Origin of the sequence: Micromonospora sp. WMMD1120 (genome assembly GCF_029626235.1) — a bacterium.
Classification (GTDB): Bacteria; Actinomycetota; Actinomycetes; order Mycobacteriales; family Micromonosporaceae; genus Micromonospora.
Genome location: NZ_JARUBO010000005.1, coordinates 2,540,125 through 2,597,795 on the forward strand (window position 1 = coordinate 2,540,125; position 57,671 = coordinate 2,597,795).

Annotated in this window: 52 protein-coding genes and 1 pseudogene (1 of these 53 running past the window's edge); 29 read left to right on the forward strand and 24 right to left on the reverse strand. The window is 72.6% G+C overall.

The window, feature by feature from the left end; translation table 11 throughout:
• Positions 1-266 precede the first annotated feature (266 nt).
• On the reverse strand, positions 267-563 hold the full coding sequence (locus tag O7634_RS12025; RefSeq protein ID WP_030329541.1) for a metal-sensitive transcriptional regulator: 297 nt from the start codon (positions 561-563) through the stop codon (positions 267-269).
• A gap of 96 nt (positions 564-659) precedes the next feature.
• Between O7634_RS12025 and O7634_RS12030 the strand changes: the two genes are divergently transcribed.
• From O7634_RS12030 to O7634_RS12060, 7 genes are all read left to right on the forward strand, one after another.
• Positions 660-869 carry a copper ion binding protein gene (locus tag O7634_RS12030; protein ID WP_278150216.1) on the forward strand — a complete coding sequence of 70 codons (210 nt, stop codon included), beginning with the start codon at positions 660-662 and terminating at the stop codon, positions 867-869.
• Positions 870-882: 13 nt separating this feature from the next.
• Entirely contained in the window at positions 883-1,851 is a 969-nt protein-coding gene (locus O7634_RS12035; RefSeq protein WP_278150217.1) for a hypothetical protein, read from the forward strand.
• Positions 1,852-1,863: 12 nt separating this feature from the next.
• Positions 1,864-4,113, forward strand: coding sequence for a heavy metal translocating P-type ATPase (locus O7634_RS12040; protein WP_278150218.1), 2,250 nt, complete (start codon positions 1,864-1,866; stop codon positions 4,111-4,113).
• A gap of 75 nt (positions 4,114-4,188) precedes the next feature.
• The gene (locus tag O7634_RS12045) at positions 4,189-4,362 is read left to right on the forward strand and encodes a CsbD family protein (RefSeq protein ID WP_278150219.1); all 174 of its coding nucleotides are present in this window, start codon (positions 4,189-4,191) and stop codon (positions 4,360-4,362) included.
• A gap of 161 nt (positions 4,363-4,523) precedes the next feature.
• Positions 4,524-4,868, forward strand: coding sequence for an ArsR family transcriptional regulator (locus O7634_RS12050; RefSeq protein ID WP_278150220.1), 345 nt, complete (start codon positions 4,524-4,526; stop codon positions 4,866-4,868).
• The gene (locus O7634_RS12055) at positions 4,865-5,143 is read left to right on the forward strand and encodes a hypothetical protein (protein WP_278150221.1); all 279 of its coding nucleotides are present in this window, start codon (positions 4,865-4,867) and stop codon (positions 5,141-5,143) included. The genes O7634_RS12050 and O7634_RS12055 overlap by 4 nt, the downstream gene beginning before the upstream one ends.
• A gap of 125 nt (positions 5,144-5,268) precedes the next feature.
• Positions 5,269-6,750, forward strand: a complete 1,482-nt coding sequence (locus O7634_RS12060; RefSeq protein ID WP_278150222.1) for an alpha/beta hydrolase — start codon at positions 5,269-5,271, stop codon at positions 6,748-6,750.
• A gap of 12 nt (positions 6,751-6,762) precedes the next feature.
• Here O7634_RS12060 and O7634_RS12065 read toward each other — a convergent pair whose 3' ends face one another.
• The 4 genes from O7634_RS12065 to O7634_RS12080 form a co-directional block, all read right to left on the reverse strand.
• Positions 6,763-7,404, reverse strand: a complete 642-nt coding sequence (locus tag O7634_RS12065) for a class I SAM-dependent methyltransferase (protein WP_278150224.1) — start codon at positions 7,402-7,404, stop codon at positions 6,763-6,765.
• 90 nt (positions 7,405-7,494) lie between these two features.
• Positions 7,495-8,748 carry a DUF6596 domain-containing protein gene (locus tag O7634_RS12070; RefSeq protein ID WP_278150225.1) on the reverse strand — a complete coding sequence of 418 codons (1,254 nt, stop codon included), beginning with the start codon at positions 8,746-8,748 and terminating at the stop codon, positions 7,495-7,497.
• Entirely contained in the window at positions 8,745-9,110 is a 366-nt protein-coding gene (locus O7634_RS12075) for a YciI family protein (protein WP_278150226.1), read from the reverse strand. The genes O7634_RS12070 and O7634_RS12075 overlap by 4 nt, the downstream gene beginning before the upstream one ends.
• A 139-nt stretch (positions 9,111-9,249) precedes the next feature.
• Positions 9,250-10,512, reverse strand: coding sequence for a DUF2786 domain-containing protein (locus O7634_RS12080; RefSeq protein WP_278150227.1), 1,263 nt, complete (start codon positions 10,510-10,512; stop codon positions 9,250-9,252).
• A 136-nt stretch (positions 10,513-10,648) separates the two neighbouring features.
• On the opposite strand from O7634_RS12080, the gene O7634_RS12085 reads away from it, so the two are divergent.
• Positions 10,649-11,131, forward strand: coding sequence for a DUF2243 domain-containing protein (locus O7634_RS12085; RefSeq protein WP_278150228.1), 483 nt, complete (start codon positions 10,649-10,651; stop codon positions 11,129-11,131).
• 5 nt (positions 11,132-11,136) lie between these two features.
• Positions 11,137-11,934, forward strand: coding sequence for a cytochrome c oxidase assembly protein (locus O7634_RS12090; RefSeq protein ID WP_278150229.1), 798 nt, complete (start codon positions 11,137-11,139; stop codon positions 11,932-11,934).
• 72 nt (positions 11,935-12,006) lie between these two features.
• Here O7634_RS12090 and O7634_RS12095 read toward each other — a convergent pair whose 3' ends face one another.
• The 6 genes from O7634_RS12095 to O7634_RS12120 all read right to left on the reverse strand — a co-directional run bounded on the left by O7634_RS12095 (position 12,007) and on the right by O7634_RS12120 (position 19,034).
• Positions 12,007-12,693 carry a DUF3800 domain-containing protein gene (locus O7634_RS12095; protein ID WP_278150230.1) on the reverse strand — a complete coding sequence of 229 codons (687 nt, stop codon included), beginning with the start codon at positions 12,691-12,693 and terminating at the stop codon, positions 12,007-12,009.
• A gap of 124 nt (positions 12,694-12,817) precedes the next feature.
• Complete coding sequence (locus O7634_RS12100; protein WP_278150231.1) at positions 12,818-13,939, reverse strand: CaiB/BaiF CoA-transferase family protein; 1,122 nt, start codon at positions 13,937-13,939, stop codon at positions 12,818-12,820.
• Positions 13,936-16,122: a 3-hydroxyacyl-CoA dehydrogenase NAD-binding domain-containing protein gene (locus tag O7634_RS12105; protein ID WP_278150232.1), complete on the reverse strand. Its 2,187-nt coding sequence runs from the start codon at positions 16,120-16,122 to the stop codon at positions 13,936-13,938. The genes O7634_RS12100 and O7634_RS12105 overlap by 4 nt, the downstream gene beginning before the upstream one ends.
• Positions 16,123-16,136: 14 nt before the next feature.
• On the reverse strand, positions 16,137-17,351 hold the full coding sequence (locus O7634_RS12110; protein ID WP_278150233.1) for an acetyl-CoA C-acetyltransferase: 1,215 nt from the start codon (positions 17,349-17,351) through the stop codon (positions 16,137-16,139).
• Positions 17,341-18,501 (reverse strand): acyl-CoA dehydrogenase family protein, encoded by a 1,161-nt coding sequence (locus O7634_RS12115; RefSeq protein WP_278150234.1) that lies wholly within the window; start codon positions 18,499-18,501, stop codon positions 17,341-17,343. The genes O7634_RS12110 and O7634_RS12115 overlap by 11 nt, the downstream gene beginning before the upstream one ends.
• Before the next feature lie 314 nt (positions 18,502-18,815).
• Positions 18,816-19,034, reverse strand: a complete 219-nt coding sequence (locus O7634_RS12120; protein WP_347404248.1) for a hypothetical protein — start codon at positions 19,032-19,034, stop codon at positions 18,816-18,818.
• A 157-nt stretch (positions 19,035-19,191) separates the two neighbouring features.
• Between O7634_RS12120 and O7634_RS12125 the strand changes: the two genes are divergently transcribed.
• Entirely contained in the window at positions 19,192-19,449 is a 258-nt protein-coding gene (locus O7634_RS12125) for a hypothetical protein (RefSeq protein ID WP_278150235.1), read from the forward strand.
• Positions 19,450-19,509: 60 nt separating this feature from the next.
• Positions 19,510-20,154 carry a TetR/AcrR family transcriptional regulator gene (locus O7634_RS12130; protein WP_278150236.1) on the forward strand — a complete coding sequence of 215 codons (645 nt, stop codon included), beginning with the start codon at positions 19,510-19,512 and terminating at the stop codon, positions 20,152-20,154.
• A 63-nt stretch (positions 20,155-20,217) separates the two neighbouring features.
• Here O7634_RS12130 and O7634_RS12135 read toward each other — a convergent pair whose 3' ends face one another.
• Positions 20,218-21,039, reverse strand: a complete 822-nt coding sequence (locus O7634_RS12135; protein WP_278150237.1) for a zf-HC2 domain-containing protein — start codon at positions 21,037-21,039, stop codon at positions 20,218-20,220.
• Between the two features lie 72 nt (positions 21,040-21,111).
• Here O7634_RS12135 and O7634_RS12140 point away from each other — a divergent pair, with 72 nt between their 5' ends.
• From O7634_RS12140 to O7634_RS12180, 9 genes are all read left to right on the forward strand, one after another.
• On the forward strand, positions 21,112-22,152 hold the full coding sequence (locus O7634_RS12140) for an SAM-dependent methyltransferase (RefSeq protein ID WP_278150238.1): 1,041 nt from the start codon (positions 21,112-21,114) through the stop codon (positions 22,150-22,152).
• A gap of 466 nt (positions 22,153-22,618) precedes the next feature.
• Positions 22,619-22,708 carry a K(+)-transporting ATPase subunit F gene (gene kdpF, locus O7634_RS12145; RefSeq protein ID WP_278150239.1) on the forward strand — a complete coding sequence of 30 codons (90 nt, stop codon included), beginning with the start codon at positions 22,619-22,621 and terminating at the stop codon, positions 22,706-22,708.
• A complete protein-coding gene (gene kdpA / locus O7634_RS12150; RefSeq protein WP_278150240.1) occupies positions 22,708-24,363 on the forward strand; it encodes a potassium-transporting ATPase subunit KdpA in 1,656 nt (551 codons plus the stop codon). The genes kdpF and kdpA overlap by 1 nt, the downstream gene beginning before the upstream one ends.
• Positions 24,364-24,383: 20 nt before the next feature.
• Complete coding sequence (gene kdpB, locus O7634_RS12155) at positions 24,384-26,594, forward strand: potassium-transporting ATPase subunit KdpB (RefSeq protein ID WP_278150241.1); 2,211 nt, start codon at positions 24,384-24,386, stop codon at positions 26,592-26,594.
• Positions 26,594-27,475: a potassium-transporting ATPase subunit C gene (locus O7634_RS12160; protein WP_278150242.1), complete on the forward strand. Its 882-nt coding sequence runs from the start codon at positions 26,594-26,596 to the stop codon at positions 27,473-27,475. The genes kdpB and O7634_RS12160 overlap by 1 nt, the downstream gene beginning before the upstream one ends.
• A 73-nt stretch (positions 27,476-27,548) precedes the next feature.
• Positions 27,549-30,098, forward strand: a complete 2,550-nt coding sequence (locus tag O7634_RS12165) for a sensor histidine kinase KdpD (RefSeq protein WP_278150243.1) — start codon at positions 27,549-27,551, stop codon at positions 30,096-30,098.
• Complete coding sequence (locus tag O7634_RS12170) at positions 30,095-30,775, forward strand: response regulator (protein WP_278150244.1); 681 nt, start codon at positions 30,095-30,097, stop codon at positions 30,773-30,775. The genes O7634_RS12165 and O7634_RS12170 overlap by 4 nt, the downstream gene beginning before the upstream one ends.
• Positions 30,776-30,880: 105 nt before the next feature.
• Positions 30,881-32,878 carry an FAD-dependent oxidoreductase gene (locus O7634_RS12175; RefSeq protein ID WP_278153949.1) on the forward strand — a complete coding sequence of 666 codons (1,998 nt, stop codon included), beginning with the start codon at positions 30,881-30,883 and terminating at the stop codon, positions 32,876-32,878.
• Between the two features lie 98 nt (positions 32,879-32,976).
• On the forward strand, positions 32,977-33,732 hold the full coding sequence (locus O7634_RS12180) for a dienelactone hydrolase family protein (protein ID WP_278150245.1): 756 nt from the start codon (positions 32,977-32,979) through the stop codon (positions 33,730-33,732).
• Between the two features lie 25 nt (positions 33,733-33,757).
• Here O7634_RS12180 and O7634_RS12185 read toward each other — a convergent pair whose 3' ends face one another.
• The 8 genes from O7634_RS12185 to O7634_RS12220 form a co-directional block, all read right to left on the reverse strand.
• Positions 33,758-34,861, reverse strand: a complete 1,104-nt coding sequence (locus O7634_RS12185; protein ID WP_278150246.1) for an L-dopachrome tautomerase-related protein — start codon at positions 34,859-34,861, stop codon at positions 33,758-33,760.
• Positions 34,862-34,985: 124 nt separating this feature from the next.
• A complete protein-coding gene (locus O7634_RS12190) occupies positions 34,986-35,855 on the reverse strand; it encodes an SMP-30/gluconolactonase/LRE family protein (protein ID WP_278150247.1) in 870 nt (289 codons plus the stop codon).
• Between the two features lie 21 nt (positions 35,856-35,876).
• The gene (locus O7634_RS12195) at positions 35,877-36,818 is read right to left on the reverse strand and encodes a sugar kinase (protein ID WP_278150248.1); all 942 of its coding nucleotides are present in this window, start codon (positions 36,816-36,818) and stop codon (positions 35,877-35,879) included.
• The gene (locus O7634_RS12200) at positions 36,815-37,438 is read right to left on the reverse strand and encodes a bifunctional 4-hydroxy-2-oxoglutarate aldolase/2-dehydro-3-deoxy-phosphogluconate aldolase (RefSeq protein WP_278150249.1); all 624 of its coding nucleotides are present in this window, start codon (positions 37,436-37,438) and stop codon (positions 36,815-36,817) included. The genes O7634_RS12195 and O7634_RS12200 overlap by 4 nt, the downstream gene beginning before the upstream one ends.
• A gap of 8 nt (positions 37,439-37,446) precedes the next feature.
• Positions 37,447-38,283, reverse strand: coding sequence for a PDC sensor domain-containing protein (locus tag O7634_RS12205; RefSeq protein WP_278150250.1), 837 nt, complete (start codon positions 38,281-38,283; stop codon positions 37,447-37,449).
• Positions 38,280-39,425 carry a galactonate dehydratase gene (dgoD, locus tag O7634_RS12210; protein WP_278150251.1) on the reverse strand — a complete coding sequence of 382 codons (1,146 nt, stop codon included), beginning with the start codon at positions 39,423-39,425 and terminating at the stop codon, positions 38,280-38,282. Before dgoD ends, O7634_RS12205 begins: the two co-directional genes overlap by 4 nt.
• Positions 39,422-40,132, reverse strand: coding sequence for an FCD domain-containing protein (locus O7634_RS12215; RefSeq protein ID WP_278150252.1), 711 nt, complete (start codon positions 40,130-40,132; stop codon positions 39,422-39,424). The genes dgoD and O7634_RS12215 overlap by 4 nt, the downstream gene beginning before the upstream one ends.
• A 35-nt stretch (positions 40,133-40,167) precedes the next feature.
• Complete coding sequence (locus O7634_RS12220) at positions 40,168-40,926, reverse strand: SDR family oxidoreductase (protein ID WP_278150253.1); 759 nt, start codon at positions 40,924-40,926, stop codon at positions 40,168-40,170.
• 146 nt (positions 40,927-41,072) lie between these two features.
• Between O7634_RS12220 and O7634_RS12225 the strand changes: the two genes are divergently transcribed.
• The 6 genes from O7634_RS12225 (at position 41,073) to O7634_RS12250 (ending at position 49,076) form a co-directional block, all read left to right on the forward strand.
• Positions 41,073-42,368: an extracellular solute-binding protein gene (locus tag O7634_RS12225; RefSeq protein ID WP_278150254.1), complete on the forward strand. Its 1,296-nt coding sequence runs from the start codon at positions 41,073-41,075 to the stop codon at positions 42,366-42,368.
• Position 42,369: 1 nt separating this feature from the next.
• The gene (locus O7634_RS12230; RefSeq protein ID WP_278150255.1) at positions 42,370-43,287 is read left to right on the forward strand and encodes a sugar ABC transporter permease; all 918 of its coding nucleotides are present in this window, start codon (positions 42,370-42,372) and stop codon (positions 43,285-43,287) included.
• The gene (locus O7634_RS12235) at positions 43,287-44,108 is read left to right on the forward strand and encodes a carbohydrate ABC transporter permease (RefSeq protein ID WP_278150256.1); all 822 of its coding nucleotides are present in this window, start codon (positions 43,287-43,289) and stop codon (positions 44,106-44,108) included. Before O7634_RS12230 ends, O7634_RS12235 begins: the two co-directional genes overlap by 1 nt.
• On the forward strand, positions 44,105-46,183 hold the full coding sequence (locus O7634_RS12240) for an alpha-galactosidase (RefSeq protein ID WP_278150257.1): 2,079 nt from the start codon (positions 44,105-44,107) through the stop codon (positions 46,181-46,183). Before O7634_RS12235 ends, O7634_RS12240 begins: the two co-directional genes overlap by 4 nt.
• Before the next feature lie 48 nt (positions 46,184-46,231).
• Positions 46,232-48,445 carry a glycoside hydrolase family 27 protein gene (locus tag O7634_RS12245; protein WP_278150258.1) on the forward strand — a complete coding sequence of 738 codons (2,214 nt, stop codon included), beginning with the start codon at positions 46,232-46,234 and terminating at the stop codon, positions 48,443-48,445.
• Positions 48,446-48,875: 430 nt separating this feature from the next.
• Entirely contained in the window at positions 48,876-49,076 is a 201-nt protein-coding gene (locus tag O7634_RS12250; protein WP_278150259.1) for a hypothetical protein, read from the forward strand.
• A 338-nt stretch (positions 49,077-49,414) separates the two neighbouring features.
• Here O7634_RS12250 and O7634_RS12255 read toward each other — a convergent pair.
• Both O7634_RS12255 and O7634_RS12260 read right to left on the reverse strand, forming a co-directional pair.
• Positions 49,415-50,664 (reverse strand): annotated as a pseudogene (locus O7634_RS12255) (DUF222 domain-containing protein).
• Between the two features lie 121 nt (positions 50,665-50,785).
• Positions 50,786-51,265 carry a helix-turn-helix domain-containing protein gene (locus O7634_RS12260; RefSeq protein WP_278150260.1) on the reverse strand — a complete coding sequence of 160 codons (480 nt, stop codon included), beginning with the start codon at positions 51,263-51,265 and terminating at the stop codon, positions 50,786-50,788.
• 104 nt (positions 51,266-51,369) lie between these two features.
• Between O7634_RS12260 and O7634_RS12265 the strand changes: the two genes are divergently transcribed.
• Positions 51,370-52,911, forward strand: a complete 1,542-nt coding sequence (locus O7634_RS12265) for an MFS transporter (RefSeq protein WP_278150261.1) — start codon at positions 51,370-51,372, stop codon at positions 52,909-52,911.
• 101 nt (positions 52,912-53,012) lie between these two features.
• The gene (locus O7634_RS12270; protein WP_278150262.1) at positions 53,013-54,080 is read left to right on the forward strand and encodes a DUF2855 family protein; all 1,068 of its coding nucleotides are present in this window, start codon (positions 53,013-53,015) and stop codon (positions 54,078-54,080) included.
• 9 nt (positions 54,081-54,089) lie between these two features.
• On the opposite strand, the gene O7634_RS12275 is transcribed toward O7634_RS12270, so the two are convergent.
• Both O7634_RS12275 and O7634_RS12280 read right to left on the reverse strand, forming a co-directional pair.
• The gene (locus tag O7634_RS12275; RefSeq protein ID WP_278150263.1) at positions 54,090-54,890 is read right to left on the reverse strand and encodes an SDR family oxidoreductase; all 801 of its coding nucleotides are present in this window, start codon (positions 54,888-54,890) and stop codon (positions 54,090-54,092) included.
• 14 nt (positions 54,891-54,904) lie between these two features.
• Complete coding sequence (locus tag O7634_RS12280) at positions 54,905-55,702, reverse strand: RNA polymerase sigma factor SigF (RefSeq protein WP_278150264.1); 798 nt, start codon at positions 55,700-55,702, stop codon at positions 54,905-54,907.
• Positions 55,703-56,029: 327 nt separating this feature from the next.
• Here O7634_RS12280 and O7634_RS12285 point away from each other — a divergent pair, with 327 nt between their 5' ends.
• Positions 56,030-57,671, forward strand: partial view of a sigma-70 family RNA polymerase sigma factor gene (locus O7634_RS12285; protein WP_278150265.1) — the 5' portion only. 230 nt of this gene lie beyond the right edge of the window; only the first 1,642 of its 1,872 coding nucleotides appear in the window; the start codon lies at positions 56,030-56,032; its stop codon lies off the right edge, out of view.

The window sequence follows — 57,671 nt, forward strand, 5'->3', positions numbered from 1 at the left end:
CGCGGAAACACGGTGCGGGATGTCGCGTGTCGCTGACCGATCACCGCCCGAGCACTGACGGTCAGCGACCGGACCGGTCGGCCGGGAGCGACGCGGTGTCGGCGTCGCCGCGCCCGGCCGGGCGGCGGCAGCTGGAGGGCCATCGTCGGAGATGCTAACCAGCCCGACTGGGAGTCGCAGGTCAGGCCGGAGTGTCGGATGGCCGAACCGTCGGTGTCGCGGCGCCCGGACCGGCATGGTGGAGCCATGCGGCGGAGTGCGGGCCGTCAGCCGCGCTTCATCAGCCGGCCGACCGCCGCCATCATCTCGGTGGCCATCTCGTCGGCCCGCCCCTCGGCCGCGCCCTCGTGCATGCAGTGCCGGGCGTGCCCGTCGAGCAGGCCCAGCGCCACCTTGTCGAGAGCGGCCTGGATCGCGGAGATCTGGGTGAGCACGTCGATGCAGTAGCGGTCGTCGTCGACCATCTTCTCGATGCCCCGGACCTGCCCCTCGACGCGGCGGAGCCGCGCGAGCAGCTGGTCCTTGCTGGCGGTGTAGCCACGGATCGGGGTGGGTGCGGTCATACCGACCAGGATAGCGTACCCCTGGGGGGTATGGTACGGTGCTTCCCGGGTGGGATACCCCCACCGGGTACCGGTACTCGCAGAGGGAGACGTTCCATGGTCAACACGACGTACCAGGTGCAGGGCATGACCTGTGGGCACTGCGTCAGCGCGGTGAGCGCCGAGGTGGGCGCCATCGACGGCGTGCGTGAGGTGCAGGTCGACCTCGCCGCCGGACGGGTCACTGTCAGCAGCGACCAGCCGCTGGACCCGGCTGTCGTCCGGGCCGCCGTCGACGAGGCCGGCTACGACCTCGTCGACGCGTGATCGGCGGGCCGGCATGCGCACCGTGACGCGACTGGCCGGGTTCGCCGCCGGCCTGGTGGCGGTCTTCGGCGCGACGTACGGGGTGGCGCGGGTCATCGACCCGGCCCCGGCCGCCGAGAGCGGGCGCGACGTCGCCGCCACCCCAACGCGCGACGCCGTCACCCCCGCGCCGGAGGTGCGCGACGAGGCGGCCGACCGACTGCCCGGCGGCCTGCTCGTCTCCGACCGCGGCTACACCCTCGAACCGGTCGACGCCCCGGCCGGCGAGTTCGCCTTCCGGATCGCCGGGCCGGACGGCCGCCCGGTGACCCGGTACGACGTGGCGCACGACCGGCAGATGCACCTGATCGTCGCCCGGCGGGACCTCTCCGGTTTCCGGCACGTGCACCCCGATCTGGCCCCGGACGGCACCTGGCGGGTCGACACCCCGCTCGCCGGTCCCGGCCAGTGGCGGGCCTTCGCCGACTTCGCCCCGACCGGAGGTGAGCCGCTGACCCTCGGGGTGGACGTGACGGTCCCCGGCGAGTCGACCGAGACGCCGCTGCCCGCCCCGGCGACGAGCGCCACCGTCGACGGCTACACGGTGACCCTGACCGGCGCCCCACAGCCCGGCCGCACGTCGCCCCTGACCCTGACCGTCAGCCGCGACGGGCGACCGGTCACCGACCTGGAGCCCTACCTGGGCGCGTACGGGCACCTGGTCGCGCTGCGCCGGGGAGATCTGGCATACCTGCACGTGCACCCGGACGGCACGCCCGGTGACGGGCGCACCCGGCCCGGCCCGGCCGTCACATTCTTCGCCGACATTCCCTCGGCGGGCAGCTACCGGCTCTATCTCGACTTCCAGCACGGCGGGCGGGTGCGCACCGCCGAGTTCACTGTCGTCGCCGGCGCCGTCCCGGCCGGGAACGCCAGCACCCCGGCCTCGCCCGGCCCGAGCGGCGGCACCGATCACGGCACTCCCGGGCACGGGCACGACTGACGGGACCAGACGATGACCACCACCAGCAGCAGACCACTGCCCGAGGCGCCGAACCGGATCGAACTGGCCATCGGCGGGATGACCTGTGCCGCCTGCGCCGCCCGGGTCGAGAAGAAGCTCAACCGGATGGACGGGGTGAGCGCCACCGTCAACTACGCCACCGAGAAGGCGACGGTCCGGTACGCCGACGGCGTCACGCCGGACGACCTGATCGAGACCGTGCGGAAGACCGGCTACACGGCGGCGCTGCCCGCCCCACCGACCGCCGAGGAGCCGGCGGACCCGCTGCGCGGTCCGCGTACCCGGCTCTGGGTCTCGGCGGCGCTGAGCGTGCCGGTGGTCCTGCTGGCCATGGTTCCCGCCTGGCAGTTCGACTACTGGCAGTGGCTGTCGCTGACCCTGGCCGCCCCGGTGGTGGTCTGGGGCGGGTTGCCCTTCCACCGGGCGGCCTGGACGAACCTGCGGCACGGCGCGGCGACAATGGACACGCTGGTCTCGCTCGGCACCCTGGCGGCGTTCGGCTGGTCGCTCTGGGCGCTGTTCCTCGGTGACGCCGGGATGCCCGGGATGACGCACCCGTTCCGCCTCGACATCACCCGCACCGACGGCGCCGGCAACATCTATCTGGAGGCCGCCGCCGGGGTGACGGTGTTCATCCTGGCCGGTCGCTACTTCGAGGCCCGGTCCAAGCGGACCGCCGGTGCCGCCCTGCGTGCCCTGCTCGAACTCGGCGCGAAGGAGGTGGCGGTGCTGCGGGACGGGGTGGAGACGCTGATCCCCGTGGACCGCCTCGCCGTCGGTGACCGGTTCGTGGTCCGCCCGGGGGAGAAGATCGCCACCGACGGGGTGGTCGACGAGGGCACCTCGGCGGTCGACGCCAGCATGCTCACCGGTGAGTCGGTGCCGGTCGAGGTCGCGCCGGGCGACGGCGTCGTCGGCGCGACCGTCAACGCGGGCGGGCGACTGGTCGTCACCGCCACCCGCGTCGGCGCGGACACCCAGCTCGCCCGGATGGCCGACCTGGTCGAGCAGGCCCAGAGCGGCAAGGCGGCGGTGCAACGGCTGGCCGACCGGATCTCCGGGGTCTTCGTGCCGATCGTCATCACCCTGGCCGTCGGCACGCTCGGCTGGTGGTTGGGCGCCGACGCCGGCCCGACCGCCGCGTTCACCGCCGCCGTGGCCGTGCTGATCATCGCCTGCCCGTGCGCGCTCGGCCTGGCCACCCCGACCGCGCTGCTGGTCGGCACCGGCCGGGGCGCTCAGCTCGGCGTGCTGATCAAGGGACCGGAGGTGCTGGAGTCGACGCGCCGGGTGGACACCGTGGTGCTGGACAAGACCGGCACCGTGACGACCGGCCGGATGACGCTGGTGGACGTGCTGCCGGCCAGCGGGGAGGAGCCCGCCGATCTGCTCCGGCTCGCCGGGGCGGTGGAGGCCGCCTCCGAACACCCGATCGCCCGTGCGATCGCCAGCGGTGCCGCCGAGGCGGGCGCGTTGCCCGCCGTGACCGACTTCCGTAACCTCGCCGGGCTGGGCGTGACCGGCACCGTCGACGGGCGGGTCGTGCTGGTCGGCCGGGTCCGGCTGCTACGGGAGCACGATCTCGACGTACCGCCGGAGGTGGAGTGGGCCGTGCGGGACGCGGAGGCCGCCGGGCGTACGGCCATCGTGGCGGGCTGGGAGGGCCGGGCCCGGGGGGTGCTCGCGGTCGCCGACGTGGTCCGGCCGGACAGTCGGGCCGCCGTGGCCGGACTGCGTTCGCTGGGGCTCACGCCGATCCTGCTCACCGGGGACAACGCCGCTGTGGCCCGCGCTGTCGCCGCCGAGGTGGGCGTCGACGAGGTCATCGCCGAGGTGCTGCCGGCCGGGAAGGTCGACGTGGTCAAGCGGCTCCAGGCCGAGGGGCGCTCGGTGGCGATGGTCGGTGACGGGGTCAACGACGCGCCAGCCTTGGCCCAGGCCGACCTGGGTCTCGCCATGGGCACGGGCACCGACGTGGCGATCGAGGCGTCCGACCTCACCCTCGTCCGGGGTGACCTGGGCGCCGCCGTGGACGCCATCCGGCTGGCGCGGCGCACGCTCGGCACCATCCGCGGCAACCTGTTCTGGGCGTTCGGCTACAACGTCGCGGCCCTGCCGTTGGCCGCCGCCGGGCTGCTCAACCCGATGATCGCCGGGGCCACGATGGCGCTCTCCTCGGTCTTCGTGGTGGCCAACAGTCTGCGGCTGCGCCGCTTCCGGTCGGCCGTCGCCGAACTGTGACGACGGCGATGGGTTTACCGGTGGCGGCGAGGGTACCTCTGTCCTCGTAGCGACGCTTGCGATGGAGGTCGACAAATGGGTTTCGACGACAAGGTCAACAACGCCACCGAGGACGCGGCCGGCAAGCTGAAGGAAGGCGCCGGTCGGGCCACCGACAACGAGCAGCTGGAGGCCGAGGGTCGCGCTGACCAGTCCACGGCCAAGCTCAAGCAGGCGGGCGAGAAGATCAAGGACGCCTTCAAGAGCTGACGTACGACCCAACCCGCACGCCGGGCCGGTGATCTTCACCGGCCCGGCGTGTTGTCGTCTCCGGCCCCCGGTGACCCTGAGATGCCCCTGATTCCGCCGCCGCGGCCCTCCATCGGCCGACGACACCTGCTAACTTCTTTTTGCATGTGCAAGGGTCGGTTGTGAGCGCGTCACCGCCGACCGGCGACGAGCTGGTCCGGGTGCTGGCCACCCTGGCCAACCCGCACCGACTGCGGATCGTCGCCGCGTTGGCCCAGGAGCGTGCCTACGTCAGTGGGCTGGCCCGGCAACTGGGCATCAGTCGGGCGCTGTTGCAGGTCCACCTACGGAAGCTGGCGGCGGCCGGGCTGGTCACCGCCAACCTGGAGTTGTCGGAGGACGGGAAGGCCATGAACTACTACGAGGTGGAGCCGTTCGTGCTCACACTCACCCCCCAGGCCATCACGGCGGCGGTCGAGACACTGACCGTGCCCGACTCGACCGAGCAACCGGGAGCGACGCGGTGACCGGAATGAGCGACCACGACTGGACCGAGGTGGTCGGCGCGATCGGCATCTTCGCCCTGCTGATCAGCGTGTTCACGGTGACCGTCGTGCAGGTGGCGAAGACCCGGCGGGCCCGGTACGAGGCGACCCGCGCGGACGACTACCGGAAGCTCGCCGAGAAGGTCGCCGAGGCCCAGGCGGAGAACGCCCGACTGCTCGAGGCGTTGGACGGTCGCCTCGGTGGGCTGGAGACCCGGATGACAGGCGTCGAACGCGTCCTGTCCGACGTCGACTGACCCACCGGATCGCACCGGCCCCGGGCCGTCGAGCGGCTACTCGACGGCCCGGGTGGAAGCAGCGTCACCTCGCCCACCGGGCGAGTTTCACCGGCAACACTCCTTCGAGGAGAGGACAGCACCTCATGCTGCGCGTACGCAAATCCGGAGTCGGTTGGGCGGTGGCGGTGGCGCTCACCGCCGCCACCCTGACCCCGGCGGCACCGGCCGTCGCCCGGCCCGCCATCGACTGGGGGCCCTGCGTCGAGGACACCCCCGGAGAGGACCCGCCCGGCGAGGAGGCGCCGGCCGAGTGTGGCACGCTGTCGCTGCCCGTCGACTGGAGCCGACCAGCGGGGGAGCGCTTCGAGCTGGCGTTGGCCCGTCGGGTCGCCACCGACCCGGCCGCCCGGCAGGGTTCCCTGGTCTTCGGTCCCGGAGGGCCGGGTGACAGCGGCGTCGACCGGGTGGTGAACGGCAGCTCGCGGTTCAGCGCCGACCTGCGCCGCCGGTTCGACATCGTCAGCTTCGACCCGCGTGGCACCGGCGCCAGTCATCCGGTGCGCTGCTCGCGGGAGCTGCTCGGCCGGCAACCACAGGTGATCGCCGACCAGGCGCAGTTCGACGCCACGGTGGCCAACAACGCGCTGCTGCGCGCCGACTGCCGGGCCCGTACGGGCGCGCTCTACGACCACGTCGACACGATGAGCGCCGCCCGGGACCTGGATGCGGTCCGCGCCGCGCTCGGCGAACCTCGACTGACCTTCCACGGCAGCTCGTACGGCACGCTGCTCGGGCAGCGCTACGCCGAGCTGTTCCCCGGTCGGGTCCGGGCCATGGTGCTGGAGGCCGCGATGGACCACAGCCTCGGCACCCGTGCCTTCCTCGACACCCAGGCCGTCACCGCCGAGGGCGCGTTCGACGAGTTCCTGGACTGGTGCGCCCGCTCCACGGACTGCGCCCTGCACGGCCGGGACGTGCGGGCGATCTGGGCCGGACTGCACGACCGGGCCGAGCGCGGGGCGCTCACCGACCCGGACCGGGCCGGCGCCCCGCTGGCCGCGTTCGAGCTGAGTCGCCTCGCGCACAAGAGGCTCTACGACACGTGGCGGTGGCCGGGGCTGGCGGAGTGGATCGGCAGGCTGGCTGACGACGCCACCGTACCGACCGGCACCAGGCTGGCCGACGACGCCGTCGCGCCGTACCCCTTCGCGGTCTTCTGCCAGGACTGGAGCCTGCCGGTCCGCGACTACCGGGAGTACGCCGGACACCTGCGCCGCAGCGCCCGGCTCGCGCCCGACCTGCGGTACCCGCCGGCGCTGTTCGCGGTGGTCACCTGCCTGGGCACGCCGACGCCGGTGGCCAACCCGCAGCACCGGTTGCGGGTGCGCACCGACGTCCCGCTGGTGATCGCGGCGACCGTGCACGACCCGGCGAGCGGCTACGGGTGGGCCCGGAACGTGGCGCGGCAGTTGGGTTGGCACGGGGTGCTGCTCACCTACCACGGGTGGGGGCACGGCAGCTACACCACCAGCCCGTGCGTGCGGAGCGCCGTCGACCCCTACCTGCTGGACCAGGTCGTGCCGGGCCGGGGTGCCAGCTGCCCGGCGGTCCAGCCCGAGGGGTGACCGGCGGCCGGCTCAGGGGCGTCGGGTGGCGCGGACGACGACGTCGTGCAGCGTGTTCTCCCGACCCCCGGGGCCGGCCACCACCCGGCGGTGCTCCTCGGCGGTGCTGATCTCCCACCGGTTGCCGTCCAGCCCGGCGGTGATGTCCGCGAGGGTCACCGACGCCTCGGCGGGTGGGTGGTGCTCGTGCCCGGTGGCGCCCGGAGCGTGCAGGTGCCCGACGATCAGCAGGGTGCCGCCGGGCGCCACCCAGCCGGCGACGCGGTCGTAGAAGGCCAGCTGCGGCATCGCCGGGTGCGCGTAGTGGGTGGTGACCAGGTCGAACCGCACGCCCGGGTCCCAGGTGGTCAGGTCCGCCTCCACCCACCGCACCCGCTCGACCACCCCGGCGCTGGCGGCGCGCGCGGCGGCCCGGGCGAGCGCGGCGGAGGCGATGTCGACGGCGGTGACCCGCCAGCCGTGCGCGGCGAGCCAGACCGCCTCCGCGCCGGTGCCGCACCCGGCGTCCAGCGCCGTGCCCGGCGGCAGGCCATTGGCCTGGTCGGCCAGGTACGGGTGCGGCGGATGCCCTGCTCCGCCGCCGTGCTCGCCGTGCTGCGCCTGGTGCCAGTGGCGGTCCCAGTAGCCCTTGTCGAATTCGTGGTGCTCGGTCATCCGGCCGCTCCTTCGTGTCTCGCCACCGACTGTGACCGGCTGCCGAGGAAAGCGCAAAGTTTCTTGCCGAAACGGCAATTCGCTGCGGTGCTACCGCGGCGTCGCCAGCCGGGCGGCCCGCAGCTCCAGATACCGCTGCTCGGGCACGCTCGTGGTGCCCCGCGCCGCGGCCAGGTACGCCTCCCGTGCCCCCTCGGCGTCCCCGGCCAACTCGAACAGGTGCGCCCGGACGGCGGCGAGCCGGTGGTGCCCGGCGGTGCGCTCGTCGGCGTCCAACGGGGTGAGCAGGGCGAGCCCGGCGTGTGGCCCGTCCACCATGGCCACCGCTACCGCCTGGTTGAGGGTGACCATCGGATTCGGCGCGATCCGGGACAGCAGCCGGTAGAGCGCGACGATCTGCCGCCAGTCGGTCTCCGCGGCCGTCGGCGCCTCCGCGTGCACGGCGGCGATCGCCGCCTGGAGCTGGTACGGGCCGGGCGGCGACCAGGTCAGCGCCTCGGTGATCAGGGCGATGCCCTCCGCGATGGCGGCGCTGTCCCAGCGGGAGCGGTCCTGCTCGGTGAGCGGCACCAACTCCCCGTCCGGGCCCACCCGGGCCGCCCGGTGCGCGTCGGTGAGCAGCATCAGCGCGAGCAGCCCGGTCACCTCGCCGTGGTCGGGCAGCAGCCCGTGCAGGACGCGCGCCAGCCGGATCGCCTCGTCCGTCAACTCGGCCCGGTGCAAATCCGGGCCGCTCGAGGCGGTGTAACCCTCGTTGAAGATCAGGTAGAGCACCCGGAGCACGGCCGCCAGCCGCTCCTCCCGTTCGGCCGGGCCGGGCATCGCGAACCGCGCCCCGGCGGCCTCGATCCGCTGCTTGGCCCGCCTGATCCGCTGGCTCATGGTCGCCTCCGGCACCAGGTGCGCCCGGGCGATCTGGGCGGTGCTGAGACCGCCCACCGCCCGTAGGGTGAGCGCCACCTGCGCCGATCCGGCCAGCGCCGGGTGGCAGCAGAGGAACAGCAGCGTGAGGGTGTCGTCGGCGTCCGGCACCGTCGGCTCCGCGTCGGCCGGTGGCGCGACCCCCGCGTACGCCGGCTCGCGCAGCGCCACCGCCACCTCGCGGTCCCGGCGGGCGCTCTCGCTGCGCCACTCGTCGGTGAGCCGGCGCGTCGCCACGGTGAGCAGCCAGGCGCGCGGGTTGTCCGGCACGCCCTGCCCGGGCCACTGCGTCGCGGCGGCCAGCAGGGCCTCCTGCACGGCGTCCTCGCACCTGTCGAACTGCCCGTGCCGGCGCACCAGCAGGCCGAGGACCTGCGGCGCGAGCGTACGCAGCAGGTCCTCGACCCTCCGGTCGTCGGTCACATCTCCGCTCCGCCGTCATCCATGATCGGCCGAACCTCCATCGCGCCGCCGAAACGCACGTCCGGCCAGCGGGCGGCGATCTCGGCGGCCCGCTCCGGGCTGTCGCAGTCGACAGCCAGGTAGCCGGCGAACTGCTCCTTGCTCTCCACGAACGGCCCGTCGACGACCTCCGTCGCGCCGTCGACGAGCCGGACCGTACGGGTCTGCGACGAACTGGCCAGCGCCTGGCCGCCGATCAGCTCACCGCTCTCGGTCAGCTCCCGCATGATCTCGTCGACCTCGCCGAACAGGGCGGTACGGTCCTGCTCGCTCAGCTCCTCCGTGAAGCCGGGCCGGTTCCAGATCAACAGCATGTACTTCATGGTGACGCTCCTCGGGCTCTCGGCCGTACCCCGGTCGGGGCGCGGCTCACCGGAGGGTCGGAGCCGTCGCGCCGATCCCTACCGCCAACCGCAGAAAATCGCAGAAACGTCCGGCGGTGACGGTCCCACGCCGGGTGACTCAGCGGGCGTCGGGCCGGCCGGGCACCTGCCGGGGCCGGCGGACGCCGCCGACGTCGAGCGCTGCCCGGTCGGCGGCCGAGGTGCCCGACGACCAGCCCTCGGCGTCGCGCACGCTGAGCCGGTGCCGCGTGACGCCGGGAAACAACGTCTCCAGCCGCTCCCGGACCGCCGCACCCCGGGCGGCGAGCACCGGCAACAGCCGGTCCGCCCCGGCCACCCGGTCGGCCGGGTCGGTGGCCGCGTCGGTCGCCGCCTCGGTGGCCGCACGCAGTCGTTCGCCGATGCGCAGCGCGAACGCGTTGAGGAAGGACTCGTCCCACACCTTCGTCCGCCGACCCGAACCCGGCCGGCGCTCGGCGCGCCCGCGCAGCATCGCCGCCGTGGCCTGGACCAGCAGCGAGGTGTAGAGCACCTCCACCGCCACCAGGTCGGCCGGCCAGCCCAGCACGGTGCTGAAGCCGAGATCGTCGGACCAGACCGCCTCGCACCGGTTCGCCGCCGCGACCTCCTGCACCAGCAGCGCCTTCGCACCCGCGTACGGGCTGTCGGTGCTCAACCGCACCCCGCCGGGCGCGTCCCCGCGCTCGGCCCCGCCGGCCAGCAGCGCCTCGTCGATGCTGTGCCGGGCGATCAGCTCCTGTGCCTTGCCGGTCAGCGCCTCCGCCTCGGCCGGAAAGGTCGTCGACTCGGCCTTGGCCAGCAGCGCCCGTACCCGGTCCAGCATCGGTGACCCGGTGCGGGCCGCGCCGGCCGTGCGGGGGAGCGCCGCGCCGGTCACGCCGGGCGGCGGGCGCAGCACCGCGATCGGCGGCAGGCTCTCCACGAGCGCGAGGACGTCGACGGCGACGCGCAACGCATCGGTACGGTCGAGCCCTTCCCGGCGGGACCAGCCCGCCAGCACGCCCGGCTGGTCGGTGACCGCGGTGGCCCCCAGCTCGCGTAGCTGCTCGTCCCACCACTGCGGGACCGGGTCGGCCTGGTCGCGCCGCTGGGCGGCCATCGCATCCCGGACCAGGCCCGCCGCACGGGCGTCCAGCCGGCGACCGGTGATCCGGTGTACGTCGACCGGCTGCCACCCGCGCGGCCACAGCCCGGCCAGGCCGCGTACCAGACGGCGGACCAGCGCGGCGTCCACCGCCGTGCCGGCGTCCGCCGCGCCGCTGCCAACCATCAGCCGGTCCAGCTGCCGTTCGGCCTGCCGTACGTCGGTGCCGCGCACCGCCGCGAGCGCGTTGGCGACGAGTTCGTCAGCGTCCGGCACCGGCACCTCCTCGTTCCAGCCTCGTCAGGTCCCATGATCATGCGCCATGCCCCCGGCGTCGGGTCGGGGCAGGCATGCATGTTCCGTCCTTTTCGGGGTATTTCTAGCGTGAACCGACCCGACTGTGAGGTGTGTGGTGAGCGGCGCGATCCTGCCGAACGCACGTCGCGTCGACGCTCGCTCCTCGACGCTCGCCGGCGTCATCATCGGCGTCGCGATCATGGCGGCGGTGGACGAGATCGTCTTCCACCAGTTGCTGGCGTGGCACCACTTCTACGACCGGTCGACCCTTCCGGTCGCGTTGCTCTCCGACGGGCTGCTGCACGCCGCCGAGGTGATCGCCCTGGTCGGTGGCTTCTTCTGGTTCGCCGACGTCCGCCGGCGGCAGGCCCTGTCGACCCGGTTGGCCTGGGCTGGCTTCCTGCTCGGCGCGGGAGGGTTCCAACTCTTCGACGGGATCGTCGACCACAAGGTGCTCCGGCTGCACCAGATCCGCTACGGCGTCCACCTCGTCCCGTACGACGTGGTGTGGAACGTGGCCGGCGCGGTGCTGTTGCTGGCCGGCGCGGCGCTGCTGTGGCGGACCCGGGCCGGTGGCGCGGGCGACGGCCGTCGGTGACGGCGATGCTCGCCCACGGGGGCCACGCGGTGGACGGGCCGGGTTGGTTCCCGCTGCTTCCCGTCGTGCCGCTGGCCGCCGGCTACCTGGTGGCCGCCCTCCGCGACCCGCGTGGCTGGGACCACCGCCGTACGGTCGCCTGGCTGCTCGGCTGCGCGCTGCTGGCGGTCGCCCTCGGGCCGCTGGCCCAGATCCCCGACGACCCACGCGGGCACATGGCACAACACCTGCTGCTCGGCATGCTGGCCCCGCTCGGGCTGGCGCTCGGCGCGCCGGTCACGCTGCTGCTGCACGTCGCCCGGCCGCCGGTACGCCGGATCGTGGGCCGGCTGTTCCGCCTTCGCGCCCTGCACCTGCTCGCCCACCCGGTCACCGCCGCGCTGCTCAGCACCGGCGGCCTCGCGCTGGTGCTGCTCACCCCGCTGTACGCGCTGGCCGAGCGGCAACCCGCCGTGCACCACGCCGTACACCTGCACTACCTGGCCTCCGGGTACCTTTTCGCCTGGTCGCTGGCCGGCCCGGACCCGGCCCCCCGTCGTCCCGGCCTGGCGGTCCGGGTCGGCGCCCTGCTCGGCGCGGCGGCCGGTCACGCCGTGCTGGCCAAGTACCTGTACGTGAACGCCGCGACCTTGCCACCCGGCCTTCCCGACCGGGACCCGGCCGCGTTCCAGTCGGCCGCCCAACTCATGTACTACGGCGGGGACGTGGCGGAGCTGCTCCTGGCGACAGCCCTCTTCGCCACCTGGTACCGCCGACGTGCCCTGCGCCGCCCCTGCCACCGGCCTCGCTTAGTTCGTGCGTAGGGCGCGAACTGCTGCTAGCGTGAAAGCGCAGGAGGCCCTTCCGAGGGTTCCCGCAGCCGCCTTAGGGCCCGCTCACGCGGGCCCTTCGTGCATCCGGCGGGACGCCGGGGACCAACACCACGAGTGGTACCGGCGACCCTCGACCCACGACCACAGGCGCTCGTTCGCCGCCACCTCCCGCGGATCAAGACTTCCGCCGTTGGCCATCCGGCGGTAAAGGAACGTCACCAGATCCACTGCCTGCACCAGTCGCGAGGCATGTGACGGGGCGAAGTGCAACGTGTCGACGATCCGGGTGAGTCGCCGTGATCGGTATCCCCCGGTCCCGGCGACGCGGTAGCGCCGCAGGTCGGAGCGGTGAGTCGCCGGATTGTCCACCTCATCGGCGATCACCAGGGCAAACTCCTCGCACTGCGCGGCGTACCCGTCGACACGTTCCAGTAGATGCGACAACACCACCTCGTGGGCGGGCTTCGAAGACGCGTAACGGCGTACCAGGCCGTGACGATCGACCCCGCGCAAGATGAGTTTCACGTCGTGCGCTCCGATGGTCTTCATCGCGGCGTTGTAGACGGCGATGCGCGCGCGGGGTGGGAGTTCCCTCCAGTGGGACCGACCCTGAAACAGGTCGTACCCGTGCAACTCCGCCTCCTCGCTGACGCGGTACGTCTTCGCCGCGTTCCGGACGACCTCGTCGATGGCGGTGCTCAGCGGAATGGCGACGCTTCGGGCACCACAAGCGCCCCCATCCAGTACCACCGGTCGGTGTACGACTCGTCCACATAGGTGAGTAGCACCCACGGAGGATAGGTCTCACCGCGCACTGTGATCACCGCGACGCGCGGTAGCCAGGCAATCACGTTCACGTCCTGCGGGGCATTAGTTACTGCCAGGTGGTGAGGATGTCCTCCACCGATCGGGTGTCGTGGTCCGGGTCGGGGGCCGGCGCGGGTGGGTCGGTCGGTGTCCTGTCGAAGCGAGGCGCCGGGGCCGGTTGGATCTCGCCGCCGACCTCGACGAAGGTGCCCCGGACGGCGTTGTGCGGGTGCGCGTGCGCCTCGCCGGGGGCGAGCACCGGTGCGACGCAGGCGTCCAGGTCGGCGAAGACAGCCGTCCACTCGTCCCGGCTGCGCTCCGCGAACCGCTCGGCGAAGCGACGGCGCAGCTCGTCCCAGCCGCTCGGGTCGTACTGGGCGGGCAGGTCGGCGTCGTCGGCGAGTTCCAGGCCGGCGAGCAGGACGGCGTAGAACGCCGGCTCGACCGCGCCGACGGCCATGAACTGCCCGTCCGACGTGCGGTAGGTGTCGTAGAAGGGCGCCCCGCCGTCGAACATGTTGTGCCCGCGCGGGGCGGCCCACAGGCCGGTGCCGAGCAGCCCGTGCAGGAACGAGGTGAGCAGCGCCGACCCGTCCACCATCGCGGCGTCGACCACCTGGCCGACGCCGGAGCGTTCCCGTTCCAGCAGCGCGGCCAGCACACCGACGGCGAGCAGCATGCCGCCGCCGCCGAAGTCGCCGAGCAGGTTCATCGGCGCGTACGGGCGCTCGCCGGCCCGGCCCAGCGGCTCCAACGCGCCGGCCACCGCGATGTAGTCGATGTCGTGCCCGGCGCGGGCCGCCAGCGGGCCGTCCTGACCCCAGCCGGTCATCCGCGCGTACACCAGTCGGGGGTTGCGGGCCCGGCACACCTCCGGGCCGAAGCCGAGCCGCTCGGCAACCCCCGGCCGGTACGCCTCGACCAGCACGTCCGCCCGCTCGGCAAGGCGCAGCAGGTCCGCCACCCCGGCCGGGGACTTCAGGTCCAGGGCGGTGGCCCGCCGCCCACGTTGCAGTGGTCCGCCGGTCGGCGCGGCCAACCGGCCCGGCCCCGGGGCGCCCGGCCGGTCCACCCGCACCACGTCCGCGCCGAGGTCGGCGAGCACCATGCAGCCGAACGGCGCCGGGGCGAGGCTCGCCAGTTCGACGACCCGCACCCCGGCCAGTGGCCCGCCGCGCGCCGCCGTCACGCGACGCCGGCCGGCTCTGCGGAACGGGCGGAACTGTCGCCGTCCGGCCCGGGTGCGCTGGCGGCGAGTCTGTCGACCAGGTCGGCGGGGGGTGTGAACCGGTCGCCGTAGCGGTCGGCCAGCTCGGTCGCGCGGGCGGCGAAGCCGGCCGGGCCGCCCGCGTACTGCCGGACGTAGCGAAGCACCCCTCCCGTCCACGCCGGGAAGCCGATGCCGAAGATCGAGCCGATGTTGGCGTCGGTCTCGGTACGCAGCACCCCCTCGTCGAGGCAGCGCACCGCGTCGAGCGCCTTGGCGAAGAGCATCCGCTCCTGGAGATCGGTGAACGGCACCGCGCGGCCGGCGTCGGTGATCAGGTCGGCCAGTCCTGTCCACAACCGCCCTCGGGTGCCGTCGTCGTAGGAGTACAAGCCCCGCCCCGCCGCGCGCCCCGGCCGGTCGTACGCGTCCACCAGCTCGTCCACGAGCCGGTGCGCCGGCAGCGGCCGGTACTCCGCGCTGGCGGCCTCGAACTGACGACGGATCCGCTGGATCAGCGTGAGGCTCACCTCGTCGGCGAGCGCCAGCGGCCCGGTCGGGTAGCCGGCCTGCAACGCTGCCTGCTCCACCGACGCGGCGGGCACGCCCTCGGCGACCATGCCGACCGCCTCGTCGATGAAGCGGCCGATCACCCGGCTGGTGAAGAAGCCGCGACCGTCGTTGACCACGATCGGCGTCTTGCCGATCCGCCGGCCCAGGTCGAACGCCCGCGCCAGCGCGGCGTCGCCGGTCCGTTCACCGACCACGATCTCCAGCAGCGGCATCCGGTCCACCGGGGAGAAGAAGTGCATGCCGATGAAGTCGGCCGGCCGGTCCACGCCGGCAGCCAGTTCGCTGATCGGCAGGGTGGACGTGTTGGAGGCGAGCAACGCGTCGGGCGCCAGCACCGGCAGCACCTCGGCGAAGACCTGCTGCTTCAGCGCCGGGTCCTCGAAGACCGCCTCGATCACCGCGTCGCAGCCGGCGAGCGCGTCCACCCGGTCGGTGGCGGTGATCCGGTCCAGCACGGCGCGGGCGTCCGCCTCGGTCGCGCGACCCTTGCGTACCCGGCGGGCCAGCAACCGTTCGGCGTGCTCCCGGGCCCGCCCGGCGGCCTCCGGGGAGACGTCCCTGACCACCACGTCGAGCCCGGCGCTGGCGCAGGCGTACGCGATGCCGGCGCCCATCATGCCGGCGCCGAGCACCGCCACCCGCCGCACCGGGGCGACGTCCACCGACGGTCGGGCGGCACCGCCGTTGACGGCCTTCAGGTCGAAGAAGAACGCGCCGATCATGTTCTTGGCGACCTGCCCGGTGAGCAGGCCGATCAGGTGCCGGGTCTCCACGGTCAGGGCCGTCTCCAGGTCGACCTGGGCGCCCTCCACGGCGGCGGCCAGGATCGCCTCCGGCGCGGGCAGTCGAGCCCCCTTGAGCTGTTTGCGCAGCGTGGCCGGGAAGGCGGGTAACTGAGCGGCGAGCGAGCGGCTGGCCGGGCTGCCGCCGGGCATCCGGTAGTCCGGCCGGTCCCACGGCTGCGCCGGGCGCGGGTTGGCGACGATCCAGGCGCGGGCACGGTCCAGCAACTCCGCCTCGGTGGCGACCACCTCGTCGACCAGGCCGGCGGCCAGGGCGTCGGCAGGGCGCATCCGTCGGCCGGTGAGCAACACGGTGGTCAGTGCCGTCGCCAGGCCGAGCATGCGTACCGTCCGGGTCACCCCGCCCGCGCCGGGCAGCAGGCCCAGGGTCACCTCGGGCAGCCCGAGCCGGCTGTCCGGCGCGTCCAGCGCGATCCGGTGGTGGCAGGCGAGCGCGATCTCCAGGCCACCGCCGAGCGCGGAGCCGTTGACCGCCGCGACCACCGGCCGCCCCAGCGTCTCCAGGCGGCGCAGGTCCCGCTTGATGGCGCCGAGCAGCTCGGTCAGCGCGGGCGCGTCGGCACGCGTCGCGCTGATCATCTCGGGCAGGTCGCCGCCGGCGAAGAACGTCGACTTCGCGCTGGTCACGATCACGCCGACGAGGTCGGGCTCGGCTTCCAGCCGGTCGAGAACGGCGGTCATCGACGCGGCGTACGCCCGGTTCATGGTGTTCGCCGACTGCGTCGGGTCGTCCAGGGTGAGCGTGACGATGCCGTCGTCGCCGCGGTCGTACCGGATGGTCTCGGTCATTGTCGTCCCTCCGGTCAGCAGCGCTCGAGAACTGTGGCGACGCCCATGCCGCCGCCGATGCACAGCGTCACGACGGCGCGGCGCAGGTCGCGGCGCTCCAACTCGTCCAACGCCGTGCCGAGCAGCATCGCCCCGGTCGCGCCGAGCGGATGGCCGAGGGCGATCGCGCCGCCGTTGACGTTCACCCGGTCCGGATCGAGGCCCAGGTCACGGACGTACTTGAGGACCACGGCGGCGAACGCCTCGTTGATCTCGAACAGGTCGATGTCGTCGACCGTCAGGCCGGCGACGGCCAGCGCCTTGTGGGTGGCCGGAATCGGCCCGGTCAACATCAGCGTCGGGTCGGCGCCGGTGACCGCCGCGCCGACGATCCGGGCGCGCGGCGTGAGACCGAGGTCCCGGCCAACCCCTTCCGAGCCGATGAGTACGAGCGCCGCGCCGTCCACGATGCCGGACGAGTTGCCCGCGTGGTGGACGTGCTCGATCGCCTCCAGCCAGTGGAACTTCTGCAACGCGACGGCGTCGAAGCCGGCCGCCTCGCCGAGCGTGGCGAAGGACGGGGTGAGCCCTGCCAGCGCCTCGCGGGTGGTCTCCGGACGCGGGTGCTCGTCGACGGTGAGGATGTCCAGCCCGTTGCCGTCGCGGACCGGCACCACCGAACGCGCGAAGTGCCCGCCGGCCAACGCCTTGGCGGCCCGCTCCTGCGACCGCACCGCGTAACCGTCCACGTCGTCCCTGGTGAAACCCTCCAGCGTGGCGATCAGGTCGGCGCTGACGCCCTGCGGCACGAACGACGTGGCGAGCGCGGTCTGCGGGTCGGTGGCCCAGGCCGCGCCGTCGGAACCCATCGGTACCCGGGACATCGACTCGACCCCACCGGCGAGCAGCAGGTGCTCCCAGCCGGAGCGGACCCGCGCGGCGGCCGAGTTGACCGCCTCCAGCCCGGAGGCGCAGAACCGGTTGAGCTGCACCCCGCCCACCTGCTCGGGCAGCCCGGCCAGCAGTGCGGCGGCGCGGGCCAGGTCACCGCCCTGCTCACCGATCGGGGTGACGATGCCGAGCAGCAGGTCCTCCAGCCGGCCGACGTCCAGGCCGGGGTTGCGTTCCCGCACCGCGTCGATCAGACCGACCACCAGGGAGATCGGCTTGACCCCGTGCAGCGCGCCCGTGTCCCGGCCGCGTCCGCGCGGGGTGCGGACCGCGTCATAGACGTACGCCTCAGAGGGCACGGGCGATCAGCTCCTTCATGATCTCGTTGGCGCCGCCGTAGATCTTCTGGACCCGGGCGTCGGCGTACATCCGGGCGATCGGGTATTCCGTGGTGTAGCCGTAGCCGCCGAAGAGCTGAAGGCACCTGTCGACGACCTCGCACTGCCCCTCGGTGAGCCACGACTTCGCCATCGCGGCGGTGGCCACGTCCAGCTCGCCCCGGGTGTGCCGGACGATGCAGTCGTCAAGGAAGACCCGGCTGACCCGGGTACGGGTGGCGCACTCGGCGAGCACCATCCGGGTGTTCTGGTGCCCCAGCAGCGGCTTGCCGAAGGTGGTGCGCTCCTTGGCGTACGCGACGGTCAGCTCGACCGCCCGTTCCATGGCCGCCACCGCGCCGACGCCGATCACCAGTCGTTCCTGCGGAAGTTGCTGCATGAGCTGGACGAAGCCCAACCCCTCCACACCGCCGAGCAGGTTGGCCGCCGGCACCCGGAACTCGTCGAAGAACAGCTCGGCGGTGTCGTTGGCGTGTAGCCCGATCTTGGAGAGCAGGCGGCCCCTGCGGAACCCCTCCGGATCGCCGCCCACCTCGCAGACCAGCAGCGAGACGCCGGCCGCCCGCTGCTCGGGGTCGGTCTTCACGGCCACGACGATCAGGTCGGCCAGACCGCCGTTGGTGATGAACGTCTTCGCGCCGGTGACCAGGTAGTCGTCACCGTCGCGGACGGCCCGGGTGCGCATCGCCTGGAGATCCGAGCCGCCGTCCGGCTCGGTCATCGCTATCGCGCCGACCAGCTCGCCGCTGCACAGACCCGGCAACCAGCGCCGTTTCTGCTCCTCGCTGCCGTACGCCACCAGGTAGCCGGTGACGATCCCACTGTGCACGGCCAACCCGAGGCTGCTCTCCCCGGCGTACGCCTGCTCGTGCAGCATGACGGCCTCGTGGGTGAACCCGCCGCCGCCTCCGCCGTACTCCTCCGGGACGGACAGGCCGAGCAACCCCAGCCCACCGGCGCGCCGGTAGTGCTCGCGGTCGGGGTGACCCTGCGTCGACAGGCGCTCGGCGTGCGGCAGCACCTCCCTGGTGAAGAAGGTGCGGGCCAGCTCGGCCAGGTCGTCGTGCTCCGGCTCGCGCCAGGGCGAGGGGGGACCGTCGGGCGTCGACATGTGCACCACCCTCGCGCCCTGTTGGCGGCATGTCAATAAGCCGTGCGGCGGCTGGCCGCCTCGCCACCCGACTTGACTGACGCGCCTTGATCGACTCCGTTTCCTTGAAGTCGGCCCCTCCCCGCGAGATGGTCACCCCGACATCAGGAAAGTCGAGTCGATCAAGCCACGCGGACACCTCCGCCTGGCCGGGTCAGGGGTCCCGGCAGGGTAAATCTTGGACAGTTTCCGTTAGCTGGTAACGGAAACTGTCCAAGATTGCCGGCTGGCGCGCGGTCCGGCGGGTGCGTTGCCTGGGCGTCGGTGGCTGAGTGTTACTCGGCTTCGTCGCCGTCGGTGGGGCGTGGTGGGCGGTGTTCGGCGATCCACGCCTCGACATCGGCACGCAGCCACACCTTCATGCCGCGTAGTTCCTGGTATGGCTTCGGGAAGCTCGGCCGCATCGCGATCTGCTGGAACCGACTTCGGGAGACGTTGAGTCGTTGGCCGATCTCGTACGGCCCCATCAACTCACCCGGCCCCTTATCTGCCACACCTGGAACCTAGGCACGTTCGACCATCCCCGATTGGGGGTCTCCGATCGGGGGTCCCCAAAAGGGTTGACAGGCAGGCGAAAGTGGCTGAGTGTGGTCAAAGGGTTTCGCTGCGCTATCGGGTGGGCAGCGTGGGCGTGGTTAGAGAGGGGTGCGGATGGATCAGGCGACGGAGTTGGCGTGGTTGCGGGAGCGGGTCGGGGGACTGGAGACGGCGCTGCACTGTGCGCGGAGGGAGTTGTTCGATCTCCGGTGCCGTCTGACGTTGATCGGCCGGGTGGTGCAGGACGTCGACCGGGTGCAGCGAGCGCCCGGCGTCGCCGTTGGTGCGATAAACGCGGCGCTCTACTCCGAGGCGTCCAATCTGCGCCACCTCGGGCGACACGTGGTCCGGCGTCGCCGGGGTCCGCGTTGAGCGACGGGTCGGCCACCGAGAACGGTGGCTAACCGCTGAGCTGCCGCTAGGGTCGGGCAGATGAGTGTCGAGACGGCTCCCCGCCGCCGTCGGTTGGAGCCGGACGCCCGGCGCGGCCAGATCCTGGCCTGCGCGGTCCGGCTGTTCGGCGAGCGCCCGTACGCGGACGTGTCGACCACCGACGTCGCCCGTGCGGCGGGGGTCGCCCGAGGGCTGGTCAACCACTACTTCGGTACGAAGAAGGATCTCTACCTCGAAGTCGTCCGGGTGATGGTGACGATTCCGGAGGTGGCAGTCGAACGGTTGCCCAAGGGTGATCTGCGGACCCGCGTCGACGCCAGCGTCACCTGGTTCCTCGACGTGGTGTCCCGCCACAGCACCTCCTGGTTGGCGGCGGTCACCGCGCGGGGGATGGGCGGGGACGCCGACGTGGAGCGGGTGCTCGCCGAGGCCGAGGAGGTCGCCGCGGACCGCATGCTTGTCGCCGTGGGGCTGGCCGGACAGGCCGCACACCACGAGGAACTTCGCGGCATGGTCAGGGCGTACTGCGGCCTGGCCACATCGACGGCGCGGGAGTGGCTCCAGCGGGGCGCGCTTACCCGCCCGCAGGTGCACCTGCTGCTCACCACCACGCTGCTGGCGATCGTGGAACGGGTGGTCCCGCAGGTCATCGCGGGGATGGACGTGACGCAAAAGAGTCGGTGAACGCCGGACTGGAACCCGCGTGCCCACCGGGCACGCCAGCGGCAGGCGGACTGACTCGGCCGGTCAGGCGGCCCGGCGTTCGTCGGTCCGACCGGTACCTGCCGCCCGGCCAGTCTGACCGGTCCGCGCCGCCGGTGCGGCGAATCGGTTGGCGGCCTGCCCCGGGTACGGCTCGGAGCGGACCACCCGCAACGGCTGGTCCACCTCGTCCGCGCCGAACCGCCAGCGGGACCGTTCCGGCTGGCGCTGCGGCGCGGGCCCACCGGGGCGCAGACCGGGGCGGGACAGCAGCACCGTGATCAGGTAGCCGACCACCAGGAAACCGTGGCTGACCAGCCGCTCCTTAGCCACCGACCCGGTGGCCAGGTCGTTCACCGAGAGCAGCAGCAACGTGCCGACGAACGCGCTGAGCATCGGCAGCAGCCCGGCCGGCGGGCTGCGGCGCAGCGCCACGAAGAGGAAGCCGGCGCCGACGGCCACGTTCCAGGCGGCCGACTCGTGCCACAGGTGCTGGCCGGCGGGGTGCAGGTGGTCGGTGGTCGCCCCCCGGCCGACCTGGGCCAGGCCGAGCACCAACTGCACCGCGCCGAGCAGCCCGAGCGCGGAGCGCAGACCGACCACCAGCGGGCCGCGTCCGAGCAGACGCCGCCACCACGCCGGGCGTGCCGGGGCCGCGCTGACGGCGGCCAGGATCGCCGCCGTCCGGTCCGGCACCTCAACCACCAGTCGGGTACGGACCCGACGGGTCACCGCGACCGCCGCCGTGAACCAGGCCCGACAATCGGCGCACCCATCGAGGTGCCGTTGCGCCGCCGTCAGTTCGGCGGCGGTCTCCTCCCCGTCCAACTGCGCGGACAGGACCTCCCGCCACTGCTCACACCCCATGTATCGGTAGTCGCTCCGGTGGCCCTTCCGGTTCCCGGCAACCGTCACGGGTTGTGGAATACTCGCCGGATCATGACGCGTTACGGCCTGCTCATCCTGCCCGCCACCAATCGGGTGTACGCCCGTTCCGCCGTCGATCTCACCCGTGCCGAGCTGGAGATCTTCGGCCGCTCGGCGCTCGAGGGCCGGATCGGCGAGATGGGCACGGAGGTCGTCGGGGGCGCGTCGTACGTCACGTTCACCGGCGACGGGCTGACCGACGGTGACCTGGCCGCCCTGGGCAACCTCTCCGCCGGGTACGCGCTGTTCGAGTTCGTGGGTGAGCTGCTGCGGCCGGTGGAGTGGCGGCGTCTGGACCGCTACGACGACGACCTGCTCACCATCCAGAAGTATCCGGGCAAGACCAACGAGCAGTTCACCAAGCTGCTGCTCAACGTCACACTGCTCGCCTCGGCCTGGGCCGGCGAGCTGACCAGCCGGCGGTTCCGGGTGCTCGACCCGCTCTGCGGTCGGGGCACCACGCTCAACCAGGCGCTGATGTACGGATTCGACGCCGCCGGGGTGGAGCGCGACCAGAAGGACGTGGAGGCGTACCGGGCGTTCATCACCACCTGGCTGAAGCAGAAGCGGGTCAAGCACCGGGTGCTCGAGTCGGGGCCGGTGCGCCGGGAACGCAAGGTGGTCGGCCGGCGGGTACGCATCGAGCTGGCCCCGACCCGCGAGGAGCACAAGGCCGGTCGCACGCAGGTGCTGGACGTGGTCAATGCGGACACCGCCCGCTCGGGGGAGTTCTTCCGCCCGGAGACCGTCGACCTGGTGGTCGCCGACGCGCCGTACGGCGTACAGCATGGCAGTCGGACCGCCGACCAGGGTCTCTCGCGCGACCCGCTGGCGCTGCTCGCGGACGCCGCGCCGGTGTGGGCGCGGCTGTTGCGCCCCGGCGGCGCCCTCGGTGTCTCCTGGAACACCCATGTCGCCAGTCGGGACGACGCGGCGGCGGCGCTGTCCGACGCGGGCCTGACGGTCGTCGACGACGGGCCCTACCGGGCGCTGCGGCACCGGGTCGACCAGTCGATCATGCGGGACGTGCTGGTGGCCCGCCGCCCGGCCTGAACGGCCCGGCACCCTTCCCCACCACCCGGCCGCGCCGGGCGCGACGCCGCCCGGGCACCCAATCCCGCCTATGCCCCCTTTGCTCTGCACCCGCGGAGGCGACGCTCACGCTGAGTAGCCGGTGCCTCAATGGGTGCAAAGCAAAGGGGGCCGCAGGGGGCATGCGGAGCAGCGGGCGGGTGAGCGGTCCCGGCCCTTCGGAGCGCAGCCCCGTCTGTGCCGCATTTCACCTGATCAGGTGCCTGTGTGAAGACCGCGTCAAGAAACGGCCCGGTCCCGTCATGGTCGCGTTATGACCCCTGCCGTCCGGCGGGTGGTGGGGCTTTGATTGCCCGGCGCGACCGGGAGGCGGTCGCGAGGACATCTTCCGCTAGGAGAGGTCAGCCGTGTCTGACGTGCTGTTCGTGTTGCTGACGGTGGGGCTGTTCGCGGCTCTCGCCCTCGTGGTGAGGGGTGTGGAGAAGCTGTGAGCGCCGTCAACGCCGTCGGCTTGGTGCTGGCGATCGGACTGGGTGTGTTCCTGGTGTTCGCCCTGCTGTTCCCGGAGCGCTTCTGATGAGCATGACAACAGCAGGCGTCATCTTCGTGCTGGCGCTGGTGGTGGCGCTCGTCGCCGTCTACAAGCCGTTCGGCGACTACATGTTCCGGGCGGTCTCCGGAACCGGGCAGTCGCGCGTCGAGCGGGGCATTTTCCGACTCGTCGGGGTCAACCCGACCGCCGAGCAGACCTGGGGCGTCTACGCCCGCAGCGTGCTGGCGTTCTCCGCGGTCTCGGTCCTCTTCCTCTACCTGTTCCAGCGGGTGCAGAACCACCTGTGGCTGTCGCTGGGCTTCGACCCGGTGGTGCCGCACGGCGCGTGGAACACGGCAGTGTCGTTCGTGACCAACACCAACTGGCAGTCGTACTCGGGTGAGTCGACGATGGGCCACCTGGTGCAGATGGCCGGCCTCGCCGTGCAGAACTTCGTCTCGGCGGCGGTCGGCATCGCGGTGGCTGTCGCGCTGGTGCGCGGCTTCGCCCGCAGCCGCACCGGGCAGCTCGGCAACTTCTGGGTCGACCTGACCCGGATCGTGCTGCGGATCCTGCTGCCGATCGCGGTGCTCGGCGCCATCGCGCTGATGATCGGCGGGGCGGTGCAGAACCTCTCCGCCGGCACCGACGTGAGCACGCTGACCGGCGGCACCCAGACCATCACCGGCGGTCCGGTGGCCAGCCAGGAAGTGATCAAGGAACTGGGCACCAACGGCGGCGGCTTCTACAACGTCAACAGCGCCCACCCGTTCGAGAACCCCACGACCTGGACGAACTGGCTGGAGATCTTCCTGATCCTGCTGATCCCGTTCAGCCTGCCCCGGGTCTTCGGCCGGATGGTCGGGCAGAACCGGCAGGGCTACGCCATCGCCGCGGTGATGGGCGTCCTCGCGCTGGTCAGCATCACGCTGACCAACGTGTTCGAGCTGGCCGGCCACGGCACTGTGCCGCAGGCGATCGGCGCGGCGCTGGAGGGCAAGGAGGTGCGGTTCGACGTGTCGAACTCGGCCACCTTCGCCGCCGCCACCACGCTCACCTCGACCGGCGCGGTGAACTCGTTCCACGACTCGTTCACCTCGCTCGGCGGCATGATGGCCATGGTCAACATGATGCTCGGCGAGGTCGCGCCCGGCGGTGTCGGTTCCGGCCTGTACGGCCTGCTGATCCTCGCGGTGATCACGGTCTTCGTGGCCGGCCTGATGGTGGGCCGCACGCCCGAGTACCTGGGCAAGAAGATCGGCTCCCGGGAGATCAAGTTCGCCTCGCTGTACTTTCTGATCACGCCGATCCTGGTGCTGGTCGGTACGGCGGCCGCGTTCGCCACCGGCAACAACTCCACGGCGCTCAACGTCGGCCCGCACGGCCTCTCCGAGGTGCTCTATGCGTTCACCTCGGCCAGCAACAACAACGGCTCCGCCTTCGCCGGCATCACCGTCAACACCACCTGGTGGGACACCGCGCTCGGGTTGTGCATGCTGCTGGGCCGGTTCCTGCCGCTCATCTTCGTGCTCGCGCTGGCCGGATCGCTGGCCCGCCAGGCACCCACCCCCGCGTCCGAGGGCACCCTGCCGACCCACCGACCGCTGTTCATCGGCATGGTCGTCGGCGTCACCGTCGTCCTCGTCGCGCTGACCTTCCTGCCCGCGCTCGCGCTCGGCCCGCTGGCCGAAGGGCTGTGACCATCATGAGAGAGAAGGACATGACCACGTCTACGCCGGCGCCGCACGGCGCGGCGGACGCCGCCACCGCCGGTACCCCGGCCATCCAGGGTGACCGGGTCGGCGGGGGACTGCTCGACCCGAAGCAACTGGTCCGGTCCCTGCCGGACGCGCTCCGCAAGCTCGACCCGACCACGCTGTGGCGTAACCCGGTGATGCTGATCGTCGAGGTCGGCGCTGCCTTCACCACAGTCCTGGCGGTGCTCGACCCGTCGGTGTTCGCCTGGGCGATCACCATCTGGCTCTGGCTGACAGTGCTCTTCGCCAACCTGGCCGAGGCGGTCGCGGAGGGCCGGGGCAAGGCCCAGGCCGCCGCGCTGCGGCGGGCCAAACAGGACACCATCGCCACCCGGCTGCTCGACTGGAAGCCCGGCGCCAGGGCCAACGCCTACCGCGACGAGGCCGTCCCCGCGCCGCAACTGCGCCAGGGCGACATCGTGCTGGTCGAGGCGGGCGGCATCATCCCCGGTGACGGGGACATCGTCGAGGGCATCGCCAGCGTCGACGAGTCGGCCATCACCGGCGAGTCGGCCCCGGTCATCCGGGAGTCCGGCGGCGACCGCAGCGCTGTCACCGGCGGCACCAAGGTGCTGTCCGACCGGATCATCGTGAAGATCACCCAGAAGCCGGGGGAGAGCTTCATCGACCGGATGATCGCCCTGGTCGAGGGCGCCAACCGGCAGAAGACGCCGAACGAGATCGCGCTGAACATCCTGCTCGCCGCGCTCACGGTCATCTTCCTGCTGGCCGTCGTCACCCTCCAACCGCTGGCGATTTTCTCCAAGGCGTACCAGGCCGCCGCGCCGGACAGCGGGGCGATCACCAACTCCGGTGTCACAGGTGTCGTGCTGGTCTCGCTGCTGGTCTGCCTGATCCCCACCACCATCGGCGCGCTGCTGTCGGCCATCGGCATCGCCGGCATGGACCGCCTCGTCCAGCGCAACGTCCTGGCGATGAGCGGCCGGGCCGTCGAGGCGGCCGGCGACGTCAACACCCTGCTGCTGGACAAGACCGGCACCATCACGCTCGGCAACCGGCAGGCCGCCGAGTTCGTGCCGGTCCAGGGCGTCGACGCCGCGACGGTGGCCGACGCCGCCCAGCTCTCCAGCCTGGCCGACGAGACCCCGGAGGGGCGCTCGGTGGTCGTCCTGGCGAAGAACGAGTTCGGGCTGCGCGAACGCGAGCCCGGCGTGATGCCGCACGCCACCTTCGTGCCGTTCACCGCGCAGACCCGGATGAGCGGCGTCGACCTGACCCCGGACGCCAGCGTGGACGGCGGCGCGTCGGGCAGCGGCCGCCGGGTCCGCAAGGGCGCGGCCGCCGCGGTGATGAAGTGGGTACGCGAGAACGGCGGTCACCCGACCGAGCAGGTCGGCGAGATCGTGGACGCGATCAGCGGCACCGGCGGCACCCCGCTGGTGGTCGCCGAGCACGTCGACGGTGAGCCGGCCCGCGCGCTGGGTGTCATCCACCTCAAGGACGTGGTCAAGTCCGGGATGCGGGAGCGGTTCGACGAGATGCGCCGGATGGGCATCCGGACCGTGATGATCACCGGTGACAACCCGCGTACCGCGAAGGCGATCGCCGACGAGGCCGGGGTGGACGACTTCCTGGCCGAGGCGACGCCGGAGGACAAGCTCGCGCTGATCAAGCGGGAGCAGGAGGGCGGCCGGCTGGTCGCGATGACCGGTGACGGCACCAACGACGCGCCGGCGCTCGCCCAGGCCGACGTCGGGGTGGCGATGAACACCGGCACGTCGGCCGCCAAGGAGGCCGGCAACATGGTCGACCTCGACTCCGACCCGACCAAGCTGATCGAGATCGTGGAGATCGGCAAGCAGTTGCTGATCACCCGCGGCGCGCTGACCACGTTCAGCATCTCGAACGACATAGCGAAGTACTTCGCGATCATCCCGGCCATGTTCGCCGGCCTCTACCCGAGCCTGGACGCGCTGAACATCATGCGGCTGGCCAGCCCGGAGTCGGCGATCCTGTCCGCTGTCATCTTCAACGCCCTGGTGATCATCGCGCTGATCCCGCTCGCCCTGCGCGGCGTGCGGTACCGGCCGTCCGCGGCGTCGAAGCTGCTCAGCCGCAACCTGCTGGTCTACGGGCTGGGCGGAATCATCGTCCCGTTCATCGGGATCAAGCTCATCGACCTGCTCATCCAGTTCATTCCGGGGATTTCGTGATGCGTCTACCCACCTGGATCGCCCAACACCTCGCCGCGCTGCGTGCCGTACTCGTCTTCACCGTGCTGCTCGGCCTGGTCTATCCGCTGGTCCTGGTCGCGGTCGGTCAACTGCCCGGCCTCAACCACAAGGCCGACGGTTCACTGATCGAGGTCGGCGGCAGCACCGTCGGCAGTTCGCTGATCGGGCAGTCCTTCACCGACGCGGACGGCAACCCCGTGCCGCGCTACTTCCAGTCCCGTCCGTCCGCCGCCGGTGACGGCTACGACCCGACGTCCACCTCGGCCAGCAACCTCGGCCCGGAGAGCGTCGTCGACACCATCGCCAGCGACCCCGAGGAGTCCAGCGAAAGCCTGCTGACCCAGGTCTGCGCACGCAGCAAGGCGGTCGGCGAGCTGAACGGCGTCGACGGAAGCCGGCCGTTCTGCACCGACGACGGGGTGGGCGCGGTGCTCGCGGTCTTCCGCGCGGACGGTCTGACCGGCCCGGTCACCCGGGTGGTCAGCGTCAACCAGGTCGCCCCGGCCACCCCGTTCGTCTCCTCGTACCAGGGGGTCACGGTGGAGCTGGCCCAACCCGACCGGGACTACGTGGCCGAGGGTGGTCTGATCACTCCGATCCGGGGCGACGCGCCGGAGAAGCCGGCGGTGCCCGCCGACGCGGTCACCGCCAGCGGCAGCGGCCTCGACCCGCAGATCAGCCCGGCGTACGCCGAGCTACAGGTGAACCGGGTCGCGCGCGAGCGCGGCGCGGACCCGGCGGCGGTCCGCAAGCTGGTCGAGGAGAACACCACCGGACGGTCGCTCGGGTTCATGGGGGAGCCCGGTGTGAACGTGCTGGAACTCAACATCGCCCTCGACCGGCGGTTCGCCGCGCGCTGAGAGCGCGACGCGGGCGGGGCGGTGCCGACGGGCACGGCCCCGCCCGCCGATCTGAGCAGGGAGGATGGTCCCCGTGCCACGCGGAGAACTGCGCATCTATCTCGGGGCCGCCCCCGGCGTCGGCAAGACGTACGCCATGTTGGAGGAGGCCCAACGGCGGGCCGCACGCGGCACCGACGTGGTGATCGGTTTCGTGGAGACCCACGGTCGTCAACACACCGCGGCGATGATCGGCGACCTGGAGCAGGTGCCCCGCCGCGTGCTGGAGTACCGGGGCGTCGAGTTCACCGAGATGGACCTGGACGCCGTGTTGGCCCGCCGGCCGGAGATCGCCGTCGTCGACGAGCTGGCGCACAGCAACGTGCCCGGTTCCCGGCACGAGAAACGGTGGCAGGACGTCCAGCAACTGCTGGACGCGGGGATCGACGTGCTGTCGACAGTCAACGTGCAGCACCTGGAGTCGGTGAACGACGTGGTCGCGCAGATCACCGGCACCACCCAGCGGGAGACCGTGCCGGACGAGATCGTCCGCGCGGCCGAGCAGGTCGAGCTCGTCGACATGACGCCCGAGGCGCTGCGTCGGCGGATGGCGCACGGCAACATCTACCGACCCGACAAGATCGACGCCGCGCTGGGCAACTACTTCCGGGTCGGCAACCTCACCGCGCTGCGCGAGCTGGCGCTGCTCTGGCTGGCCGACAAGGTCGACGAACAGCTCGACCGCTACCGCAGCCAGCAGGGCATCGCGGCCACCTGGGAGGCCCGGGAACGGGTGGTGGTCGCGCTGACCGGTGGCCCGGAGGGCGAGACGCTGATCCGCCGGGCGGCCCGGGTGGCGGCCCGCAGCAAGGGCGCCGACCTGCTCGCCGTGCACGTGGCGCGCAGCGACGGCCTGGCCGGCGCCGACCCGGCCCAGTTGGCCCGGCAGCGGGTGCTGGTGGAGAGCCTGGGCGGCACGTACCACCAGGTGCTCGGCACCGACGTGCCGGCCGCGCTGCTCGACTTCGCCAGGGGCGTGAACGCCACCCAGTTGGTGCTCGGCGCCAGCCGCCGGGGCCGCTTCGCGCAGTTCTTCTCCCGAGGTGTCGGGGTGACCACCACAGCGCTCTCCGGCTCGATCGACGTGCACCTGGTCACCCACAAGCAGGCCGGCAAGGGCCGCCGGGCGGCGGCGGTGCCGGCCGCGCTGTCCCGCCGTCGCCGGCTGCTCGGCTTCGCCCTGGCCGTGCTGGGCATGCCGCTGCTCACGGTGCTGCTGAAGACGCTGCCCGACCTGACCCTGACCAACGACATCCTGCTCTTCCTCGCCGGGGTCATCGGGGTCGCGCTGGTCGGCGGGGTGTGGCCGGCCCTGGTGGCCGCGCTCGGCGGGTCACTGCTGCTGAACTGGTTCTTCACCCCGCCGTACCGCACCCTGACCATCGCCGAGGCGGACAACCTGCTCGCCCTGGCCGTCTTCGTCGGGGTGGCGCTGGCGGTGAGCTGGGTCGTCGACGTGGCCGCCCGGCGTACCCGGGAGGCGGCCCGCGCCGCCGCCGACGCGCAGACCCTCGCCGCCATCGCCGGCGGCGTGCTGCGCGGCGAGCGCCCGCTGCCCGCCCTGCTCGAACAGCTGCGGGAAACCTTCGGGCTGCGCGCCGTGAGCGTGCTGGAACTGGCCGAGGAGGCCGGTGGCCGCCCGGAGCGGGCCCGCGAGGAGCACGCCTGGACCGTGGCGGCCAGCGTCGGCGACAGCCCGCCCTGCACCCCGGGAAGCGGTGAGACGACCGTCCCGGTCGACGACCGGATCACCGTCGTGCTCTGCGGCCGGCGGCTGGAGGCCGCCGACCGGCGCATCGTCGAGGCGTTCGCCGCGCAGGCCGCCGTCGCGCTGCGCCAGGAACGGCTCGCCGAGGAGGCGGCCACCGCCCGACCCCTCGCCGAAGCGGACCGGATGCGCACCGCGCTGCTCGCGGCGGTCAGCCACGACCTGCGTACGCCGCTGGCGTCCGCGAAGGCGGCGGTGACCAGCCTGCGCAGCCACGACATCGAGTTCGACGAGTCCGACCGCGAGGAGTTGCTGGCGACCGCCGAGGAGTCGCTGGACCGTCTCGCCCGGCTGGTCGCCAACCTGCTGGACATGAGTCGTCTCCAGGCCGGTGTCCTCGGCATCACCACGACCCACATCGGTCTGGAGGACGCCGTACCCCTGGCGCTCGACGAACTTGGCCCGGCGGCCGCGACGGTCGGCACGGACATCCCGGCCGACCTGCCGGCGGCCACCGCCGACCCGGGCCTGCTGGAGCGGGTGCTCGTCAACATCGTCGCCAACGCGCTGCGCCACAGCCCGCCCGACCAGCCGCCCACGATCACCGCCAGCGCGCACGCCGGCCAGGTCGAGCTGCGGGTGATCGACAGGGGGCCGGGCATCCCGGAGGACCAGTGGGAGCACGTGTTCCTGCCGTTCCAGCGCCTCGGTGACCGGGACAACCAGACCGGCGTCGGCCTCGGGCTCGCCCTGTCCAGGGGGTTGGCCGAGGCGATGGGTGGCAGCATCACCCCGGAGACCACCCCCGGCGGTGGGCTCACCATGGTGCTGCGGCTGCCGGCCGCCCAGACCAGCGCGGAGGAGCCGCAGGAATGACACGCATCCTGGTCGTCGACGACGAGCCGCAGATCGTGCGTGCCCTGCGGATCAACCTGCGTGCCCGCCGCTACGACGTGGACATCGCCGGCACCGGGGCCGCCGCCCTGAAGGCCGCCGCCAGCCACCCGCCCGACCTGGTGGTGCTGGATCTCGGCCTGCCCGACATCGACGGGGTCGAGGTGATCCGGGGCCTGCGCGGGTGGACGGCGGTGCCGATCATCGTGCTCTCCGGTCGGGCCGGCAGCGAGGACAAGGTCGCGGCGCTCGACGCGGGCGCCGACGACTACGTGACCAAGCCGTTCGGGGTGGAGGAGCTGCTGGCCCGCATCCGGGCGGTGACCCGCCGGCTCGGCGCGCCCAGCGAGGCGGTGCCCGCGCTGCGGATCGGCCGGCACACCGTCGACCTGGCCGACCACAGCGTGCGGCGCGACGACGGCACCGAGGTCAAGCTGACCCCCATCCAGTGGAGCGTGCTGGAGAAGTTGCTGCGCCACCCCGGCAAGCTGGTCAGCCAGCGGCAACTCCTCCATGACGTCTGGGGGCCGGAGTACCAGAACGAGACCAACTACCTGCGGCAGTACCTGGCCCAGTTGCGGCGCAAGCTGGAGGACGACCCGGCCCGCCCCCGGCACCTCATCACCGAGCCGGGAATGGGTTACCGCTACCGCCCCTGATCGGTTGACACCCATCGACAGAGATTGAAGAATCTCGTTAGCAGCGGCAGCGGCGTGCTTCTGTAACCGTCCCCTCCGGTTACCCAACGGGAGTTCGCCGTGTCAATGCCAGTGTCCCGCCGCCGACTGCTGACCGCCGGCGGCGCCGGCCTCGTCCTCGTCGGGCTCGCCGGCCCGTCCCGCCCGGCCTGGGCCGCCGTCACCACCGCCGACCTCGTCGTCTACGGCGCCACCTCCGGCGGTCTGGCCGCCGCGATCACCATGCGCCGGCTCGGCCGTACCGCCGTCGTCGTCGAGCCGACGACCCACGTCGGCGGGCTGAGCACCGCCGGTCTGGGCGCGACCGACACCGGCGTGCAGGCGTCCATCGGCGGGCTGGCCGCCGAGTTCTACCGCCGGGTGTACGTGAAATACCACGGCGGGACGCTCACGCCGACCTCGCCGCTGCGGATGACCTTCGAGCCGCACGTCGCCACCGAGATCTTCGCGGAGATGCTGGCCGAGGCAGGTGTGCCGGTGGTCGTCGGCGCGCGGCTGGCCGGTGTCGGCCGCAGCGGCAACCGGATCACCGAACTGCGCACCGAGGACGGCTCGGTCTACCGGGGTGGGATGTTCGTCGACGCCACCTACGAGGGCGACCTGCTGGCCATGGCCGGCGTCGGGTTCACCGTCGGGCGGGAGTCGAACGACACCTACGGCGAGACGATAAACGGGGTGCAGTCCCGCAACACCCACCAGTTCGTCTATCCCGTCGACCCGTACGTCACCGCCGGCTCGCCGGCCAGCGGTCTGCTGCCGGGCATCTCCGCCACCCCGCTCGCCCCGCAGGGCAGCGGCGACGACCTGATCCAGGCGTACTGCTTCCGGATGTGCCTGACCCAGGCGGCCAACCGCATCCCGTTCGCCCGGCCGTCCGACTATGACCCGATCGAGTACGAGCTGCTGCTGCGACACATCCAGGCGGGCTTCGCCGGCCCGTACTTCACCACCCACTCGATCGGCGGCGGAAAGACCGATTCCAACAACAACGGGGCCGTCTCCACCGACCACATCGGTTTCAACCACGCGTACCCGACGGCGAGCTGGGCGGTACGGGAGAGCATCATCGCCGAGCACCGCAGCTACCAGCAGGGGCTGATGTGGTTCCTGGCCAACGACCCCCGGCTGCCGGCGACGGTGCGCGAGTCGACAGCACGGTGGGGCCTGCCGGTCGACGAGTTCACCGGCACCGGCGGCTGGCCGCCGCTGCTCTACATCCGGGAGGCCCGCCGGATGGTCTCCGCGTACGTGATGACCGAGGCGGACTGCCGGGGTCGGGTGCGGGCCACCGACTCGGTGGGCCTGGCCAGTTACACGATGGACTCGCACAACTGCCAGCGGGTGGTGGTCGACGGCAAGGTGCGCAACGAGGGCGACGTGCAGATCGGGGTGCCGGCGCCGTACCCGGTGAGCTACCGGTCGATAGTGCCGCACCAGGCCCAGTGCGCCAACCTGCTGGTGCCGGTCTGCCTGTCGGCGAGCCACATCGCGTACGGCTCGATCCGCATGGAGCCGGTGTTCATGATCCTTGGGCAGGCCGCGGCCACCGCCGCGTCGCTGGCGCTCGCCGGCAACCTCGCCGTGCAGGCGGTGTCGGTGCCCGCCCTGCAGGCCCGGCTGCGGCAGGACGGCGCGGTGCTGGAGTGGGGTTCGACCAGCGAGGTGATCCTGGACAACGCGGCGTCCAGCGGGATCACCCGGGCCGGGACGTGGCTGCGCAGCACCAGCATCGGCGGCTACTACGGCCCCGACTACGAGCACGACGGCAACACCGGCAAGGGCGTCAACCGGCTGCGGTTCCGCCCGACCCTGCCGGTCTCCGGCTCGTGGACCGTGCAGTTGCGCTGGACCGCCGACCCGAACCGGGCGACGAACGTGCCGGTGGACATCGCGTACTCCGGCGGGGTGGCCACCCGGACCGTGGACCAGCGGCAGTCCGGGGGCCAGTGGGTGGCGCTGGGCACCTACCCCTTCACCGCCGGCAGCGACGGGAGCGTGCTGATCCGTACCGAGGGCACCGACGGCCACGTGATCGCCGACGCGGTGCGCTTCGTCCGTGCCTGACCGACCGGGCCCGCGGAACGCCGATCGCCTGCTGCCGAGCCGGGTGGCCGCGTGGCGGGTAGCGTTCCTGACGATCGACTCTCGAACGAGGAGGCCCGGTGCAGACAACGACTGTGGACATCCCGACCGGCGACGGGATGGCGGACGCGTCGGTCACCCGACCCGACGGCGACGGCCCGTTCCCGGCGGTGCTGTTCTTCATGGACGCCATCGGGCCGCGACCGCGCCTGGTGGAGATGGCCGAGCGGATCGCCGCCCGCGGCTACCTCGTGCTGACGCCCCACCTGCTCTACCGGGGCGGGCGGGCACCGCTGTCCGACCTGTCCCGCCTCGGTGAGGCCGACGGGCGGGCCGCCATCTTCGCGAAGGCCGTGCCGCTGATCCACGCGTTGACCGCCGACCTGATCAGCCGGGACACCGAGGCGTACCTCGACTTCCTGGCCGCCCGGGACGACGTCCGGCCCGGTCCGGTCGTGATCACCGGTTACTGCATGGGCGGCACGAACGCGCTGCGGGCCATCGAGGCGCACCCGGACCGGATCGCCGCTGTCGCCAGCTTCCACGGCGGGCACATCGTCACCGACGCGCCGGACAGCCCGCACCGGGGCGTCGGCTCGATCACCGGTGAGGTGTACTTCGGACACGCCGACGCCGACCAGTCGATGACGGCGGAGCAGATCGCCACGCTGGAGAGCGCGCTCGACGCCGCCGGGGTGCGCTACCGCTCCGAGGTGTACGAGGGCGCGCACCACGGTTTCACCATGGCGGACACCCCGATGTACGACGAGCGGGCCACCGAGCGCCACTGGGCGGCGCTGTTCGACCTGCTGGACCGTACCCTGCCCGTCAGGTGAAACACGCACCCCGTCCGGCGCGCGCTCAGCGGCGCAGCAGCACCGGCCCGGCGTCGATCCGGGTGCGGAACAGGGCGTACGGCTTGCGCCGCAGGTCCTGGCCGCGCTGGTACTGCGGCTGCCGGTGCAGTTGGTTGGCGGTGACGTACAGGTGCCCGTCGGTGGCCACCGACATGGTGTCCGGCCAGAGCAGCCTCGGGTCGTGGACCAGCGTCTCGTACTCGCCGTCCGGCAGCCGGCGCAGCACCGCGTTGTGCTCGTACGAGGTGAGGTAGAGCCGTCCCGCGTCGTCGCTCTCCAGCCCGTCCGAGGCGGTGCCCCTGTCGCCCTCGTCGACCACTGTCGCGGCGACCGCCTCCTGGGTGACGCCCGGGTCGGCCAGCGCCTCGGTGGAGACGCTGTGCAGGCGTCGGGACGCCAGCGGGCAGTAGTACAGCCGGCTGCCGTCTGCGGAGATGGCGATCCCGTCCGAGCCCATCGTGAGGGGCTTCGGCGGCCCGTCCGCCGGGCGTTCCAGAAACGGCCGACCCTCGACCACCGGGCGGAACGTCGCCAGCGGCTCCGCCTTGGTGGACGGGTGGTCGTGCAGCCGCCGCCAGGACGCGCCGCTGGCCAGGTCGACGACGATGATCCCGTTCGGTCCGGTGTTGGCCGAGTCGGTGATGTACGCGACGCCGGCCTCGCCACGGCGCAGGTCGAAGCGGACGTCGTTGAGGTACGTCGTCGGCAGCGCCACGTCCGCCGGAAAGGTGATGACCTGGGCCACCGTGTCGGTTTCCAGGTCGACACGGACCAGCTTCGGGCCGCCCGGCCTGGTGGGCCGGAACATCGGGCTGCCGGTGTCCAGAACCCAGAGCCGGTCGGCCGGGTCCACCACGATGCTCTGCACCGACACGAACGCGCCCGCGTCGTCGTCGCCGGACGGGTCGTTCCACGCCTGGTCGGGATAGGGCACCTCCTGACCGTCGCGCACTTCGACGACGGTGGCCGGAACCTCGTCCCCCCACTTCGGGAAGTTGACGAAGATCCGGCCCCGGTGCGAGACGCTCACCCCGGTCGGCATCGGGCCGGTAAAGGTGTGCACCAGCTCCAACTCGCCGAGCGGCTCGTCGCCGACCGGCCCGTTCATGACGCCCGTCCCACGGTGCTCATCGTTCCCCCTGCCGGTCGGTTGCCGCGCTCCGACAACGGCTATTCCCGCCCGGCCGTCCGATATGCCTCGCGGTGGTCCGAGCCGGCGCTCAGCGCTGGTGTCAGCGTGCCGGCACGGCGGGCAGGCCGGGGACCGGGACGTCCACAGCGAGCAGCGCTCCGTCCTCCCGGCCCGGCGTGTCCAGCCCCACCCGTGCGGTGCCGACGAAGAGTCGACGCAGGTCGGGGCCGCCCAGGCAGATGCCGGCCGGTTGCCGGGCCGGGAGCCGGATCTCCCGGTCGAGAGTGCCGTCGGGTCGGTAGCGGCGTACCGCGGCGCCGCCCCACAGCGCGATCCAGAGGTGCCCGGCCGCGTCGAGCGTCATGCCGTCCGGGCCGCCGTCGGCGGAGGGCAACCGCAGGAACGGCTCGCGTCCGCTCAGCTCCCCGGTCGCCGGGTCGACGGTGAACCTGTCGATCTCGCCGCGCGGCGTGTCGGCCAGGTACATGGTGGTGCCGTCGGCGTCGAACGCCGGCCCGTTCGGAATGGTCAGCCCGGTCACCGCGGGCACCGGTGCCGCGCCCGGGGTGAGCCGGAACAGCGTGCCCTCGCCGGGCACCGCCGCGTACGTCATGCTGCCGGCCCAGAAACGGCCGTGCGGGTCGGCGACGGCGTCGTTCATCCGGGTGGGCTCGGCCGCGTCGCCGACCAGGTCGGCGACCGGTCGGGGCTCCCCGGTGGCGGGCAGCAGCGTGACGCCGGTGCCGGCGGCGGCCAGCCACGCACCGGGCCGGTCGGCCACCGGGGCGACCGCGCCCAGCGGTACGTCGAGCCGGCGCACCTCGCGCAGCGGGGCGGGGGCGTCGCCGTCGGTCTCCAGCAGTCGGCCGGCCAGCAGGTCGACGAGGACCAGGCGGTCGTCGACCCAGCGTAGGCCCTCGCCCAGCTCGAGCCGGTCGTCGCTCCAGACGGTCGGTTCGGTCAGCTCCATTGTGGCTCCTCCCAGGGGTCGTCAGCGGACCGTACCGCCCGGCTCGTGGTCGAGCAGCGCCAACTCGTCGCGGCCGGGCAGGCCCTCCCAGTCGCCCCGGGTGGCGACAGCGAACGCGCCGGTGGTGACGGCCCGGTCCAGCCGGTCCGGTGCGTCGGCGCCGTCGAGCCAGCCGGAGAGCAGCCCGGCCACGAACGCGTCGCCCGCCCCGACGGTGTCCACCACCGGCACCGTCCGGGCCGGGCGGTGGTCGGTGCCGGTGGCGCGGTGGCTGGTCGCCCCGCCGGCACCGTGCTTGACCACGACCTCGGTCACCCCGGCGGAGAGCACCGCCCGGACCGGGTCGGTCTCGTCCGAGAGCACGGCCAGCTCGTCGTCGGAGGCGATCACCAGGTCGATCGAGGGCAGCAGGGGTCGCAGCGCGGCGGCGGCCTCGGCCACCGACCAGAGCCGCTGCCGGTGGTTGACGTCCAGGCAGACGGTGCTGCCCGCCGCCCGGGCGCGGCGCACCGCCTCCACCACCGCCCGGTACGGCTCCTCGCCGAGCGCGCAGGTGATGCCTGTGACGTGCAGCAGCCGGGGCGGTGCGCCGGGCGCGGCGAAGGCGCGGGCCACGTCCTGCGGGCCCAACCGGGAGCCGGCCGATCCGGCGCGGTGGTAGGTGACCCGGTTGATGTCGGCGACCCGGTTCTCGAAGAGGATCAGGCCGGTGGGCGCGGTGGCGTCGACCCGGGACCAGGTGAGGTCGACGTTCTCCGCGCGCAACGTGCGGCGGACCAGCTCGCCGGGCTCGTCGGCCCCGGTGACACCGACCCAGGCGGCTCGGTGACCGAGCCGGGCCAGGCCGATCGCCACGTTCGACTCGGACCCGGCGACGGAGATCCCGGCGGTGCCGCCCAGCCGCAGCGGGCCGGTGGTGCGGAAGGCCGCCATCGTCTCGCCGAGGGTGAGCAGGTCGATCACGGCCGGACCGCCGCGAGGAAGGCGGCGGCGCGCTCGCGCAGCGCCGCCGGGTCACCGCCCCGGACGGCGTCGCCGAGCAGCGGGGAGCCGACGCCGACCGCTGTCGCGCCCCGGTCGAGGTAGCGTCGCGCGCCGTCCGCGTCGACCCCGCCGACCGGCACGAACGGGGTGCCGGGGAACGGGTCCCGCAGCGCGCCGAGGTAGCCGGGGCCACCGAGGGAGGCGGGGAACAGCTTGACCGCCGTGGCGCCGCCATCGGTGGCCTGCACCACCTCGGTGGGGGTGAGGGCGCCGGCGAGGACCGGCAGCCCGAGCCGGCGGCCCTCGGCGAGGCTCGCCGCGAGGGCCGGGGTGACCAGGAAACCAGCGCCCGCGTCGGCCGCCGCGTGGGCGTCCTCGGCGCTGAGCACGGTGCCCGCGCCCAGGGCGAAACCCGGGCCGAGGGAGGCGCGGGCCCGCCGGATGGTGTCGAGCGCGTCGGCGCTGGTCAACGAGATCTCGACGAGCGCGACGCCGCTCTCGGCCAGGGTGAGCACGGCGGTCAGCGCCGCCGCCGGGTCCGGGCCGCGCACGATGGCCAGCAGCCGATGGGTACGCAGCTCGTCGAGCAGGTTCAGCACGGGTGTCCTCAGTGGATGCGATGGGCGGAGATGGTGAGTCGCCAGGTGACCTCACCGGTTGGCGGCACGATCGCCGCGTCGGTGGGACCGGCGTCGGCCAGGTCGAAGGCGGCGCCGAGCATCGGCTCGACGCCCAGGCTGCGGTAGGGGGCGTCGGCCGGCCAGCCGCCCAGGTTGCGCCAGAGCGCGGTGCTGCGGGGCTGGCCGTCGCACTCCAGCTCCAGGGTCAGCCGGTCGGCGTCGTCGACCACCTCGACGCGGGGGCAGTCGAGCAGCACCGCACCGACCGCCGTGCCGTCGTCGGCGCCGAGGGTGTCCAGGGTCAGGCCGGCCGGGGACGGCCACGGCCCGGTGAGCCACGGGGCGCCGGTCGGCCAGGTGCCCGCCGGCAGCAGCGCGGCGGCCTCCGGGTGCAGCCGGGTCGGGGTGCCGGTGGGCGCGACGAGACGGGCGGCGGGGGAGAGGCCGAGCAGGGCGTGCGCGGCCCAGACGAAGCGGTGCCCCGGGTCGGCGGCGAGCCGGTAGTCGGCCACCACAACGCCGTCCGCGTCGGTGATCCGGCGGCTCAGCGTGAAGGTCGGCCGCTGGACGACCACGGTGCCCGGCCCGGCGGAGCGCCACGGTCGCGACCACACCTCACCGTGGTCCGGCTCGCCGCGCACTGTCGGCAGGCACTCCTCCAGCCCACCGGCGTCGACGAACGCGTCCCCGGGGCGTACCTCGTCCCGGCCGGGTCGCGGGCCGCGCCAGAGCCACTCCCGGCCGCCGCCGCGCAGGCTCGTCCACCGTGCGCCGTGCGCCGCGTCGTACGCCACCCGCAGCGCCACCGGCCTCGCGTCGGTCACCACTCGGCGAACGACCCGTCGGTGTGCCGCCAGACGGGGTTGCGCCAGGCGTGTGGGGTCTGGGCGGCCTTGCGGACCGCCGCCTCGTCAACGGTGATGCCCAACCCGGGCCGGTCGAACCGGGCGATGTGCCCGTCCACGAACCGGAACGGCTCCCTGTCGAGCAGATAGTCGAGCAGTTCCGAACCCGCGTTGTAGTGGATGCCGATGCTCTGCTCCTGGATCAGGAAGTTCGGCGTCGCGAAGGCCACCTGGAGGCTGGCCGCCAGCGAGATCGGGCCGAGTGGGCAGTGCGGGGCGAGCAGCGCGCCGTACGTCTCGGCCAGCGCGGCGATCCGGCGGACCTCGGAGATCCCGCCGGCGTGCGACAGGTCCGGTTGGACCACGGTGACCCCGGCCTGCAACGGGCCGAGGAACTCGGAGCGGCCGTAGAGCCGTTCGCCGGTGGCCACCGGGATCGGCGTGCTGGCGACGATGTCGCCCAGGTGGTGGGCCTGGTCGGGCAGGACCGGCTCCTCCACGAAGAAGGGGCGCAGGGCGGTCAGCTCGGGCAGGATCCGGCGGACCGCGGCCAGCCCGGCCCGGCCGTGGAAGTCCAGCGCGATGTCCCGGTCCGGGCCGAGGGCCTCGCGGGCGGCGGCGACCCGGCCGATGATCGCGTCCACCTCGGCCGAGGTGGGGATCGGGGAGAGCTGCCCGCAGGCGTTCATCTTGACCCCGGTGAGACCGGCGGCGGCCTGCGCGGCGGCGGCGTCGGCCACCTCGTCGGGCTCGTCGCCGCCGATCCACGAGTAGACCCGCACCCGGTCGCGGACCGGCCCGCCGAGCAGCGCGTGCACCGGAGCGCCGTACGCCTGCCCGGCGATGTCCCAGAGCGCCTGGTCGAGGCCGGCGACAGCGCTGGAGAGGATCGGGCCACCCCGGTAGAAGCCGCCCTTGGTGAGCACCTGCCAGTGCTGCTCGATCCGCAGCGGGTCCGCGCCGATCAGGTATTCGGCGAGCACCGCGACCGCGCTGCGCACCACCTCGGCGCGGCCCTCGACCACCGGCTCACCCCACCCGACCAGCCCTTCGTCGGTCTCCACCCGGCAGAACAACCACCGTGGCGCGACCAGGAAGGTCTCGATCCGCTCGATCTTCACTGACTGCCCCTTCGTCCCCGTGCCTTCTCGACGTCGCGGACCGCCTTGTTCAGCAACTCACGCATCGCGGTCTCGGCCGCCGTCTCGTCCCGCCCGCGTAGCGCGTCGACCACAGCGCGGTGGCTGGGCACCGGGTCGTCGTGCGCGGTGCCGCCGTGCACCAGGCGGTCCCGTTCGGCGAGCCCGGTCTCCATCACCACCTCCATCCGCTCCAACAGCTCGTTGTGGGTGGCGGCGAGCAGCGCGCGGTGGAAGGCGAGGTCGGCCGCTGTGGCGGCGGCGGGGTCCCCGTCGGCCTCGGCCATCTCGGTGAGGGCCTGGTCCAGGGCGGCCAGGTCGCCGTCCGTGGCCCGGGTGGCGGCCAGCCGGGCGGCGGCCGGTTCGATGATGGCGCGCACCTCGTGCAGTTGGTCGAGCAACCGCTGGTCGGTGCCCTCGGCGAACTGCCAGCGGATCACGTCACCGTCGAGCAGGTTCCAGTCCGCCCGGGGCCGGACGAAGGTGCCGCGCTTCTGCCGGGCGTCGACGATGCCCTTGGCGGAGAGGACCTTCAGCGCCTCGCGGAGCGCGGTCAGGCTGACGTCGAACTCCTCCTGCAACGCGACCAGGTTGAGGGTCGCGCCGGCGGCGATCTCACCGGTGAGGATGCGACGGGCGATCGTCTCGACGGTCTGCCCGTGGATGCCGCGGCGTGCGTACTGTGCCAATGCTCCTGGCCTTTTCGCTGGTCGGTATCGATCTCTCAGGCCGAGGCTTTCACCGCTGTCCAGCCACCGTCCACCACGAGACTCGCGCCGGTGACGTAGGCGGCGTCCGGTGAGGCGAGGAAGGCGATCGTCGCGGCCACCTCGTCCGGGGTGCCGAAGCGCTTGGCCACCGTCTCCGCGACGCTACGCCGGCGGTCCTCTTCGGACACGTCGGCCCAGGCGGCGGTGAGGATCGGCCCGGGCAGCACGGTGTTGACCCGCACCTGTGGGCCGTACTCCACGGCGAGCTGGCGACCGAGCGCGACCAGGCCGCCCTTGGCCGCGGCGTACGCGGGGCGTCCGGGCAGCCCGACCAGCGCGTGCACCGAGGAGATCAGCACCACCGCGCCCGAGCGCGCCCGCAGGTCGTCCAGGCAGGCGCGGACGCCGAGGAAGGAGCCGGTGAGGCTGACCCCGAGCTGCTGGTCCCAGGACTCTCGGCTGGTCTGGTGCGCGGGGGCCACCCGCACCGCGTAGGCGCTGCTGACCAGGATGTCGACCGGGCCGAGGTGTGCGCGGGTGGCGGCGACGGCAGCCGTCCAGTCGGCTTCGTCGCTGACGTCACCCGTCACGGACAGTGCCCGGCCGCCGTTGGTTGTCAACTCGTCGGCCAGCGGGGTCGGGTCGGCGACGTCGAAGAGCGTGACGGCGGCACCCTCGGCGGCGAGGCGTCGGGCGGTGGCCGCGCCGATTCCGCCCATCGCGCCGGTGACCAGCGCGTTCTTGCCTTCTAACCGGCGCATAGGCTGATCCACCTGACCCCCGCCTTGATCTCAACTAACCATTAATTACGAAGATATCTTGACAGTCGGCGACGGCCGATGCAACCTTCTGGTCACAGCATTCACATGGACGACACATCGCGCGGTGACGCTGAGTGTCGTAGAGGAAGGGATACCTCGTGAGCGACTTCGACCCCGGTCGCCGGCGATTCCTTGGCCACCTCGGGCTCGCCGGCCTGGGCGCGCTCGGCGCCAGCTCGTTCCTCAGCGCGTGCGCCAGCTCCGCCAGCGGGCCGGCGACGGGCGGCGGCTCGGGCGCGGTCACGATCCAGTCCAACCTCTCCTCGCCGCAGGCCAAGGCGGCGATGGAGAAGTTGATCGAAAACTTCAACACGCAGGGCAAGGGCACGGCGAGCCTGAACACCATCGCCTCGGAGACCTTCCGGACCCAGCTGCCGACCTACCTGACCTCGGCGAACCCGCCGGACCTCTACACCTGGTACGCGGGCTCGGTCGCCAACGACTACGCCAGCAAGAACCTTCTGCTGGACGTCTCCGAGGTCTGGAAGTCGCTCGGGGACTACCCGCAGTCGCTGCGCACCCTCTCCACCGACGCCAGCGGCAAGCAGATCTTCGTGCCGATGAACAACTACTGGTGGGGCTTCTTCTACCGCAAGTCCAACTTCGCCAAGTGGGGCGTACAGGAGCCGCAGACCTGGGCCGACTTCCTGGCGCTCTGCGAGACGCTGAAGAGCAAGGGCGTGCCGCCGATCGGCATCGGCCTCGGCGACACCCCGTGGGTGGCCTCGGCCTGGTTCGACTACCTCAACATCCGGATCAACGGCGCGCCGTTCCACCGCGAACTGCTCGCCGGCAAGCAGCGCTTCGACGACCCGAAGGTCAAGGCGGTCTTCACCCGCTGGCGCGAGGTCCTGCCCTACTTCGACCCCAAGGGCAAGGCGTACCCGTTCCAGGAGGCGACCACCGCGCTGCTGGCCGGCAAGACCGGCATGTTCCTGATCGGCACGTTCTTCGCCGACGCGGCGCCCAAGGACGCCCTCGGCGACCTGGACTTCTTCCGGTTCCCGATCATCGACCCGGCGGTCCCGCTGGCCGAGGAGGCGCCGACGGACGGCTTCTTCGCCAGCGCGAAGACCGCCAACCCGACCGGCGCCAAGGCCCTGCTGACCTACCTGGCCGGGGTCGAGGCGCAGGAGGCGTACGTCAAGGCCAGCTCCGGCATCGTGCTGCCGGCCAACCCCAAGGCCAAGGCGTCCGACTCGCCGCTGGTGGTCAAGGGCAAGGCGATGCTGAACGAGGCCAAGGAGCTGACCCAGTTCTTCAACCGCGACTCCAGCGACGCGCTCCAGCCCACCGCCGACACCGCGCTCACCAAGTTCATGGACAAGCCGGACCAGATCGACGCGATCCTGCGAGAGTGGCAGGCCGGCGCCGAGAAGGTCTTCAAGGGCTGACGTGACAGCAACGACCTCCACGACCTCGGTCACCCCCATCCAGCGGCGGCGACGGTCGGCCCGACTGTCGCCGCTGCTGGTGGCGTTCGTCCTCGTACCCTTCGCGGTGGAGAGCGTCTGGGTCTTCTGGCCGGCGCTACAGGGTTTCTGGTTCTCGCTCACCCGCTGGGACGGGATGACGTCGCCGACCTTCGTCGGCGCCGACAACTACGTCGAGCTGGCCGGCGACGCCACCTTCCGGGGCGCGCTGGTCAACACCGTGATCTGGCTGGTGCTCTTCGGCGGCCTCTCCGTGCTCGGCGGTTTCGGCATGGCGCTGCTGTTGCAGAAGGAGCGGCGGGGCGTCGGGTTCTACCGGGCCGCGCTCTTCACCCCGGTGGTGTTCTCACTGGTGGTGACCGCGCTGGTCTGGCGGGTCTTCTACCAGCCAGACGGCATAGCCGACACCGTGCTGCGGGCGGTCGGGCTGGAGCACCTGATCCGGCCCTGGCTCGCCGACCCGCAGACCGCCCTGTACGCGGTGATCCTGCCCGCCCTGTGGCGGCAGATCGGGTACGTGATGGTGCTCTTCCTGGCCGGGCTGAAGGCGATCGACCCGGCGCTGCACGAGGCGGCCCGGATGGACGGCGCCAACTCCTGGCAGCGGCTGCGCCACGTCACCATCCCCCAGCTCAAGGGGGTCAACGCCGTCGTGCTCTCGGTCATCGTGATCGACTCGCTGCGCTCGTTCGACATTGTCTGGTCGCTGACCAAAGGCGGCCCGTACCACTCGTCGGAGCTGCTCAGCACCTACATGTACTCGACCGCGTTCCAGAGTCTGCGGTTGGGCTACGCCTCCGCGATCGCCGTCGTGATCTTCGTGCTCGCGTTGGCCGTCATCCTCGGCTACCTGGTCCGCGCGTTCCGGGAGGAAGCCTGATGACCAAGCTCCGTACCGGGGCCTTCCACACCGGCATGGTCCTGCTCTCGCTGCTCTGGCTGGGGCCGGTGCTCTGGGTCGTGGTGATGTCCACCCGGTCGTTCGACGACATCGCCGCGCACGGCGTGGGCAGCCTGCCCCGGTCGTTCACCCTGGACACCTACCGGCAGGCGTGGACCGACGGGGGCGAGCTGCGCGCGCTGATCAACAGCCTGCTGGTCACCGTTCCGTCGGTGCTGCTGAGCCTCGCGCTGGCCGCGGTGGCCGCGTTCGCCCTGAGCCGGTTCCGGATTCCCGGGCGGCGGACCATCCTGCTGCTGATGCTCGCCGGCAACCTGTTGCCGCCGCAGATCCTGCTCATCCCGGTGGCCAAGTTCAGCGAGCTGACCGGCCTCTACGACACGCTCTGGGCGCTGATCGCGGTGCAGGTCGGCTTCGGGCTCGGCTTCTACACCTTCGTGCTGCACGGCTTCATGCGGGACCTGCCGAACGAGATCCAGGAGGCGGCCACCATCGACGGCGCCGGCACCGCGCAGATCTTCACCAGGGTGATGCTGCCGCTGACCCGGCCCGCGTTGGCGGCGCTCGGCGCGCTCTCCTTCACCTGGATCTTCAACGACCTGCTCTGGGCGATCACCGTGTTGCGCACCGACGACACCATGCCGGTCACCCCGGCGCTGCTCGCGCTACAGGGGCAGTTCGTCTCCTCCTGGAACGTCATCGCCGCCGGCACCGTCATCGCGGCCGTACCCACGGTCGCTGTCTTCCTGCGCTTCCAGCGGCACTTCGTCTCGGGTCTGGCGATCGGAGCGGTCAAGTGACCGGGCGGCGGTGGACGTTGCGCGGCGCGCACACCGAATACACGGTGACGGTGCCGGCGCACGGGCGCTGGCTGGAACTGGTCGCCTGGGGCCCGCACGGCGTCAGCGACGGGCCGTCGCCGGTCGCCTACGACGGCCCGGTGCCGTTCCTCACCGCCGGGGACGCCGCCCCCATCGAGTACGCCACCGACGCCGACCGCCCGTTCCTGGGCGCGGACCTGGTGGTCGAGACCCCGGATGGCGGGCGTCGGGTGGGCCTGCGGCACACCGGCAGCCGGCTCGACGCCGACCAGCGGGAACTGGCCGTCGACTTCGCCGACCCGGTGACCGGGCTGCGCGCCACAGTGCACTACCGGGTGCCAGACGGCACCGACGTGGTGCAGCGCTGGGTGGAGCTGGTCAACGACGGCGGCGGCCCGCTGCGGGTGGTCCGGGCCGGCTCGGGCGGCTTCTGCGTGCCGACCCCGCACGGCGCGCTGCTCAGCCACCAGTGGGGGCAGTGGGCGCAGGAGTTCCAGCTCGCCCATGTCGAGCTGGGCCACGGTGCTTTCCGGATCGGCAGCTCCCAGGGCGTACCCGGGCACCTGCACGTGCCCTGGCTGGCGGTCCGGGACACGGCCGAGCCGGATGGCTCGGTCTGGGGGATGGCACTGGCCTGGACCGGCTCGTGGGAGATCACCGCCGAGCGGGACACCGGCGGTCTGACCCGCGTGCGGGTGGGCCGCCAGCTCGTCGACGGCCCGCTGGAGCTGGCGCCCGGCGAGCGGCTGACCGTGCCGGTGGTCACCGGGGCGTACAGCGCGGACGGCCTGGACGGGCTGGCCCGGGTCTGGCACGCCCACCAGCGGCGGCTGGCCGCCGACCGGCTCACCCCGCGCCCGGTGCTCTACAACTCCTGGGAGGCGACCTACTTCGCGGTCGAGGCGGAGAGTCAGCTCGCGCTCGCCCGGATCGCCGCCGAGCTGGGTGTGGAGACGTTCGTCGTGGACGACGGCTGGTTCGTCGGCCGTACCGACGACACCGCCGGGCTCGGTGACTGGACGCCCGACCCGGCGAAGTTCCCGGCCGGGTTCGACGCGTTCATCGCCGACGTGCGGGCGCTCGGGCTGAACTTCGGGCTCTGGGTCGAGCCCGAGTGCGTCAACCCCACGTCGAACCTCTACGCCCAGCACCCCGAGTGGGTCTACTCCGTGCACGGCCGACCGCTCACCCCGGTGCGCAACCAGTACCTGCTCGACCTGGGCCGACCCGAGGTGGCCGAGTTCGTGCACTCCACAGTGGACGGTTTGCTGCGGCGGTACGACATCGACTACCTGAAGTGGGACTTCAACCGGCCGCGTACCGAGCCGGGCCGGCCCGGTGGGGAGGGCCCGCTGGACCTGGACGGCGCGCACGTGGCCAACCTGCACCGGATCTACGACCGGCTGCGCCGGGACCACCCCGGCGTGCTGATCGAGGCGTGTGCCGGTGGTGGCGCGCGGACCGACCTGGCGATGGCCGCCCGCTCGGATGTCTTCTGGCCCAGCGACAACACCGGTCCGCTGGACCGGCTGGCCATCCAGTACGGGTTCCTGCACGCCAACGCGCCGCACCTGCTCAGCTCCTGGGTCACCGACGCGCCGGGCCTGTTCGACACCCGGCCGCGAACGCTGGCGTTCCGGTTCGTGCTCGCCATGGCCGGTGTGCTCGGCATCGGCGCGGACATCCGCGCCTGGACCCCCGCCGAACGGGCCGAGGCCGCCGGCTGGATCGCCCGCTACAAGGAGATCCGGGACGTCGTCACCACCGGCGAGGTGCACCTGATCGGCGGCCCCGACCAGGCCCGGTGCGCCGTGCAGTACACCGCGCCGGACCACCGCCGGGTGGTCGTCCTGGCCTGGCACACCGGCCGGCTCGACGGTGCCGGCCTGCTGCCGTCCCGCCCGGTCCGGCTGCCCCTGCGCGGCCTCGACCCGAGCGCCCGGTACGCCCACGGCGACCACAGCTACTCCGGCGCTCACCTCGGCGCTGTCGGCCTGCCCGTGCGGTGGAGCCCGACCCACGACGCCGACCTCATCGTGCTGACCCGCGACTGAGGCCGGAGCACCACCATCCCCCCGCCCCCGAGGGACAGGAGTACCTCCATGCGCCTGAACCGACAGCTGACCGCAGCCCTGGCCGTGCTCGGCCTGGGCCTGGTCAGCCCCACGCCGGCGCTGGCCGGTCCACCCGATGCCGCGCCGCCACCGGCCGGTCACGGGCCCGGTCGCCCCGGTCACGCCCCGGCCGTCAGCGGCGCCGAGGACCAGGGCGCGCCGACGTTCTTCAACAGCGGCCTCGCCCCGACGCCCTACCAGGGCTGGAACACCTACTTCGGGCTCGGTGGCGACCCCACCGAGGCCGAAGTGCGGTCGGTCACCGACTTCATGGTCAGCAGCGGCCTGCGCGACGCCGGCTACACCTACGTCTGGATCGACGGCAACTGGGCCGCGCCGACCCCCCGCAACGAGGCCGGTCACCTCGTCGCCGATCCGGCCCGCTTTCCCGGCGGCATGGCCGCGCTGGCCGCGTACATCCACAGCAAGGGCATGAAGGCCGGCATCTACACCGACGCCGGACCGTACCTGCCGGGGCAGTGCGGGCTCGGCAGCAACGGCCACTACGCCGCCGACATCGCACAGTTCGCCGGCTGGGGCTTCGACGCGCTCAAGGCCGACTGGCTCTGCGGCCGGGCCGCCGGCCTGGACCCGGAGACCACCTTCCGGGAGCTGGCCGAGGCGGTACGCCAGTCGCCCCGACCCATGCTGCTGAACATCTGCAACCCGGTCAGCTCCGACTGGGGTGGCGGCCCGTACACCCCGGAGCAGCTCTCCACCTGGAGCTACACGTACGCGCCCACCATCGCCGACTCCTGGCGGACGTACACCGACGTGGGGCTCACCGACCCGACGCCGCAGTGGGCGTTCCCGTGGGTGCTGCGCAACATGGACGTCAACGCGTACCACCCGGCGGCCACCGGGCCGGGGCACTACAACGACCCGGACTACCTGCTGCCGATGCGTCCGCTGCCCGGCGGCGGGTACGAGTTGAGCCTGGAGGAGTCCAAGACCCAGCTCGGCATGTGGGCCATCATGGCCGCCCCGCTGGTGATCGGCTCGGACCCGCGGGGCCTGCCCCAGCAGATGATCTCGGCGCTGACCAACCCGGAGATCATCGCGGTGGACCAGGACCCGCTGGTGCGGCAGGGCGTGAAGGTCGCCGACACCGGCACCGACGCGCAGGTCTGGAGCAAGGTGCTCACCGGCGCCGGCAAGCGTGCTGTCGCGCTGCTCAACCGGCACGACACCGCCCAGCGGATCACCGTGAACTTCGCCGATGTGGCGCTCGGCGGCTCGGTGAGCGTCCGTGACCTGTGGTCGCGCCGCACCGTGGACGCCCAGCCGGGCACCGCGGGGGTGCAGCCGTTCACCGGCTCGTACACCGTCGAGGTGCCGGCGCACGGGGTGGCCATGCTCGGCCTCACCGGCACCGACCAGGTCGCCGGCGTCGACCTCGGTGGCAGCGCCAGCGCCAGTCCGGCGCTGGTCCGGGTGGACGACACGCACGCCACCGCCTTCGTCCGCGACGGTTCCGGTGCGCTGGCGGTCAACACCCGCTCCGGTACGACGTGGGGCACCCGCTGGACGTCACTCGGCGGCCCGGTCGGCGGCCGGATCCTCGGGCAGCCCGCCGCGTACGGCTCCGCCGACGGCCGCCTCGACGTCTTCGTCCGGGGCACCGACAACGCCGCGTGGCAGCGCAGTTACGTCGGCGGTGGGTGGGGGCCGTGGCGCAGCCTCGGTGGCACGTTGACCGACGCGCCCACTGTGGCCTGGACCAGCCCGACCCGGTGGACGCTGCTGGCCCGGGGTGCCGACGGCAAGCTCTGGTCGCGTACGCCGAGCGCCGGCTGGACCGGCGTCGGGGCTCCGGACGACCGGCCGTTCTACGGTCGGCCGAGCGCCGTCGTCGACGACGCCGGCGTGCTGCACGTGGCGGTCCGTAGTCGCACCGACGAGGTGTGGTGGAGCAGCCGGACCGGCGCCACCTGGTCGAGCTGGACCAACCTGGGCGGGACCACCAGCGGCAGCCCGACCCTGCTCGCCACCTCCGGCCGGGTCTATCTGTTCGCGCTGGCCGCCGACAACCGGCTCTGGCAGCGCAACCTGGCCGATGGCGGCTGGGGCGGCTGGTTCCGTCGCGGTGAGTTCGCCACCGACGCGTTCCGGGGTGCCCCGGGGGCCGCGGCGGGCGCCAACGGCAGCGCCTGGCTGGCGGTGCGCGGGGTCGACGACCGGGTGCACCAGATCGTCCTCTGATCCGACAGGTGGCGGGCCGTCCGGGTGGACGGCCCGCCACCCCCGGGGGAGCCGTGCCCGTTGCTGGCCGGTCGGCGGAACTCACCGGCCGGGGCCGCTCCCGCTCGATCACCTGCGGTGCGCCCTGAGCGTGTCACGGGCCCAGATCAGCAGGTCGCATCGGTCGTCCCGGCACTGCGGGCAGTGGCCGGTGACCCGTGATGCTGTCTGACAACCCGCTGGGCCGTCCAGATGACCAGCGCGGACGTCACCGGCCCGTCGTCCATGGGCACGTCGCCTCAACCTCCGAGAACAGGCAGGTCCGACCACCGATCCCCGATCAGGTGACCGGACCGCTCCGGTTGTCGCCCCTCAGCCTCACCTGCCATGTGCACACTGTCAAGCTTGCAAGTGGCAATGTGCCCCGGTGTCACGTGCATACGGTCATGCCGTGAGACTCGTGGCGCTCTCCGATATCGCGGACATGCTCGGTGGCGTGTCGCGCACCCGAGCCACGGAGATCACTAACCGCGCCACCTTCCCTGCACCTATCGACACGGTGGCGAGCGGCAAAGTGCGTGTCTGGGACCGCGCCGACGTGGAAGCGTGGATCAAGCGCCACCGGCCGCATCAGGCGCGTGATGAGAGTTGAGCCCGCGCTGCCGACTCCCGCTCGGCTAGAGCAGGCTGCCGCCGAGCCGACCTCGTTCGACCTGGTGGCAAGCGGGCTCGGCAGCTGTCGACACCTTGACGTGGTCGGGCATCCCCGCGCAGTCGGATCGGGCGCGCCTGGTTGTCTCGACCGCGGGTAGCGGGCGGCGAGCGCTGTTCTCGGTCCACGTCGTGGATTAGTAGGTGCCGGTCGTGGCCCAGCCGCGTGGAAGCCAGCCGCAGGGGAGAAGGCCGTCGGCGGGCAGGTGATCAAACAGCGCCTGCTTGCCCACTGCGGTGGTGAACGTATTGCCTGCGACCGTCCAGCATCGGACCGGCCTACGTCCTGCGGTGGTAGTGGTTGCGGCGGGGGAGTTGGTCGGGGTCGAGCCAGGCGGGTGGGATGAATTCGGGATGGTCGTCGTCGCCGAGGCGGACGGTCCAGTCGCTCGTGTGCACGTGTCGGTGGTGGTGGCCGCAGAGCAGGACGGCGTTGTCGAGGCTGGTGGTGCCGCCGTCGGCCCAGTGCCGGACGTGGTGGGCGTCGCACCAGCGTGGTGGGCGGTCGCAGCTGGGGAAGGCGCAGCCGCCGTCGCGGAGCACCAGGGCGCGGCGCATTGCCCGGTGATGAGGCGGCGTTGCCGGCCGACGTCGAGGACCTGGCCGGCGCCACCGAGCACGGCTGGCAGCACAGCCGCGTCACAGGCGATCCGGCGCACGGTGTCGGGGGCGAGCTGAAGACCGGTGTCCAGGGTGCCGGCGCCCACCCGAGCGGCCAGGTCGTCATAGCTGGTGGTGATGACGATCTGGGCGGGGTCGCCGCCGTGCTCGGGTAGGTCGCCGGTGCGCAGCGCGAGGCGGCACACGTCGGCGAGGGCGTCGTGGCGGCGTTGCCCGGGTGAGCGGGTGTCGTCGGGGCCGGTGGGTGCGCTCAGCGGGTCGATCGCGGCGCGGAGCAGTCCGGCGGTTTCGGCGTCGAGGGTGCCGCTGAGTCGCAGGCGGCCGTCGGTCTGGGCGGAGATCGTGAGGTGCCGGTCGCGGGCGGCGCGCGTCGCCTCGGCGGCCAGGGCCGCCGCAGCGGCGGCGTCGGCGAGGTCGGGGGCGACGTGGTCGAGGATCCGGGTGCCGAGTTTGCGCAGCAGGGTGGGGTCGAACTGCGCGGCCCAGTCGACGAGCACGCCGACGGCCTTGTCGGTCACCTCGGGGCCGGCGGTCGCCGACACCGTGGCGGCCGTATCGGCGATGACCCGGGCCTGCTCCACGGTAACCGTCGCGCTCGCCAACGCCGTACGCACCGCAGGCGGCGCGGCGTCGATCGAGGTGGCGAGGTCGACGAGCCGGCGCGCGGCCGAGACGGTGAGCCGTAGTCGTTCGCGTAGCCACACGGTTGTGGACGACGCGCCCCGCGCGACAGCGACGCCGCGACCGTCCAACTCGCGGACCACTGCCAGTTTGACCGCGGCGAGGCGCTGCTCCAGGCGGTGCGCGGCATCCAGGGCGGCGGTCAGGTCGTCGTCGGGCAGGGCCCAGACGGACGCGTCGGCGCAGGCGGCGACCATGCCGTCCGCCAGCGCCAACTCCTCGACCACGACCCGAGATTAGAACAGGGGTACGACAACCTCAGTCACCATGATCGATGTCGTGAGGTGCCTGCGCTGTGCGGTCCCCGGGGTGAGCGCCGCCTCGTGGGCCAGGGCGGGTGCGCTGCTGTCAGTCGCGCCGGAGGAGGCCGGGGCCGGCGATGATGTCGATGTCGCCCTCGGCGATGTCGTGGCCGGCGGCGCAGCGCAGGACCGCGCGGATCGGCTCGCCGCAGTCGTGGTGGGTGGCGACGACGGACGGGCCGGTGTCGCTGGCGGCCCAGGTGTCGCCCCAGTTGCGTAGGGCGGTGATCACGGGCAGGAGTTCGCGGCCCTTGCGGGTGAGCTGGTACTCGTGGCGGGTGCGCTGACCTGGCTCGCGGTAGGGGATGCGTTCCAGCAGGCCGGCGGCGACCATCTCCTTGAGGCGGGCGGCCATGGCGGGCTCGCCGACGCCGACGCGGCGAACGAAGTCGTCGAAACGGCGCGTGCCCAGCAGGGCTTCGCGCATGACCAGGACCGTGGACCGGCCGCCCACGATGTCCATCGCCCTCGCGACCGAGCAGTTCTCGCTGGTCCAGGCGTCGCGGTCGTTGCGTAGGTCCTCCATGCGCCAAGCGTACCTGACTTGCGGTGAGGCTAGTCAGGTGATTCACTGGGTCGCTGCTGGCTTATGCATAAGAAAGTCAGCTCGCCTCGACCCGAAGGATTCCAGTGACCACCAGCACCACGACCCCACCCGGGCGGGCCGTCGCCGCCCGTCCGGCCCTGCGGGGCTCCCGAGCGGTGACCCTGGTCGCCATGTGCCTGGGAGCGATGATCACGTTCCTACAGATCACCGCGACCGTGTCCGCCCTCACCACCATCCAGCGGGACCTGCGGGTCGACCCCACCACCCTGGTCTGGATCCCCAGCGCGTACACCCTGATGGTGGCGAGCGTGGTGCTGTCCGCCGCCACCCTGGGCAGCCGCTACGGCCGCAAGCGCGTCTTCGGCGCCGGTGTCGTCGCGATGATCGCCGGAGCCGCCGTCGTCGCCAGTGCCCCCGGCGTGGCCTGGGTCATCGTCGGGCAGTTGGTCGCCGGCCTCGGTGGGGCGTTGATCCTGCCGAACAGCCTGGCGGTCCTCGGGGCGACCTTCACCGACCCGCACCGACGCACCGAGGTCATCACCGCGTGGTCGGCGGCCTCCGGCATCGGGCTCGCGGTCGGTCCGCTCATCGCCGGCGCCCTGCTGCGACACCACCAGTGGCACAGCGTGTACGTGTCGACGATCGTCCTGGGCCTGGTCACCCTCGTGGTCGCCGGCATCGGGGTCGTCGAGTCCCGGCCGAGCGCCGCCCGCCTCGACGTGCCCGGCCTGTTGCTGGGCACCGTCGCCATCGCCGCCGCCGTCTACGCGATGATCCAGGGCGGCAAGGACGGCTACACCAGCCCGGTGGTGCTGACGGCCTGGGTCGTCGCACTTGTCGCGCTCGTCGCGTTCGTGCTCGTCGAGTTGCGTGCCGGCGCGCCGATGCTCGACGTGCGGCTGTTCCGGTCCGCCTCGTTCAGCGCGGTCATGGCCGTCGCCGCGGTGTCCCTGTTCGGGTTCACCGGCGTCGCCATCCTGCTGGTCCTCTTCCACGAGCGGGCCCAGGCGCTCAGCCCGCTGGACACCGGCTGGCGGATGCTGGTGCTCTTCGGCACCTACGCGCTCGTCGCCTTCGGTGCCGGGCGGGCGATCCGCCGTACCGGCTTCAAGGCGCCGCTCACCCTCGGCCTGGTCCTCGGCGCGGTGGCCAGCTTCGCCCTGGCCGGCCAGGGGCCGACCACGCCGTTCGGTGACCGCTGGGCGCTGTTCGTCCTCTTCGGCGCGGCCAGCGCGCTGGTGGTGGCGCCCGCGACGGCGGCGGCGATGGCCAGCGTCGCGCCCGCCCAGGCGGGCATGGCCTCCGGCGCGGTGAACGCCGCCCGCCAGGTCGGCTCGGTGGTCGGCTCGTCGGTGCTCGGCACGCTCCTCACCACCACGATGGTGGCGGACCTGCCGGGCCGGCTCGCCGCCCACCAGGTCGCCGAACCCACCCGGGGCGCGGTGCAGGCGGCGGTGGCCGCCGGAGTGAGTGACGGCCAGCCGCTGCCCGATCCGGTCCGCTCGGCGCTCGCCGAGGCGGTGACCTCGGGTGTTCAGGCCGGTCTGCGGGTCAACGGCATCGTCTTCCTCGTCGCCGCCGTGCTCGCGCTGGCCCTCATCCGCAACCGGCCGCACCGGCACTGAGCGGGCCGCGGCCGCCGCCACCCCGATCAGGGGTACGAGTGTGATGTTTCTGCACCCGCAGTGCACTTGTCATCGCTTCCGTGGCTGTCTAGCGTCAGCTCATGGCTGACTCCTGGAGCTTCGCCGTGGCGCGTGCCGATCTCGGGCAGACCACGCTCGTCGATGTCGCCGCACCCGCGATCCGGGCCGGTGAGGCATTGCTGCGGGTGGACCGGGTCGGTCTCACCGCCAACAACGTGACCTACGCCGTGCTCGGAGACTCGATGCGCTACTGGCGGTTCTTTCCGCCGTCCGCGTACGGGCTCGGGCCGCAGTGGGGCCTCCCGCCACTGTGGGGCTTCGCCGACGTGGTCGCCTCGGCGGTGCCCGGGGTGGAGGTGGGCCAGCGGATCTACGGTTACCTGCCGCCCGCGGGTCACCTCGTGGTGCGGCCGGACCGGGTGGACGCGACCGGATTCCGGGACGCCAGCCCGCACCGGGCGGAGCTGCCGTCGCCGTACAACGCGTACCGGTCGACCACCGGCGATCCGGCGTACCAGCGCGACCAGGAGGACCTGCTGATCCTCTTCCGGCCGCTCTTCTTCACCTCGTTCATGCTGGCCGACCAGGTCGTCGACAACGACTTCCACGGCGCCGAGACGCTGCTCGTGTCGTCGGCGTCGAGCAAGACCGCGTACGCCGCCGCGTTCGAGCTGCACGGTCGAGGGCCGCGCCTGGTCGGGCTCACCTCGCCGGGCAACCTGGCGTTCACCAGGTCACTCGGCTGCTACGACGAGGTCGTCGCGTACGACGACGTGGACGCCCTCGCCGTGGTCCCGACCGTCTACCTCGACCTGTCCGGCGCGCCGTCGACCCGTGCCGCGGTGCGGCGGCGCCTCGGCGACCGGCTCGTCCGGGACATCGCCGTCGGGCTCACCAACCAGACGCCGAACGCCGACGCCGCCGGGGAGGTGTTCTTCGCCCCCGTGCAGATGCGCAAACGTCGTCAGGACTGGGGTCGCGACGGGCTCGACGCGCGGTTCACCGAGGCGTGGCGTCGGTTCGCCGCCGTGCTGGGTGAATGGCTCGACGTCCAGGTGGGCACCGGGCCGGCTGCCCTCCAGCGCGCCTGGGTCGACGTCCTCGCCGGTCGTACGCCGCCGCGGGTGGGCCACGTCATCCAGGTGTGAGGCGAACGGTCACGGGACGATCGCGTCCACGTAGCCACCGTCGACCCGGACCGCCGCTCCGGTCGTGGCGGAGGCCAGCGGGGAGGCGAGGTAGGTGACCATGTTCGCGATCTCCTCGGGCTCGATCAGACGCTGGAGCAACGACTGCGGCCGGTGCTGCCGCATGAACTCGCGCTGCCGTTCCTCCCAGGGCAGGCTCTCGCCCATCAACTCGGCGACGAAGGTCTCCACACCGCCGGTGTGGGTCGGCCCGGCGAGCACCGAGTTGACGGTCACCCCGGTCCCGGCGACGGTCTTGGCGAAGCCGCGCGACACGCCGAGCAGGGCGGTCTTGGAGACGCCGTAATGGATCATTTCGGTCGGGATGACGACCGCCGAGTCGCTGACGATGAACTGCACCCGCCCCCAGCCGCGCTCCGTCATCGCCGGCAGGTACGCGCGGGTCAGCCGGACGCCGGCCAGCACGTTCACCTCGAAGTAGCGACGCCAGTCGTCATCGGAGATCTCCAGGGCCGGGGTGGGCCCGAAGATGCCGAGGTTGTTGACCAGGATGTCGACGGTCGGCAGCAGATCGAGGGCGCGCGCCGCGCCCTCGTCGGTGGACACGTCGGCGTCGACCTCGACCACGTCGGCGCCGGGCACGTCGGCGCGCAGGGCGTCCGCCGCCTTCCGCACCCCGGCCGCGGTACGGCCGTTGACCGCCACCCGGGCGCCCGCGCGGGCGAGTCCGGTGGCGATGGCGGCGCCGATTCCCTGCGTCGAGCCGGTGATCAGCGCGGTCTTGCCGGTCAGGTCGATGAGCATCGTCATGGTTGTCCTGTGGGCTAGGAGGTGCTGTCGTCGACGAGGTGGTGGCGCAGCGTGGTCAACGATCGGGCGATCAGCCGGGAGACGTGCATCTGCGAGACACCGATCCGGTCGGCGATCTGCGACTGGGTCAGGTTGCCGTAGAAGCGTAGGCCCAGGATCTCGCGCTCGCGTTCGGGCAGGGTCGCGAGGGCCGGAGCGAGGGCGACGCGGATCTCCACGAGGTCGATCTCGTGGTCGTCGCTGCCGAGCGCGTCGCCGAGTTCCCGGTTGCCGTCGTCTCCCACCGGGGTGGACAGCGAGGTGGCCCGGTAGGCGCGGGCGCCCTCCAGCCCTTCGAGGACGGCCTCCTCGGACAGGTCGAGGTGGGACGCGATGTCGGCCACCGTCGGCGAGCGGCCGAGGGTCTGGGTCAGCGCGCTGTTCGCCGCGCTGATCGACAGGCGCAACTCCTGGAGGCGGCGGGGTACGCGGACCGCCCAGGTGCGGTCCCGGAAATACCTCTTGATCTCGCCGACGATGGTGGGGATGGCGTAGCCGGTGAAGTCGACGCCCCGGTCGTGGTCGAAGTTGTCGACGGCCTTGACCAGCCCGACCGAGGCGGTCTGGAACAGGTCGTCGTCGGGTGCGCCGCGCCCGCCGTAGCGGCGGGCCAGGTGCCGGGCGAGCGGCAGCCAGGCCTCGATGGCACGGTCGCGGAGGGCGGGTCGACGCGGGTCGTCCGCGCCGGTGGCGGCCAGGGCGGCAAGCAGGTCGTCGGGGCGCTGGTCGGCGCTCCGTTGGTCGAAGGAAGCGGTCTCGACGATGGTGGTCATGGGGGTGATCCCCTTCCGCGGGTGCCCGTCGAATGGAATCGACCGGAGGATCTCCGAACCGGCGCTGACCGGGGCGCACGTGCGGGCGGAGTGCGCTGTCGCGGGCCACGAACACGGGCCTCGCCACCGCGTCATGTCGTTCACTTGCCGCTCCGACGTTACCTGAACGGCGGATCAATTACTAGCCGAAAGTATGAGGCTCCGCAGGTGTGCGCCGCGTGTGGTTGGCGGGGCGGAAATTGTGTAATCGGGTCCGCCGCCCGCAGTCTCCGATCGTGAGGGCGCTCAGCGCGGGCGCCCCGGACCCGCACACGAGGAGTGACACCCATGTCGTCAGCCGGTCGGGCACTACCCGATACCGGGTTGGTCGTCGCGGCCCGACAGGGCGACCAGCGCGCCCTCGACGACGTCGTCGCGGCGTCACTACCCCTGGTCTACAACATCGTCGGGCGTGCGCTGCGCGGTCACGCCGACGTCGACGACGTGGTCCAGGAGACGTTGGTACGGGTGATCCGCTACCTGCCCGCCCTCAACGACCCGGCGGCGTACCGCTCCTGGCTGGTGGCGATCACCATCCGTCAGGTGCGGGACTGGGAGACCCGTCGACGTGTGGCGCTCAACCGCGACGCCGGGCTGGACGCGATCAACAACGTGCCCGACCCGGCCGCCGACTTCGCGGGGATGACCATCCTCCGGCTCGGTCTCACCGACCAGCGACGCGAGGTGGCCGAGGCGACCCGCTGGCTCGACCAGGACGACCAGGAGCTGCTGTCGCTGTGGTGGCTTGAGGAGACCGGGGAGATAACCCGTAACGAGGTCGCCGACGCGCTCGGGCTGTCGCCCGGTCACGTCGCCGTGCGGGTCCACCGGATGAAGGAGCAGATCCAGAGCGCCCGAGGCGTCGTACGCGCGCTGCGGGCCCGCCCCGGCTGTCCCGACCTGCGCGGGGTCATCGCTGAGTGGGACGGCGTTCCCAGCCCGCTGTGGCGTAAGAGGTTGGCCCGACACGTCCGCGACTGCGCCTTCTGCGGTCGGCTCGGCACGACGCTCGTACCGATCGATCGGCTGCTCGCCGGTCTGCCGCTGCTGCCGCTGCCGGCGGGCCTCGACGCCCACCTCCCGGGCACGGCCGCTCCCACCGCCGCCGCCCAGGTCGTCGGCCCATCGAGTCCCACCGTCGGGCACGGCGCCGGACCGACTCCGCCGGCCGACCCCGGCGGCGGCCCGAGCGCCGTCGACCTCGCGGTGAATCGGCCCCGTGGCCTCGTGCCGACCCTCGCCGCCGGGGTGGCCGCCGCCGTCCTGGCCATCACCATGGCGGTGGTGGTCCAGCCGGACGAGCCGTCGGCGCCCTCCTGGGCAGCTCCACCCCCCGCGTCGCCCACCGCCGTCGCCGTGCCCAGCGTCGCGCCGTCGCCGAGCGCCCGGCCGTCGTCGAAGGCTCCCCTCGCCCCGGTGGCCAGCTCACCGCGCAAGGGCGTCGGTGTGTGGAACTTCGCCGGGGCGAGCCAGGCGCTGGCGAACTCCCGGGCCGGTTGGTACTACACCTGGGGCACCGAACACCCGGGGATCACCACTCCGCGGGGCACGACGTTCGTACCGATGATCCGCAGCGCGGCGAACGTCACCGCCGGCGAACTGGCGCGGGCCGAGGCGGCCGGGCCCTACCTGCTCACCTTCAACGAGCCGGACATGCCCGAGCAGGCGAACATGACGGTCGAGCAGGCGCTGGACCTGTGGCCGCGATTGATGGCGACCGGCAGCAAACTGGGCAGCCCGGCGGTGGCCTGGGGTGCCCCGGACCCGCAGGGGTGGCTGGACCGGTTCATGACCGGCGCGCAGGCACGTGGCCACCGGGTGGACTTCATCACGCTGCACTGGTTCGGGGCGGACTTCACCACCGGCCCGGCTGTCGACCAGCTCCGCCGGTATCTCCAGGCCGTCTACGAGCGGTACCGCAAGCCGATCT

Coding starts and splice junctions, on each gene's coding strand:
- O7634_RS12190 (WP_278150247.1), bottom strand. CDS start 35,855: ATGGAGCTGACCGAACCGACCGTCTGGAGCGACGACCGGCTCGAGCTG.
- O7634_RS12135 (WP_278150237.1), bottom strand. CDS start 21,039: ATGGGGTGTGAGCAGTGGCGGGAGGTCCTGTCCGCGCAGTTGGACGGG.
- O7634_RS12030 (WP_278150216.1), top strand. CDS start 660: ATGGTCAACACGACGTACCAGGTGCAGGGCATGACCTGTGGGCACTGC.
- O7634_RS12115 (WP_278150234.1), bottom strand. CDS start 18,501: ATGTCGACGCCCGACGGTCCCCCCTCGCCCTGGCGCGAGCCGGAGCAC.
- kdpB (WP_278150241.1), top strand. CDS start 24,384: ATGACCACGTCTACGCCGGCGCCGCACGGCGCGGCGGACGCCGCCACC.
- O7634_RS12130 (WP_278150236.1), top strand. CDS start 19,510: ATGAGTGTCGAGACGGCTCCCCGCCGCCGTCGGTTGGAGCCGGACGCC.
- O7634_RS12060 (WP_278150222.1), top strand. CDS start 5,269: ATGCTGCGCGTACGCAAATCCGGAGTCGGTTGGGCGGTGGCGGTGGCG.
- O7634_RS12090 (WP_278150229.1), top strand. CDS start 11,137: ATGCTCGCCCACGGGGGCCACGCGGTGGACGGGCCGGGTTGGTTCCCG.
- O7634_RS12045 (WP_278150219.1), top strand. CDS start 4,189: ATGGGTTTCGACGACAAGGTCAACAACGCCACCGAGGACGCGGCCGGC.
- kdpA (WP_278150240.1), top strand. CDS start 22,708: ATGAGCATGACAACAGCAGGCGTCATCTTCGTGCTGGCGCTGGTGGTG.
- O7634_RS12185 (WP_278150246.1), bottom strand. CDS start 34,861: ATGAACGGGCCGGTCGGCGACGAGCCGCTCGGCGAGTTGGAGCTGGTG.
- O7634_RS12170 (WP_278150244.1), top strand. CDS start 30,095: ATGACACGCATCCTGGTCGTCGACGACGAGCCGCAGATCGTGCGTGCC.
- O7634_RS12140 (WP_278150238.1), top strand. CDS start 21,112: ATGACGCGTTACGGCCTGCTCATCCTGCCCGCCACCAATCGGGTGTAC.
- O7634_RS12280 (WP_278150264.1), bottom strand. CDS start 55,702: ATGACCACCATCGTCGAGACCGCTTCCTTCGACCAACGGAGCGCCGAC.
- O7634_RS12035 (WP_278150217.1), top strand. CDS start 883: ATGCGCACCGTGACGCGACTGGCCGGGTTCGCCGCCGGCCTGGTGGCG.
- O7634_RS12065 (WP_278150224.1), bottom strand. CDS start 7,404: ATGACCGAGCACCACGAATTCGACAAGGGCTACTGGGACCGCCACTGG.
- O7634_RS12270 (WP_278150262.1), top strand. CDS start 53,013: ATGGCTGACTCCTGGAGCTTCGCCGTGGCGCGTGCCGATCTCGGGCAG.
- O7634_RS12160 (WP_278150242.1), top strand. CDS start 26,594: ATGCGTCTACCCACCTGGATCGCCCAACACCTCGCCGCGCTGCGTGCC.
- O7634_RS12125 (WP_278150235.1), top strand. CDS start 19,192: ATGGATCAGGCGACGGAGTTGGCGTGGTTGCGGGAGCGGGTCGGGGGA.
- O7634_RS12040 (WP_278150218.1), top strand. CDS start 1,864: ATGACCACCACCAGCAGCAGACCACTGCCCGAGGCGCCGAACCGGATC.
- O7634_RS12105 (WP_278150232.1), bottom strand. CDS start 16,122: ATGACCGAGACCATCCGGTACGACCGCGGCGACGACGGCATCGTCACG.
- O7634_RS12275 (WP_278150263.1), bottom strand. CDS start 54,890: ATGACGATGCTCATCGACCTGACCGGCAAGACCGCGCTGATCACCGGC.
- O7634_RS12025 (WP_030329541.1), bottom strand. CDS start 563: ATGACCGCACCCACCCCGATCCGTGGCTACACCGCCAGCAAGGACCAG.
- O7634_RS12245 (WP_278150258.1), top strand. CDS start 46,232: ATGCGCCTGAACCGACAGCTGACCGCAGCCCTGGCCGTGCTCGGCCTG.
- O7634_RS12235 (WP_278150256.1), top strand. CDS start 43,287: ATGACCAAGCTCCGTACCGGGGCCTTCCACACCGGCATGGTCCTGCTC.
- O7634_RS12075 (WP_278150226.1), bottom strand. CDS start 9,110: ATGAAGTACATGCTGTTGATCTGGAACCGGCCCGGCTTCACGGAGGAG.
- O7634_RS12175 (WP_278153949.1), top strand. CDS start 30,881: ATGCCAGTGTCCCGCCGCCGACTGCTGACCGCCGGCGGCGCCGGCCTC.
- O7634_RS12260 (WP_278150260.1), bottom strand. CDS start 51,265: ATGGAGGACCTACGCAACGACCGCGACGCCTGGACCAGCGAGAACTGC.